This is a genomic window from Marinobacter nanhaiticus D15-8W (assembly GCF_036511935.1).
GTDB lineage: Bacteria > Pseudomonadota > Gammaproteobacteria > Pseudomonadales > Oleiphilaceae > Marinobacter_A > Marinobacter_A nanhaiticus.
Genome location: NZ_AP028878.1, coordinates 2766003 through 2823673, shown reverse-complemented (window position 1 = coordinate 2823673; position 57671 = coordinate 2766003). Strand labels below are relative to the sequence as shown.

The following is a 57671-nucleotide window of genomic DNA, read 5'->3' as shown; positions in this document are numbered from 1 at the left end:
GAGCGGGAAAGGGTTCGAAGTATAACGACGGATCAGATGCTTCCTGTTGATATCGAACATCCCGTTGCGGTCGGGCTGGAAGTCGATGGCAATGGGCCCGCGATGCCTCTGGCGCCCGGATTACCGGATGAATTCTTTGAACACGACGGCCAGATTACCAAGCAACGGGTGCGCGCTATGACCCTGGCCGCACTGGCCCCAAAGGCAGGCGAGCGGCTCTGGGATATCGGCTCCGGCTCGGGCTCGATTGCCATTGAATGGCTGCTGACCCACGCGGAAAACAGCGCCATCGGCTTTGAGAGGTCGTCCGAACGCGCTGCCCGGGCAAGGCGGAATGCCTCGGCGTTGGGCGTGGACTGGCTGGAGATCATCGAAGGCGCCGTTCCTGAAGCCCTCGAAGGTCAACCGCTACCGGACGCGGTCTTTATAGGTGGCGGGCTGACGGCTGAACTGCTCGACACCCTGTGGGATCGTTTACCGAAGGGCGTCCGGATCGTCGCCAATGCCGTGACCCTGGAATCCGAAGCGCTGCTGGCCCAATGGCATGTGCTGAAGGGCGGCGACCTGGGCCGGATTGAGCTGGCCGACGCGCGACCCATTGGTCGACGCCGTGGCTGGAAGGCCAGCTACCCGATTGTGCAGTGGCGGATTACCCGATGAAGGTGGCCGGCTTTGGATACCGAAAAGGTGCCCGTGTGGATTCGCTCGCTGAGGCGCTCGCGTTGGCGGTTGAGGCGCATGGCGATATCGATTGCCTCGTGGCGGGTTCCCGAAAGAGGGGAGCCGTGGAAGCGTTGGGCCTAAGGCGGAACCTGCAAGTGAAGCTTGTCGACGAGGGCGTTTTCAAGGAGATCTCGACGATGACCCAATCGGAAGCCAGCCTTCGGGAGAAAGGCACTGGCAGCTTTGCCGAAGCCGTCGCATTGGCCGGGGCAGGCCGCGACGCTCGACTACTCGGACCGCGAATGGTTTCCAAAGACAGGATGGCCACCTGCGCGGTGGCGGAAGTCGCTGAGGTTCCCTGGCTATGACAGTACATTTTATTGGCGCCGGTCCCGGAGCACCGGACTTGCTGACGCTGCGGGGCCGTGACCTGATCGCCGCGTGTCCGGTGTGTCTCTATGCGGGTTCACTCGTGCCGGAGGAAGTGCTGAGCCATTGTCCCGAGGGCGCGAGGATCGTCAACACGGCACCGATGGCTCTCGACGATATCATCGCGGAAATCCATCAGGCCCATCGCGAAGGTAAGGACGTCGCCCGCCTGCATTCGGGCGACGTTTCAGTGTGGTCGGCGATGGGAGAGCAATTGCGACGGCTGCGTCAGCTATCGATTCCCTTTACGATTACGCCGGGCGTCCCGTCCTTCGCCGCGGCAGCCGCCACCCTGGGCAACGAGCTGACCCTGCCCGGTGTGGCCCAGTCGGTGGTGTTAACCCGCACGCCCGGGCGGGCCAGCGCGATGCCCGTTGGCGAGTCCCTGGCGAATTTTGCACGTACCGGGGCGACCCTCGCCATTCATCTGTCGATCCATAACCTGGCCCAGGTCGTCGCCGATCTCACGCCTCATTATGGCGCCGATTGTCCAGTGGCTGTGGTCTGGCGAGCCAGCTGGCCCGACGAACGTGTGATTCGCGGACGGTTGGCGGATATCGAATCGGCGATGGACGCGGGCATGAATCGCACCGCGCTGATTCTTGTCGGACCGGCCCTGGCGTCGGACGACTTCGAGGAGAGTCGCCTCTATTCCTTCGACTACGATCGCCGCTTCCGCCCCCAGTCCGCCGCGTCGCCATTTGCCGACACCTCGGGGGGCGAGTCGTGATCGAGCTCTCACTGATCGGTATCGGCACCGGCAACCCGGACCAGGTCACCCTCGCTGCGGTCCGTGCCTTGAACGAGGCCGACCTGATCCTCCTTCCCCGTAAAGGTGAGGCGAAGGCTGACCTGGTGGACCTGCGACGGATGCTGTGCCAGTCCCTACTCGAACCGGAGGCGCCGGTTAATGTCGTCGAGTTCGATCTACCCGTGCGTGACAGACGCGACGACTACCTGGCCACCGTCGATGATTGGCATGACGCGATCTCAGCCGTTTGGGGCGAGTTAATCGACCGCCATTTGTCCGGGAGCGGCCGTGTCGCCCTTATGATCTGGGGCGATCCCTCCCTGTACGACAGCAGCCTGCGTATTGCCGGCCGGTTGCAGAGCTCTGGTAGGTCAATCAACCTCACGGTGGTGCCGGGGATCACCAGTCTTCAGGTGCTGACTGCCGAACACCGTATCCCGCTCAACTCGTTGGCTGAACCGGTCCAGATCACGACTGGACGCCGTCTGCGGGAGGACGGCTGGCCCGGAGGTGTGAACGCCGTAGCGGTGATGCTGGATGGCGGCGGTGCGTTTACGGTTATCTCATCGGAGGATGTCTATATCTGGTGGGGGGCCTATCTCGGCATGGATAAGCAATGCCTGATCGAGGGCCGGTTAGCGGATGTGGCCGATCGTATCCTGGAGCGTCGTGCGGAGCTGCGCCGTCAGCACGGGTGGATCATGGATATCTACCTTCTCAAACGTGACAACGCCCTGGTGTCCGTGCAATCGGTTCGTTCAGGCGACGTCCCGGATAAAGGGGAGTAGGGCGGCCAATAACTGTTCAGGTGCTGCGACCTGTGGGAAGTGCCCGGTATTGAGCGTGGCTTTTCGTGCACCTGGGACGAGCGCCTGCATTTGCCGCTGAACCTCAAGGATCACGGAGCGGTCTTCGGTCGCCTCGATGTAAAGCCGGGGGAGCTGTCCAAATCGTGCCTCGGTCCAATGCGGCACCATCGCGCGGCCAGCCTCCGGCTGGGCGGATAGTTTCAGGGCGGCTTGCCGGGCTTCCATTTCCGGCAGATCCTGGAGAAATATCCGGCGCGCCGCGTCGGGGGGTACACGACTGGAGCGCTGGTCGTCCGACCATACGAGATGAGGTCCGATACCCGCTGCTTCTGGATATGTATCGATCATTGTCCTGCATACATGGCCGAACCCGATTCCGCTTGGCAGCATCATACCGGCGATATAAACGATGCCTTTGATTCGCTCCGGAATCGTTTCGCCAACCTGCGTCGCCGTGACACCGCCTCCGGAATGGGCGACCAGCACCACGTCGTCGTCGATGGCCTCGATTTCCTGTACCACGTACTCCACGTAGCCGGTTAGCGACGCCTCGCCCGGTGCAGCCGGCGTGGTCCCGTTACCGGGAAGGTCAATCGCGATGCTGCGCAGGCCGTGCGAATCGAGCAAGGGTTGCAGTTTGGCCCACCCCCAACTGCCGGCCCAGGCACCATGGATTAGCACCACTGTTGGCAGGCGCTCAGGCATAGGTTCTCCGATACATTTCACGCATGTGATCGCCCACGGTCGTCGGCGGATATTTCGGTGTTTCGCCCGCATTGAGGCAATTGGGCAGACAGTGCACTTCGTGTTGCAACTGGCCGCTGAAGAAGAAAGGCACCGAATAGCGTTCATTGCCGGAGGTGTTCACCACCCGGTGCAGGGTCGACCGGTATCGATCGTTGGTCCAGCGGGCCACCATGTCGCCGAGGTTGACGACGAAGGTGCCGGGTATCGGGTCCACGTCCATCCACCGCTCGCTTCGGATATCCCACACCTGCAAGCCGGGATTGTCGTCAAGCAGCAAAATGGTTATGCCGCCGAAATCCGTATGGGCTCCACAGCCTTTTTCGCCGGGCGCTGGCTTTTCCGGCTGTTGCGGGTAATGCAGCAGTCGCAGGGTTGCCAGAGGTTCGCGACAGAATTCGTCGAAATAGCCCTCCGGTAGATCCAGGGACAGGGCGAGCCCGCGCATGATGCGTTTGCTCAGCCCTAACATGGCGGCGAAGTATTCGTTCATCGTCTCCCGAAACCCGGGTACGTCCTCGGGCCATTGATTGGCGCCGGCATTGAATTCACCGCCACGGACCCGTGGGTCGTCCGCGCTAAGCTCCTCACCAATGTAGAAACCTTCCTTAAGATCCGGAGGCGCGCCTGCCTCCAACGTCTGACCTTTCAGGAATTCGTAACCGCGATTCGCCGGCGATTTGGCCTTGTCGACCTGTTTCTTCCGTTCCAGGGGCTGGTCGAAGAACGCCTTTGACGCCTCGAACACGCGCTCGATCAGGGCCTCGTCGATACCGTGGTGGGCGATATAGAAGAAACCGGTATCAAGGCAGGCTTGGCGCAACGCATACCCAAGCTGTTCATCCCTGGCGGGGTGCAGGTCGATAACCGGCACGCTATTGGAAACCGGCGGGGGTGCCGAGCGAAGCAATGACATACAGCCTCCAAGAGTCGGGAATGCAGGTTGATGTTTCCGCTGGCCATTCAGAAACCATGCCATTCCTGACCGGGCGGACAGGCTTTCCTGGAAGCATCCCCGGGAAGGCGCAGAAGCGAGCCAGGAAAGAATGGCTCGTTAACGGTGCAGTTCTTCCTGGATATGTTTCAAAGCAGTGCGTACGCGTGTGGTCAAGCACGCCGGCCGAGGCTTTTACCGCCTAAATAACTGGCACCGGGATTGCATTTGCAAAATATTGAATGACTGGTCAAGTAATTGAGGCTTTGTACGAAAGGAGCCGCGATTGCACGGTTTAGCCTGAAACAGAATGCTGGCCGGACGGGCAGGAATGAGCAAGCTCAAGCTGGGTCGATCTTGCCAGGCCTGCAGTACCCATAAGATATGCCGGTTGGAGCCATATGCCAAACCCACGCCGTATCACCGCGTCGTCGAGCGCATCGGGACAGCCCTCCTACAGCTGGGGAATGGGCTACCTGTTATTGGCATGCACGGCGTTGGGCTGGGGCTTCAATTTCCCGGTGCTGAAACTGGGTCTGGCCCATAGTCCGCCGCTGATATACACCATGCTGCGCATGTCCCTGGGTATGGGCACGATGTTCATTATCGCCTTCCTTATGGGCAATCTCCGGCTCCCTCACCGTCAGGACTGGCCGGTGGTGTTCTCCGTGGGCATCCTGCAAAACATGGGCTTTATCACGCTGGTCACGCTCGGGTTGCAGTACCTGCCGGCTGGCCGAGCGGTGATACTCGCCTATACCACGCCGATCTGGGTAGTGCCGGCCGCTGCGATCTTCCTGGGTGAACGGTTGACACTGCCCAAAGCCATCGGCGTTGGCCTGGGGCTCACCGGGCTCATCACCATCATCAATCCGATGTCCCTGAGCTGGAGCGACCACGACGTACTCCTGGGTATCGGCATTATCGTCTGCGCCACGCTTGTCTGGACCTCCGGCCTGATTCATGTGCGCCGCCATACGTGGAAAGGGGATGTGCTGTCGCTGATTCCCTGGCAGATCGGCACCTCCCTTGCTGCATTAACCCCGTTCGCCTTGGCCTTTGAGGATTTCTCCGCCATTCAGTGGAGTCCGGGGTTTGTCTGGAACGTGCTGTTCAGCGGCGCGATTGCGTCGGGCCTTTGTGTGGCGGCCCAGGTGGGTGCGATGCGTTCGCTGCCCGCAGTCAGCCTGTCGTTGAGTTCGGCTGCCGTACCGGCCGTCGGGATCATGGCTTCGGTCTGGATCCTTGGCGAAACGCCGTTGGCCACCGATATCACCGGATTCCTTCTTATTGCCTCGGCGATCGTGCTGGTGGGGCTGGCCGATCGTCGCCAGGCCCGCCTCGAGCGCAATCGGGCAGGGCAGGGACTCGCAAAAAACCAAGAATCAGCCGTATCGCCGGTGAACCAATAACGATACCCATATCCTGGAAACGTTGGAGAGAGTAGACATGATAAGCAGAACGTCACGGGCCCTTCTGATGGCCGCTACACTGGCTGGAAACCTGGTTGGAACCGGCATGGCCACTGCGGCCGACAAGGTGGTTTACCAGCTCGACTGGCTGCCCGGTGGGGACAAGGCGCCGGTTTATGTGGGAATTCAGGAAGGCTATTTCACGGATGAGGATATCGAAGTGTCCATAGCCAGCGGCCGGGGTTCCACCGATGCGGTGACCAAGATGGCCACGGGTCAGTCCGATATCGGTAGTGCGGACATCGGTGCATTGATGGCCGCCAGGGCGCAGGACGACGTGCCGGTCAGCGCGGTCTATGCGCTGTTCACCCAGGCGCCGCATGCGTTCTTCACGCTGGCGGATAGCGACATCGAGACCATTACGGATATCGAGGGCAAGCGCGTCGCCACATCCCCGTTTACGTCTTCCAATGCATTCCTGCCGCTGGTGCTCAAGGAGAATGACATGCCAGCGGACGCCGTAACGCTCACCAAGTCCGACCCCGGCGCGCTCGGGCCGATGCTGATTACCGGTAACACCGATGCGATTATCGCATGGGTCACCAACGTGGCCCTGTTCAAGAGCCAGGCCGCCGAAGCAGGCAAGGACATCCGTGTGCTGCCCTGGTCCGAAGCGGGCCTCGAACTCTACAGCTCCTCCATCGTGGCGGCGGACAAGTTCCTTGAAGAGCGGCCTGAGGTCGCCAGGCGTTTCCTGAAAGCCTTTGCCAAGGCGGTGGCGTTTACCCGGGACAACCCTGAAAAGGCCGGCGAGCATCTCCATGCCATGGTGCCGGAGGTGGATCCCGACGTCGCCGCCGGTCAGATCCGCGACACGATGGAGTTGATCTTCAACGACGTCACCGAAAAAGACGGCGTCGGTGTTTTCACCCCCGAACGCATCAAGAAGACCTGGGCCTATGTCTCCGAGGCGAACGAGCTTCCCGAGGATGCACTTGATCCGGAAACCGCCGTCAAGCGTGGCTTTATCCCGGAGTCCAAGTGATATGAACCCGCAAGTGGAGCGCGCATTCGTCAGGATGGCCGATGTCGGGCACCGTTACGACCCGTCGCCGGACGCCCCGATGGCGGTGCAGGACATCAACCTGGAAATCCATCGTCACGAATTCGTGGCGGTGGTGGGTCCCTCGGGCTGCGGCAAATCGACGTTGCTACGCATGGTATCGGGTCTGCTGGTGCCCAGCCATGGTGAGGTCAGTGTGTTCGGCAAACCCGTCGATGGGCCGCGGGACGACGTTGGTATCGTTTTCCAGAAGCCCACATTGCTGCCCTGGCTGAACGTGCGCAAGAACATCCTGTTCCCGCTGAAACACAAGTATGGCCGCTACAGCAGGGCCGACGAAAAGCGGGCCGAGGAGCTGTTGGCCATTGCCGATCTTGAGGCGTTTGGCGACAAGATGCCGGATGAACTCTCCGGTGGTATGCAGCAGCGGGTCGGTATCGTCCGGGCGCTGTTGCTGAACCCGGACATCCTGCTGATGGATGAACCCTTCTCAGCGCTGGATGCCATGACCCGCGAGCAAATCGGCTTCGATCTGCTGAAGATCTGGGACGAGCAGCCCAAGACGGTGCTTTTCATCACCCATTCGATTTCCGAAGCAGTACTGCTGGCGGACCGGGTACTGGTGATGAGCAAGCGTCCGGGCACCGTCCTGGACCTTATCGACGTCGACCTCGAGCGTCCGCGTACTGCCGAAACCATCAACCACCCCCGCTTTGGACAACTGGCCGACCGGATAAGGAAGCATATCTATGAACCCGAAGCAGTCGTCTGACCCGAGGCTTCGCCGGCGCCTGATGCAGGCGGCGCCGTGGGTCTTCTTTGTGGGGCTGATCGCGCTCTGGGAGCTAGTTTGTCGGGTTGCGGACTTGCCAACCTTCGTCTTGCCGGCGCCCTCCGCCATTGCACAGGCCTTCGTGGATGTGGAGTTCAGTCGTTGGATGCAGCACCTCTGGGCGACGCTGCGAGTGGCGCTGATGGGCTTCTTCATCTCGATCTTGATCAGCATACCGATTGCCATCGCCATGATGCGCTCGGAATTGCTACAGCGTACGCTCTATCCGCTGCTGGTCGTTATCCAGTCCACGCCAGTGGTGGCTGTGGCGCCGCTCATTATCGTGCTGATGGGTTCCGACGACCCGTCCCGGGTACTGATTACCTGCCTGCTTACGTTCTTCCCGCTTGTCGTCTCTACCGCCACGGGTATCAACGAGACCCCCGCGGAGCTGATCGAGCTGAGCCGTTCGCTGGACGCACCGATTCGCCGGGAAACCTGGCAGATCCGGATTCCTTACGCGATCCCCCATATCTTCAGCGGCCTGAAAGTGGCGATCACATTGGCCATTATCGGAGCCGTGGTGGCCGAATTCGTTGCTGCCGAAGAGGGCCTCGGATACTTCATCCAGTTCTCCACATCCTTCTTCAAGATTCCCCAGGCTTTCGCCGGGCTGTTCTTCCTGGCGGTGATAAGCCTGCTGCTGTTCAAGTCCGTGCAATGGACCCAACAGATTTTCTTTGCCTGGAGTCTTCCCAAGAAGAAGTCGTGAAGCTCGAAAATTCATAAAGATAGGATTGAAATTTAAAGTGAGTCATAACGAAAAAGACCTCGAATTCCTCAAGATTGCCATCGAGCTGGCAGATTCCGTGGCCGAGCAGGGTATCCATCCCTTCGCGGCTATTCTCGTAGACAGCGAAGGCCACGTCCTGATGGAGCAGGTCAACGCCTATCTCCCGGACAAGGACATGACGGGTCACGCCGAGCGGGTTTTGATGACCCGGGCCAGCAAGACTTACCGGCCGGATTTCATGGCCGACTGCACCATGTACGTCTCCGCCGAACCCTGTGCGATGTGCTCAGGTGCAGCTTATTGGGCGGGCTTGGGGCGCGTAGTCTATGGAGTGAGCGAAAAGCGGCTGAAAGCCATTACCGGCAATCATCCGGAGAATCCGACGCTGGACTTACCGTGTCGAACGGTATTCGAGGCCGGACAGCGGAAGGTTGAGGTGATCGGGCCGTTAATGGAAGATGAAGCGGCGAAGGTTCACGAGTCGTTTTGGAATTAATGTAGCCGATGCTTTAGAGGGTGTTGCAAAAGCCTTGCGGCTTGAAGCCTCTCTCCCCTGGCGGGAGAGAGGTTTGGAGAGAGGGGGCGAGGCAAAGCCTCGCTAGAAGTCGGCTCTGGCAACGATGAGCGCCTGACGGCGCTACCCCCTCTCTGTGCAACCGGAACATAGGTAACACTTTGAACCGGCAACATGGGTTACACCTATTCCCCCGCATGCCACTCGCATGCGGGCTCCAATCGCGCGGTTTTGAGGTTAATATGACCGAGCAGATGGGTGCTGTATCGCACCTCGACCCGGTCATTCTCCACCTCTTGCAGGCCTACGCGATGTCTGGCTAACAGCCCGCTGATGTAGATCAGATGGCCCTGCCACTTGATTTCGCCGTTGTGACGAACGTTGCGAACCGCCTGGTCCACGTTATATTCAATCGGGCGCAGCACGGGCGAGTACCGACGCCTTGAGGGCTGATACACGCTGGCCGGTGTTTGCCTGCCCAGCGCCTCATGGCTGCGTTGTTCGTTAAACTCCTCACGGAATGCCTGCAGCGTGGTCTGTTGCTGCATCAAGCTTGTCCCGCGCATCCGTCCACCCACTGCTCGATTCAGTGAACCGTGCATGCGCTCGTGACGGGCATTCTGTGTGGGCGTTCCCGGCTTGCTACGATGCACCCCAATGCCCAGCTCGACCCACCATTTCGACAGTCGCGTCAGACCTCCTGCTGAGCGACTGGCGAAGGGCGCCCCGTTGTCGGACAAGATCCCCTCCGGCAGACCGTACTCATGGAAAACCCATTCCATAATCGGCTTCGCCTGGACGTAGTCTGTTGCGCTCACGCCATGACAGCCCAAGACATAACGGCTGGCATTGTCGGTTACCGTGAGCGGATAACACCAGCGCCCGCCGGCCGTCCGGTACTGCCCCTTGTAGTCCACACTCCACAGCGCATTATTGCGATCACCCAGTTCAAACGGTTGCGGGTCGGCCGGGTACGGCCGCTTGTAGCGCCGTTTCTTGACCAGACCCGCCGCTTTGAGTATCTCACCGGCCGTGCTGTCTGCCGGCAATGCCATCGCCGGTTCTAGCTCACGCAAGCGGTCCAGAACCTTCTTGGGGCCAAAGCTGGGATGGACTTTCTTGATCGCCACAATCTGTTCAGCCACGTCCTCCGTCACTGCATGTGGGCAATAGTGCGGCGCTCGGGAGCGCTCCTGCAGCCCACCGGCACCTTCCTCCTGGTAGCGCCTGATCCACTTGTAAGCCGTCTTGCGGCTAATGCCGTAGCCGCGGGCCAGATCGCTTACACCGTGCCCGCCCTGCAGCCAGGCCGCGATCAACTGCATCTTCAGATCCATTACACAAGTCTCTTTCCAGGGCATGGGCGCGTCCTCCTTGCCCATACCGTAACTTGTGTAACCCATGTTCCCGGCTTGAGGTGTTACCTATGTTGCCGGTTTGCACACTCCCCGGCCCTCTCCCGCGAGGGGAGAGGGAGTTTATGCCGGTACTTTTGAGATACGGATACTTTTGCAGCCCCCTCTTTAGCTTCGGAGGGCCCGGCAGGGCCCCGCCAAGTACCTCAGGTGTGGCCGCCCTTCGGACGGCTCGGAAGCTGAAGCGTCCGCTACATTTAAAGACGTCGCCCGCGCGGTCGTCTTCAAAACTGCTGAATCGCCATATAACACGCCGTCCCCGCGATAATCGAAAGCAGCGCATTCCGCCGCCAGAGGTGCAGGGCGACCACAACAAGACTCGGTACCAGCGCATCCGCTCCAAATACCGGCGCACTCCAGTGGCCGGACCGGAGCAGGAAGATCACCACCAGCAATGACATCACCGCCGCAGGCAAATAGCGGCCAAGGTGCAGGATCAACGGATGGTCGCTGTGCCGCGACAGGAAAACGAACGGTATTACCCGTGTGGCAAATGTCGCCGCCGTGGCAACGGCGGTGAACGCCAGGAGATAAACCAGACTATCCATGAGGCTGCTCCATGCCGGCGACGCCGCGTTTGTGGAAACGATAGCTCACCAGCAGGGTGGCTGTGGTGAGGATTACCGCGCCAATCAATTGCTGGTCTTCAGGAAGAACGGCCAGGCAAAGGCCGGCGGCGGCTGCGCCGATCCAGATGGGCAGGGATTGGCCCAGTGCCTTGTACTGCTCGATTGTCAAAACGATGAACAGTGCGACCAGCGCGAACTCAATGCCGGTACTGTCGAACTGCACCGCGCGGCCCAGCCAGGCGCCGAGGGTGGAACCGATAACCCAGTATCCCTGGTTGAATAGCGTGATGCGGAAATCGTTCTTCTGTTCCTGGCTAAGGTCTTCGGAGCGGGGGCGGCTGGTGAGCAGCGAATAGGTTTCATCCGTCAGTCCGAAAATCAGGTAAAGCTTGCGCCAGCCAGCGCCTCGGAACCGGCCCAGTAGTGACAGTCCATAGAAAAGGTGACGGGCGTTGATGACAAACATCGCCACGAACACTTCCAACAAACCGGCACCAGCGGCAAGCAGGCCGACGGACAGTAACTGGGCAGCACCGGCAAAGACAGTCAGCGACATCAGCGTCGCGCCCCACCAGGGATAATCCAACTGGGTGACGAACAGCACGCCAAAGGCCATGCCCAGCGGAATATAGCCGAACATGATGGGCAGGGTGAGTTGGACAACAGCACGGTTGTTCAAGCCGGTCTCCATAAACAATCGTAAAAGCCGCGCATGATAGATCAACAATCACCGTCAGGTAAGGTACAGTGCGCCGCTATCTGTACTGGTCAGGATTGCTGGCCGCCGAGTGGAGAGAGCCGATGACCGATGAGACCGAAAACCAGCCCGAGGCAGATCCTCGCCAAGAGCCGTTCATTGTGGACACGGACCTCCTGACCGAAGATCAGCTCGAGGGTCTGGTTGAGGAATACTGCACGCGCTATCACGGGGTCAACGACACCGAATCACCCCTTGATGAGAAACGTCGGGTGATGACCGCGGTCAAGAATGGCGACCTTGTGGTCTGGTTCAATCCGGTTGAAAACAGCGCGGGGCTTGGTCCGAAGCCGTAACCCAGGTTTGCGTTTATTTACCTAAAACGGGTACCGCGTGCGAAACTTAGACGCTACAATTGCTTGGGAATCAGAGGTTCCCATTTCCCGGCGTCAGGCAAGGAAGTCGAAGCGTCGCTCTTCACGTGTTTCAACAGTGCTAATACGTGCTTCAATAGTGCTAATAAAAGTGCGGGGTGGATTTTGATCAGGGTCCTGGTTGTTGACGACCACGAGCTGGTTCGATCAGGCATCACGCGGATGCTGGCCGACAATACGGATATTGAAGTCATCGGGCAGGCGGCTTCGGGTGAAGAAGCCGTTGACGTTGTTCGATCGGACGCGCCGGATATCGTACTGATGGATATTCGCATGCCGGGTATCGGTGGTCTCGAAGCCACGCGTCGTATCCTGCGCATTGACGACTCTATTCGCGTCATCGTTGTCACCGCTTGTGCTGACGATCCGTATCCCACACGGGTCATGCAGGCGGGTGCTTCCGCCTATATCACCAAGAGTGCCGACATCAAGGAGATGGTCCGGGCGATCCGTATGGCCCATACCGGCCAGCGCTATATCAGTCCGGAGATCGCCCAGAAGATGGCGCTCAAGCAGCTTGGCGGCGACACCGCCGAAGACGACAAGATGTCGATCTTCGACAAGCTCTCGGAGCGCGAGCTACAGATTGCCATGATGGTGGTCGACTGCCAGAAAGTTCAGGACATTTCGGACAAGCTCTGTCTCAGCCCGAAAACGGTGAACAGCTATCGTTACCGTATCTTTGAAAAACTGGACATCTCCAGTGACGTCGAGCTTGCCCTGATGGCCGTCAGACTCGGGTTGCTTGATGCCGACAAAGTCTGAACAGGCGACCGAATTCGATAGCAAAAGCTTCCTCAAAAGGCTCACCGAACGACCCGGCGTCTACCGGATGCTGGATGCGGGCGGTGAGGTTTTGTACGTCGGTAAGGCGCGGAACCTCAAGAACCGCGTCAGCAGCTATTTCCGCAAGAGCGGCCTGTCTCCGAAGACCGAAGCGCTGGTCAGTCGCATCAATCATGTTGAAGTGACGGTGACCGGCAGCGAGACCGAAGCGCTGCTGCTCGAACAGAACCTGATCAAATCCCTGCGTCCGCCGTACAACATCCTGCTGCGGGACGACAAATCCTACCCCTATATCTACCTGTCCAGCGACGATAAGTATCCATCGCTGACGTTCCGCCGTGGCCGGACCCGCAAAGGGAAGGGCAGTTGGTACGGACCGTTCCCCAGTTCCGGCGCCGTTCGGGAAAGTCTTAACGTATTACAGAAGATCTTCCGCATAAGAAACTGTAGTAACAGCTTTTTCAATAATCGTACGCGACCTTGTCTGCAGTACCAGATCAACCGATGCACGGCACCCTGTGTCGAGTATATTTCGCCGGAGGAGTACGCCGACGATATCCGCCACGCCACCATGTTCCTGGAGGGAAAGAATCCGGCCATACTGGACGACCTGATGCAGGCGATGGAGAAGGCCAGTCAGTCCCTCGAGTTCGAAAAGGCCGCGGCCTACCGGGACCAGATCAACCACCTGCGCCACGTTCAGGAGCAGCAGTCCATCGAGGCCAGCGGTGGCGATGCGGATGTTATCGGCCTGGCTCAGGATGCAGGTGTCGTCTGCGTGGTGGTGATCCTGGTACGCGGTGGGCGGGTACTGGGCACCAAGGACTACTTCCCGCGCGTCTCGATTGAGCAGTCCGAGAGTGAACTGCTCAGCGCATTTCTCGGCCAGTTCTACTTCGGCGGAGACACCCAGCGGGAGTACCCGCGGGAAGTGCTCGTGCCGGTCGAGATCGACGAGCAGGATGTGCTCTCCGCGGCGCTATCCGAAGCGGCGGGACGCGAGACGCGTATCCGCAAGAACGTGCGTGGCGAGCGTCGCCGCTGGATAGATCTGGCCACCACCAATGCCCGGCAGACGTTGATGACGCACATTGCCAGCAAGGAGACCGTCTATCGCCGCCTGCTGGCACTGCGCGACTTGCTGGAGCTCAAGGAAACCCCCTCGCGCATGGAATGCTTTGATATCAGCCATAGCCATGGGGAGAATACCGTCGCATCCTGTGTGGTTTTCGATGAGAATGGCCCACTCAAGAGCGACTATCGTCTCTACAATATCGAAGGCGTGACCGCCGGTGACGACTATGGGGCAATGCGCCAGGTACTGACCCGGCGCTACACGCGGCTGAAGAATGGCGAGGGCAAGCGGCCGGATCTCGTCTTCATCGATGGTGGCAAGGGCCAGCTCAACGTTGCGCGGGATGTATTCGAGTCCCTGGGGATCAGCGATATCACGTTGATCGGGGTGGCCAAGGGCGTGACGCGCCGGGCCGGCATGGAGCAACTGATCGATGCACTGACCGACGCCGTTTTCCGGGTGCCGTCAGACTCGCCGGCGTTGCACCTGATCCAGCATATCCGCGACGAGTCGCATCGTTTCGCGATTACCGGCCACCGGGCGCGGCGAGACAAGAAGCGCCGCCAGTCGACCCTGGAAGGCATCGAGGGCGTCGGTGCCAAGCGTCGACGCGAGCTGATTCGCTACTTCGGCGGTATCCAGGAAATCAGGAAGGCGGGTGTGGATGAGATCGCCAAGGTCAAGGGCATTAGCCGCAACCTGGCAGAGTCCATCTACGCAGCACTTCACAACGAGTAGGGCAGGATGAATTTACCCAACATACTAACGCTTTCCCGAATCGCGATGATCCCGGTGTTCGTGATCGTCTTCTATCTGCCGTTCGAGTGGCGTTTCCTGGTGAGTGCTGCGATTTTTGCCCTGGCCGCAGCGACTGACTGGCTCGACGGCTACCTCGCCCGCAGACTCAACCAGGGCACGCCATTTGGCGCCTTCCTGGACCCGGTAGCCGATAAGCTCATGGTAGCCGTGGCCCTGACCCTGCTGATCGAAGAGCACAACAGTATGATCCTGACGGTGCCGGCTACGATCATCATCGGACGCGAGATCGTCATATCGGCACTGCGGGAGTGGATGGCCGAAATGGGTAAGCGGGCCAGTGTGGCGGTGTCCTATATCGGCAAGATCAAGACGACGGCGCAGATGGTATCGATCATCATGCTCCTGGCTTTCCCGCTGGCTACGCCGGGGGCGATCATCGGTGAGATCCTGCTTTATGTAGCGGCCATCCTGACCCTGTGGTCCATGTTCCTGTACCTCAGGGCGGCCTGGCCGGATCTTTTTCCCAAAGACAGAGGTCTTTGAGTACTGTTTAAAGAATAATCAATAGGTTAGGTGTGTGCGTAACTTTAAAAAAGGGTTGACACCCCGGCGTGATCCATTAATATATGCGCCACTTCAGCGCTGACTGACCGGTAGTATTAAGTCAGGCGGTAAGAAGTGTTCAGCGGGAATAGCTCAGTTGGGTGAGCTGCACCGCAGCGAACGCCCGAGCCAATCGGTGATACCACACCGATTGAAAAAGCGAGGGCAGGGATGAGCACAAAAAAGAGCGTGCTCGATCGGACGCCCGAAAGATCCGAAGCAGGACTGTAGTTTCAGGTCCAGTTGAAGAGCGGGAATAGCTCAGTTGGTAGAGCACAACCTTGCCAAGGTTGGGGTCGCGAGTTCGAATCTCGTTTCCCGCTCCAATTTCTCTCCGGTACCGCCGGGTGGAAATGACAATCCAAGTCTCTCAATGCCTCCTGAGAGCAGAAGCCCCTTCAAAGGCTTTCCCCGGCGCGGTGGCAGAGTGGTTATGCAGCGGACTGCAACTCCGTGTACGCCGGTTCGATTCCGACCCGCGCCTCCATTATTTCCACATGTACTTACTTCACCCAAGTAATCGGTCACGTGCTTGCGTCTGTCGACGCTTGATTCGACGCTGTGCTGCTTTCCTGAAACTCTGACGACTTTGCTTCTCGCATCGCATCTGTAAAGTATTTGCGGGTAGTCTAGAATAACGCAAAATTTCCAGATTTCTCAGGGACATAAAATGCCAAAGTTTTTGCATACGGCAGACTGGCAGATGGGCCGGGCGTTTACCCGTTTCGAAACGGAAGACGGTGCAGCCCTGGTCGAGGCCCGGTTCGAGGCCGTTGAAACGCTTGCAAAGCTGGCCAATGAGCATCACTGCGATGCTGTACTGGTAGCCGGTGACGTCTTCGACGCACAAACGGTGTCCGACCGCACTATCCGGCGGGTATTCAACGCCACGAAAGCATTTGCCGGTCCCTGGGTCATGCTTCCGGGTAACCACGACGCCGCACTCGCCGAGAGTGTCTGGACGAGAGCCCAGCGCCTGGGTGCGGTACCGGAGAATGTACATCTCGCGCTTCAGCCCGGCGTTATTAATCTGGAACCCGAGCGCCTCAGCATCCTCTGCGCGCCGCTGACCCAGCGCCACACATACGGTGATCTGACCGAGCCATTCAGCGGTTACGAGACCCCGGAAGGTTTCACCAGAATCGGTCTGGCCCATGGCAGTATCCAGGGCCTGTTGCCGGACGAGATTGATTCCACCAACCCCATCGCGCCCAAGCGTGCTGAAGCCAGCAGGCTCGACTACCTCGCCCTGGGCGATTGGCACGGTACCAAACAGATTGACGAACGCACCTGGTACAGCGGCACGCCCGAGCCGGAACGGTTTCGTAACAACGAAGCAGGCAATGCCCTGATCGTTGATGTGTCCGAGCCCGGCGCAACTCCCTCAGTAACCCGACTACCAACCGGGCGGTATCAATGGCACCAGTTTCGGGAAACCCTCGCGGTACAGTCCGATCTTGAGCAGTTGCTGGAACGTTTGAACGACCTGCCCGAATCCGCCGTAGTCGACCTTCGACTTGAGGGCTCGGTAACCCTGGCCGGCGAGGAAGCCCTATTGAAGGCGTTGTCGGTCGCAGAAGCACGATTCCGCAGCCTTCGCTGCGAGCGAAGCGGGCTCCAGCTTGCCCCGACCGAAGAAGACATCGCGGCTCTGAAGGCGGATGGTTACGTGGGCGAAGTGGTTGAAAGCCTGCATGACCGGCAAGAAGGCGCGCAGGATGACACCGCCCGGGATGCGCTGGCTATCCTGGCGGGGTTGCTGCGAGAGCGTGAACAGGAGGCGGGGCAATGAAGCTGCAGCGAATGCGCATTGAACAGCTGCGCCAGTTCCGCAAATCCTTTGTTCTGGACAACCTGCAGTCCGGCCTCAACCTGATTCACGGGCCCAATGAGTCCGGTAAAAGCACGCTGGTACGTGCCATCCGTGCCGCGTTTTTCGAACGCTATCGGTCAACGGCCGTTGACGACCTGCGCCCGTGGGGCGACTCCGCAGCGGCGCCCACCATTGAGCTGGATTTTGAGCACGACAACTGCATTTGGCGGCTCACCAAAAGCTTTCTGCAGCGCAAACGATGCGACCTGGTTGTCGGCACCGAGTCCTACAGCGAAGACGACGCCGAAGAAAAGCTGGCCGAGCTGTTGGGCTACCAGTACCCGAAACGCGGCGCCAGCAAGGCCGAACACTGGGGCATACCGGGGCTGTTGTGGGTCGAGCAGGGCACCGGGCAGGACATTGAGCAGGCCATAGAGCACGCCGGAGATCATCTGAAGTCCGCCCTGAATTCCATGGTCGGCGAGGTGGCCAGTTCCGGGGGAGATGACCTGATCGAGACGGTTCGCAGCCAGCGGGACACCCTGCTGACCGGAACCGGCAAGCCCCGGGGCGATTACCTGAAACTGGAAAAAGACCGGACCCAGTATCAACTTGAAATCGAAGAGCTGAAGGAGCGGGTGCATAAATACCAGGAACAGGTCGACCGGCTTGGCAAGCTGGCCCGGGACTATGAGCAGGCGGAAGCCGAACGGCCCTGGGAAGACGCTCAACGCCATCTGGAAGAAGCCCGGGCGCGCTATCAAAAAGTTGAGCGCCTGGAGCAGGAGCAAAACCAGGAGAAGGCGACGTTTGCCCAGCAGCAGCAAAACCACCGTCTTCTGCAGCAGAACAAGGAACATCTGGAAGGGCTCAGTCGCCAGTTGGAGAGCCGAAAGGCAGTGCTGGATCGCGCTGAGCACGACCTCGACCTGGCTCAAGCACAAACACCGGCCGTCACAGGCCGTTTAACCGAAGCCAGAACCGCCTACGAGCACGCGGAAAAGCAACGGAAACTCGCGGGTTTGCTGCAAACCCGGCAGCGGCTGGAGCAGGATCTGAGGCGGCTTGAACAGCAACAACAAGTAATCAGCCAGAACCTCACCAAAGCCAGGGAATACCAACAGCAGTTAGAGCAAGCCAGGCAGCAGGCCAGGGAAAACCGGATCGAGTCAGAGTTAGTCAAAAAACTTCGAGCGACCGGCAGCCAGCTCAACGAAGAAACCATTCGTTCACAGACCATCGCCACCCGATTGAACTGGCAGCTGGACGCTGACGCATTATTATCGCTGAACAACGAACCGCTTGTCGGTCAGGGCGAACAGCAGCTCCTGGAAGAATCGACCCTGGTTATTCCCGGAGTAGGTACCCTCGGCATAACACCCGGTGGGGAGGAACTGGCCAGCACGCGGAGGAAACTCAAGGCGCTCGAGGAAAATCTGGCGGAACAGCTGATGACCCTTGGCGTGGAATCGTTGAAACAGGCAGAGGATCGTCTTTCTGCTTTCGAAAGCGCCGAAAGAGCCGTAAAGCACGCTGAAGACCTGTTCAAAACCGTGGCCCCAGCTGGCATCGAGCAACTTGTCTATGAGCAAAGCGAGGCTGAAAGCGAACTGGAAAAAGCCAGGAAACAACTGGAATCCACGCCGAAACCGGACTCGAACGAAACAGTTCCCACCCTGGAGGAAGCCGAGGCCGCGTTTAACCAGTCCGGCGCCGCCCTGGACAAAGCGGAATCCGATGAGCGAGCGCATCAGTCCAGGCTGTCGGCCCTGAAGCAAGCCCGAGACAATGCCAAAACGGAATGGCAGCGGCTTGCCGACGAGGAAAAAAGCCCGGAACGCCAGCAGCAACTTCGCCAGATAACCACCGATCTGGCCAACCTCGAAAAGCAGCAGGCCGAACTGGAAGCCAGCCTTGAGCGTCGCGAACGGGAGATCCGCGAAGCCCGCCCGGAATTTCTTAAGCAGGACATCGAACGCTACCAGAACGCGGTCAATCAGCTGCGCCAAACCCAGGAGAACCGGGGGCGAGAACTGCGTGACATCAAAGTCAGGCTGGAAGCCTGGGGCGCGGAAGGGCTGGAAGAACAGCTTAACGAGAAAGAGGCGGAACTCGACCAGTGCAGTCGGCGCTACGAGGAACTGCACCGCCGTGCCCAGGCGCTGGACCTCCTGCTCAATCTGCTCACGGAAAAACGCCAGGCCCTGACACGCCGCCTGCAGGCGCCCCTGCAAAAACACCTCAATCACTATCTCTCAGTGCTCTTCCCGGAAGCCTCGCTGGAAGTGGACGAACAGCTACGGCCGGGCACCTTCAGCCGGGGCAGCGAACTGGGACAGATCACCGAGCTGAGCTTTGGCGCCCGTGAACAGATGGGCCTGATCAGCCGTCTGGCCTACGCCGATCTGCTGCGGGAAGCCGGAAGGCCAACGTTGGTTATCCTGGACGATACACTGGTGCACAGTGACAGCGAGCGCCTGGAAGATATGAAGCGCATCCTGTTTGATGCGGCCAGCCGGCATCAGATACTGCTGTTGACCTGTCACCCGGAGAAGTGGCAGGACCTGGGGGTGCCGCCGGTGGATATTGAGGCATCGAAGGGGCAGGGCATCTTGGAGTAGAAGTCCGACTTTTTATGCTCGGTGCCGCTACACTTACCTTCTCGAAGTTTCACTTTAGATCAAATTCTGAGAGGTCGTATGGCATCACTTTATGACAAACCAGTGCGCTTACTCATGCATGACATGGTACATGATATTGAGCTAAAGCCAGATGCCTTAATTTCGCGAGATCGGGTTCGCTCATGGTTCAACGAGCGATATCCAAAGATCAAAGACGGAACAGTTGCTGCGCACCTACTCAGAATGTCAGTCAACTCCAAGAGCCGGGTTCATTACGGGGCTAAGCCCGGTGAGGACGATCTGTTCTTTCAGGTGGACCCAAAGCATTTTCGTTTATATCAGAGCCAAAACGACCCGGCACCGATTTATCCAGGAGATAATATCGATCAGGCAGTGCAGGAAGAGGTTCAAGAACTGGCAGAGGAAGGTAGTCCCGAGTTCGCGTATGAAAAGGACTTGCAGAATTACCTCTCAAAGAATCTTCATCTCATAGAATCTGGGCTCACGCTTTTCGAGGACGAAGGGATCAATGGCCTTGAGTTTCCGGTAGGTGGACGGTTTGTCGATATTCTAGCTACGGACTCAGAAGGCAATTACGTTGTCGTAGAGCTAAAAGTATCCAAAGGTTACGACAGAGTCGTCGGTCAGCTTCTACGCTATATGGCCTGGATACGAGAGAACCAGGCGGAACCCGGACAATCGGTTCGAGGCATCATTGTCGCTCGACATATATCAGCAGATTTGTTGCTAGCCTGCTCCGGAGTCCAGGGTGTTAAGCTTTTCGAATACGAATTGTCGGTCAGCCTGCGTGAAGCTCGAAAGGTCAGAGGTTGTAGCGCGCCGGTAATGATTGGGTAAAAGTGAAACTACTTGGTACCAGTTGTTGGCCTTTAAATTGCGAGATCTAGTACATTTCGATTTTGCCCTGACAAGAAAACCGGACAAGAAAACCGGGACGGATTTATTTCCAACAGCGAAGGGAAACAGAAATAACGATAATATTGGCTGGGCGTGGTCGTGTTCGAGTCGTCGGGATTGTGCCTTCAAAGGCAGATAAGTGACTCAGGGCGAGTCGGCAAATTATCTTGGAGGTGTCGTGCAACAGAGCTGTCCATTTTGCGCGGTCGCAGAAACATCAGACCAGGGCTCCATTCCGTCCAATGCGTTGGCTCATATCCGTCTAGATGGCTTTCCAGTTTCTAAAGGCCACTTGCTGATCGTTCCCAATCGTCATGCCAACGACTGGTTTGATCTTACTACTGCTGAACAACAAGCGATTATGGAGCTGGTCGGGCAAGGCAAGCAGTGGCTTGAGGAGCGTTACCAGCCGGATGGCTACAATATTGGAATGAACTGCGGAACGGCTGCAGGTCAGACGGTCTTGCACATGCACTGTCACTTAATTCCGAGGTATGCGGGTGATCAGCCAGATCCTCGTGGTGGCGTACGATGGGTCATCCCGGAGAAAGCGGATTACTGGAGTGGCCGGTGAGTTTGCTTGATTACGAGAAGCGCTTTTCGACGCTTCGAGTGAACAGTGGTGGTGCTAATAAGAGCCCTCACAAAGTCGCGATGCTGCAGGCGGTTATCGATCTCGTTGAGTCGGGTGAAGTTACGAACAACCGTTTCTATTTTGACGACAACCTAAAAAGCTACTTCACCCAACGTTTTCAAGAATTGGCGTCCTCTTCAGATCGGAACAATCCCCACCTACCGTATTTCCACCTCAGAAGCGAAGGGTTTTGGCACCTAAAAGTTAGACCCGGGCAGCACGATTCATATGAGCAATTGAAAACGGCAACATCGCCTGGTGTCATTAACACGCATATCGACCATGCGTATCTGGATGATGAGCTATTCGAGTTGCTGGGCAACCAAATTGCCCGCGAGCTTTTGAGATCCGCTCTTTTGACTAGCTTAGATGAGAAGTCGATTCGTGACCTTCTTCAAACTGAACGTGGCGGCTGGGACTGGTTGGAATGTGAGTTTCTGGTCAACGATTACGTGACGATGTTGGAGAAACACCTCGTCGGCGCATCCTACAGTAAGGCAGCACACCGCAGGGCACTGCAGCCGCGTTTGAATAATCGCTCCGAGGGATCGATCGAATACAAACACCAGAACGTCAGTGCAGTGTTATTGGAGTTGGAGCTTCCATATATTCCCGGCTACAAACCCGCTTTCAACTACCAGCAACAACTCAAGCAGGTAGTTCTGTCTTATCTTGCCGGCCATCAAAAGATCATCGATGACGTGACCGTTGTCGCTGATAACGTCGCCGATGAGCCGGAATACTATGATCTTGACTGGGATTCGGTGTTTGATCCTGAACCGCCAGAGTGTATTCCTCATGTCGCGGAGGGTAGGCCCAGCTACTTGGCGAAACGTATTGGCTTCTCGGAGAGGGAGCGCCGAAATCGTCAGCTGGGGGAGCGTGCTGAAGAATTTGTGCTCCGCATGGAAAAGCAGAGGCTCACTGCGCAAGGTAGGTCTGATTTGGCGGCGGAGGTTGAGTGGTCTAGTAAGAAGCATGGCGACGGATTAGGTTTCGATATTCGATCTTTTGACGCGACTGGCGATCAAGAGCGCTTCTTGGAAGTGAAGGCGACGAATTCAGGTAAGTATTTGCCGTTTTTCATTAGCGAGAATGAGCGGGCATTTTCCAACGATTTCTCAGACGCGTTCCGCCTGTACCGGGTTTACGAATTTACCAACTCTCCGAGGTTCTTCATTTTGCCGGGGGCAATCGAACAGCACGTGCATTTGTTGCCTCAGAACTATCGAGCGCGGTTTTAATGGTAAGCGGTTAGTTTCATTACTAAAAAAGAAACAAGTTCTACATTCTGAGCTCGAACTACCCAGCCTGTCGCCTGAAAAGAAAAAGCTCAGCGATGCTAGCTGAAAGATCTTTAGCGATTCTGGATTCGCCATGGTCAGGTGTTGAATATTACAAAGATCAGGTGGATTAAACGGTCGCCTTAACGATTTAAGAGCCGATTTGGCGCTATAGCAATTTGTCGGTTGGAGAATGAACAGAGACTTGAGGGGCTGCGATGGGGCGGGGAAATTAAGTATAGACTCCTGGCTACGGACAGGCTTCAAGCCATGTTCTCCAAAGCCAGGAGTCAGACTCTAGAAGCGAAGCATCAATCTTCAGCTTCTTCCTCTATGTTCTCACCGGCCGCTTCGATGTCGTCTCCAGCGCCTTCCATGGTATTGCAGCCGGCCAGACCGCCGCCGATTGCCAGGACAAGGAAGAAGGAGCGAAGTGCGATTTTCCATGTCTGCTCGGTAATCATGATCATCTCCTGATATTTTTAATCCATTGTGCAGTTTCACCCGTTTTATAGGGTGGTGCTCAGCGAGTGTCGCGATCCTTGGAAAGGTTCTGATGTGACACGTTGCGATCGCGATCGGTTTGCTGTTTACGAAACTTGCTTAGGAAGCATCCGTGCTTCCTGTGTCCGGTTACACATCCTTGTCGGACGAAGTCCAGCTAACTACGCTAGACTTTGGGTCCTTTGCCTCGCATCGCATTGGCGACCAGTGATATCACCAGTAGGACCAGGAAGATAAAGAACAGGATCTTGGCAAAGCCGGCTGCTGTGCCTGCGATACCGCCGAAGCCCAGCACACCTGCGATGATCGCGACGATCAAACAGACTAGCGCCCAATACAGCATAGAGACATCCTCCTTCAAGTTGTGTCCATCAGCGACAGCTGAGGCAAGCACTGATGACGACACTGATTCCATGTGTTGATTTTTTTGCCTTGCTGCACTTTCAAAATTTGCACATGTCCGTGAAGGCGGCAATGACCTGTGTTAACGCTACAGCCAGAAAAGCCCCATAACCGATTGATTTAGTAGTATAAGACATCATTATTATGGTTTATTCAGGTTGAGTTAATCTTTGATTTGGCGCTGTTTTCCGCCTCCGCCGACGACATCGCGCCGGCCGCCCGGTATCATCGGCGGGAGTATTGATCGGAAGCCCCTCACAAAGAGTGATATTGGTAGCCAGAGCTTCGTTATGACAGCAGTGGACAGGATGGAGGTACCCACCGGTTTCCAGGTGGTTCATGCCAACAAGCTGGAAGACCTGCGTGCTGTCACGGTCGAGATCATCCGCAAGTTTCCGCTCGCGCCCCTGGAGAACGAGGTTTTCCTCGTCCACTCCAATGGTATTGCCCAATGGTTGAAGCTGGCGCTGGCGCGGGATGAAGACGATCCCGAGCTTGCCGGCAACGGCATTGCGGCCGCCATGCAATTCTCCCTGCCGTCGCGTTTCCTCTGGCAGGTTTACCGGACGGTACTGGGCGAGGATCAGGTTCCCCAGCAGTCACCGTTCGACAAGGAACGCATGACCTGGCGCCTGGTCCGCCTGATCCCCGAGATCGCCCACGAACCCATTTTCGAACCCCTGGCCCGTTTCCTGACGGGTAGCCAGCAGGAGCGTCGTCGCTATCAGCTTGCCGAGCGTGTCGCGGACCTGTTCGACCAGTATCAGGTCTACCGAGCGGACTGGCTGGATGCCTGGTCCGACGGCGAGGATGTCGTGGTTATCCGCGCCGACGAGCGACGGCCCGTGCCCGATGAGCAACGCTGGCAGCCGGAACTCTGGCGTCGCTTGATTGCGGATATCGAGGATGGCGGCGCAAGCACCAGTCGGGCTGAGGTGCATACCCGTTTCCTGGAGACGATGCGCTCGGCGGGTCCGGTCAACCGTCCGCAGAAGTTACCGCGACGGGTCATCGTGTTTGGTCTGTCATCGCTGCCGCAGCAAACCCTCGATGTTCTCAGTAGCCTGGGGCAGTGCTGCCAAGTCATTCTCTGCGTTCATAACCCTTGTCAGTACCACTGGGCGGACATTATCGAGGACCGCGACCTATTGCGGGCCGAACGGCGCCGGCGCGACCGTAAACCCGGCACGCCGATGACACTGGACGACCACAACCTACACCTGCATGCGCATCCGCTGCTGGCTGCCTGGGGCAAACAGGGTAGGGACTACATTCGCCTGCTGGACGGCTACGATGCGCCGGAGCAGTACGCACACTGGCTCGACCGGGTCGACCTGTTTCGCCCGAGCGAGCGCGAAACGCTGCTGAGCGCGATCCAGAACGATATCCTCGACCTTAACCCGGTCCATGAAAGCGCGCGTCCCAAAACCGATGAGGATGTCCTGGATCGTTCGCTCGTCTTCCATTGCACCCATGGTCCGTTACGCGAAGTGGAAGTCCTGCACGATCAACTCCTGGCCGCGTTCAGCGAAGACGAGACGCTCAAGCCCCAGGATGTGATCGTTATGGTGCCGGACATCAATGCCTACACGCCGCATATCGAAGCGGTATTCGGGCAGATCGATCCGTCTGATGATCGCTATATCCCCTATACCATCTCCGACCAGGGTCAACGGCATCAGGCGCCGGTACTGGTTGCTCTCGAAGCCCTCCTATCGCTGCCCGAATCACGGCTCGCCGTTAGCGACGTACTCGACCTGCTGGACGTGGCGCCGCTCAGGCAGCGTTTTGGTCTCACCGAGGACGATCTGCCCCAACTCCACGACTGGATACGCGGGGCAAATATCCGCTGGGGCCTGGACGCCGAACACCGCGCATCGCTCGACCTGCCGGAGGGGCTGTTCCGCAATAGTTGGCTGTTCGGCCTTCGCCGGATGCTGTTGGGCTATGCGACCGGTGAAGGTGAAGCCTGGCAGGCCATCGAACCCTACGCCGAAGTCGGTGGACTGGAGAGCCGGCTGGCCGGGCAGCTCAACAGCTTCGTAGAGACGCTGCAGGCCTATTGGGAAAAGCTCAGCGAGCCCCGTCAGCCTGTGGTCTGGGCGGAGATGCTCAACCAGCTCCTCCGCGACTTTTTCCTGGAGCCCGAAGGCGAGGACGTGCTGCTGTTCAGTCAGTTGGAAAGCGCTGTCGAGCAGTGGCTGGATGCCTGCGAGGAAGCAGAGCTGGAAGATGAACTGCCACTGCATGTGGTCCGTGATGTCCTGCTGGAGCAACTCGATCAGGGCGGCCTGAGCCAGAGGTTCCTGGCGGGCAAGGTCAACTTCGCTACGTTATTGCCCATGCGGGCGATTCCGTTCCGCAGGGTCTGCCTGTTGGGTATGAACGACGGTGATTATCCGCGGACCCAACCGCCGATGGATTTCGATCTGATGGCCCGGGATTATCGTCCGGGCGACCGTTCGCGCCGGGAGGATGACCGGTTCCTGTTCCTGGAGGCCTTCCTGTCGGCGCGCGACCAGTTCTACATCAGTTGGGTGGGGCGCAGCATCCACGATAATTCCGAACGGCCGGCGTCGGTTCTGGTGGCGCAGTTGCGTGATCATATCGACGTGATTCGACAGGCCGCTGAAGGCGAGGCCCAGCTATCAACCGAACTGACCACCGAGCACCCGCTGCAGCCGTTCAGTACCGCCTATTTTCCGGAGGCGGGTGATGGGCGCTTGTTCACTTATGCGCGGGAATGGCGATCTGCGCTGGACGCTCGGGATTCAACGCAAACGGCCGCAATTCCAAGACTGGAGACGCTGCCCCCCGAAGTCTTCGAGCAGCCTATTGCTCTGGCCCAGTTGAGTCAGTTCCTGCGTAATCCTGTCGATATCTTCTTCCAGGCCCGGCTGGGCGTCTACTTCGATCTCGACGCCGATGAGAGCGAGGATGAAGAGCCTATCGTGCTCGATGGCCTGGAACGCTGGAAACTCACCGATACGCTCGTTCAGGAGGTGCTGCTTCAGGAAACAGACGGCGACCACCTGATGGAACACCTCGAACTGGCCGCCCGACGGGCCCTCGGCCGGGGCGAGCTGGCCCTGAGTGAAGGTTTGGCCGAGCTGCAGATCCGCCAGGCCATGGCGCCATTACCCGAGCTCTATATGCGCTATCAGGGATTGCTGACCCAGTATCCGGAGGTTGAAAGCCTGCGTCCCCTGAAGCTGGAACTCTCCGTCGGTGATGAGACGCTGGTGCTTGAAGATTGGGTACGAGACCTGCGCCACGGAGACGACGGCCAGGCCGCGCAAATCCAGCTGAGTAGCAGCAATCTCACCAGCCCTGACCGGCGCTACCGCTGGCACCAATTGCTACGGCCCTGGATTCATCACCTGGCGGCCAATGCCGTAGCGGCGCCCGTAACGACCCATATACTGAGCCAGGCCGGCGATGTTGCGTTGCAACCGATTACCCAGGAAGCGGCAATAGACCAGCTGCAAACGCTAATGGCGCACTGGCTGGAATCCCTGAAACAACCGCTCCCGGTAGCCCCCAAGACGGCTTTTGCCTGGCTGAGTGCGGAGCCCAAGGGGCCGGAGCACATGGAAAAGGCCGCCCGCGGCGCCTACGAAACGCAATTCATGACCCGTGGTGAAGCCGACCAGAATGCCTATCTGCAGCGGATCTATCCCGATTTTGACAGCCTCTGGCAGGACGGCGCGTTTGCCCAATGGGTGGATCGATTGTATCGACCGCTGCGGGACAACGTTCACGGTGAGAGCCGAAAAGACAAGGGTGGGGCGTCGTGATGGCCGATAACCTCGACAACCGCCTGGATCCGATAACCTTCCCGCTTCATGGCAGTCGCCTGATCGAGGCCAGCGCCGGTACCGGCAAGACCTTCACCATCGCGCTGCTCTACGTGCGGGCGATCCTCGGTCACGCACCGATTGCCGACACCGGCCGGGGACTGACGCCGCGGGACATCCTGGTCGTGACCTTCACCGAGGCGGCCACGAAGGAGCTTCGTGACCGTATCCGTGCCCGTCTGGCGGAGGCGGCCCAGCTCTTCCGGATTGACCCGGCCACCGTCACCGTTGAAGACCGTGAGGCAGAGAAAGATCCGCTCAAACGTCTGCGCAACGCCTGTGACGGTGAATTCTGGGCCTCCAATGCGCGCCTGCTGGAACTGGCTGCGGAGTCCATGGACGAGGCATCCGTGCATACCATCCACAGCTGGTGCTACCGGATGCTGCGCGAACACGCCTTCGATAGCGGCGGCCTGTTCCACCAAAGCCTGGAGACGGACCATTCGGAGTTGTTGGCCGAAGTCGTACTCGATTACTGGCGCACCTTCGTCAATCCACTTTCCGTGGATGCCGTCGAAACCTACCTGCAGCTGATGCGTTCGCCGGAGCAGCTGCAGTCGGATATGCGCCCGCTGCTTGGCAGCCCGGAAGCCATGGACCAAACGGCACTGTCTTCCCGGCTGAGTTAATCGAACCCGCCATGGCCGACAGGGCAGCGCTGTTCGACCGTTTGCGGCCCGGTATTCCGGACGCCGTGGCTGATTTTCGTGAGCGTTTCGAGAAGGCCAAGGCGGCGAAGGCCATTAATGGACGCGTCATGCGTGCGGACTGGCTGGAAGGCTGGCTGGGCGGCTTGCTCGAATGGGCGGACACTGAAGGCGTTGCCATGCCGGCGGTGAGCGACAAGGTCTGGCAGCGGCTCACCACGGATGGCGTCAGCGAGGCCTGGAAACAGGACGCACCTTCGGGTGCCCCACTGGTCGAGGCCGTCGACGCCCTGGCGGCAGAGCGCGAGAAGGAAATCCCACGGGAAGCCCTGATTCGTCATGCGGCCCAATGGTGCCGTCAACGGCTCGAGGTCGAGAAGCAGCGCCGGGCTGAGATGGGTTTTGACGACCTGCTGACCCGACTGGATCAGGCGTTACAGGGTGAGGGCGGTGAGAGGTTGGCGACGGCTATTCGCGACCAGTTCCCGCTGGCCCTGGTCGATGAATTCCAGGACACCGACCCGATCCAGTACCGGATTTTCGATGCGGTCTACCACGTGGCGGACAATGCCGAGGCTACCGGCTTCTTAATGATCGGCGACCCCAAGCAGGCAATCTACGCGTTTCGGGGCGCGGACATCCACACCTATCTCAAGGCCCGGCGCGCAACCGAAGGGCGACACTACACCCTGGCGCGCAACTTCCGTTCGGCCAGCGCCATGGTGGCCGCTAGCAACCAGGTCTTCCTGTATGGCGACCAGACGCACGCCCGTGGCGCCTTCCTGTTCCGTTCGCCCGACGGCAACAATCCGCTGCCCTTCAACGCGGTAGAGGCTCAGGGCCGAAAGGAAGCCTTCGTCGTGGAGGGCAAGACCCCGGCAGCCCTGAACCTCTGGTACAGCGAGGCGGATGGCAACAAGGGTGACATTACCGCTGCCACCGCCGAGGCCTGTGCCAGTGAGATCGTACGTTTGCTCAATTTGGGCCGCGAAGGTCTAGCCGGATTTGGCGTCGTAGCAGACGAATTGCAGCCGCTGCGGGCCGGCGATATCGCTGTGCTGGTCAATACGGGCCGGGAAGCTGATGCGATACGCCAGGCCCTGTCTGCGAGAAACGTGAAAAGTGTCTACCTGTCCGACCGGGCATCAGTGCTCGACACGCCCCAGGCGCGGGACGTGTTGCTCTGGCTGGAAGCGGCTGCGGAACCCGAGCGGGAGCGGCCCGTACGTGCAGCCCTGGCTACCGCCACACTTGAGCGGGATTGGCACGAGTTGGATCACCTGCGCCAGGACGAGTTGGCCTGGGAGGCGGAAATCGAGCGTTTCCGGGAATTCGGTCGGATCTGGCACGAAAAAGGTGTGCTGGCGATGATTCGTCGCATGCTATCGGTATTCGATGTTCCCGCGCGGCTGCTGAACCAGTCCAACGGCGAACGCTACCTCACGGATGTGCTGCACATCGCCGAACTGCTACAGCACGCCAGCCTTCAGATCGACGGCGAGCAGGCCCTGATCCGTCATTTCGCCGAGATGATTGCCGACCCCAACACTGACGCCGAGACGCGCCAAGTGCGTCTGGAAAGCGATGCGGACCTGGTGCAGGTGGTGACCGTGCACAAGTCGAAGGGGTTGGAGTATCCGTTGGTCTTCCTGCCGTTTGCGTCCATGGCGCGCCAGGTCAATCCTTCGAACCCACCGGTGCGCTGGCACGATGCCAACGGCAACATCAAGCTTAGCTTCAAGCCGGACGGCGACGTCCTTGCCATTGCTGACGAAGAGCGCCTCGGGGAGGACATCCGTAAGCTCTACGTCGCCCTGACGCGGGCTCGCTATGCCACCTGGGTCGGCGCGCCGTTTATCAAGAAAGAGACGCCCCTGAGTGCGCTGGCGACCCTGTGTTCGTATAGCGACGACGCGGGTTGGCCCGCAAGTCTTCAGGGGCTTCGAGGCCATTGCGAGGCGATAGTCGTGGCCGAACAGCCTGAGCCGACTGAGCAAAGCTACTTTCCGCCGACGCCGTCCATACCCGGTCCGGCCCGTATTCCCCAACGCCAGCCTGGCGAACACTGGTGGATCGCCAGTTATTCTGCAATTGGCTACGAACAGCCCTCCGCTGTAGCCGAAACGCTACTCGAAGTCAGTGGCCCAACGATTCCCCGTGAACCGGAAACGCCGGATGCCGAACGCCTGGAGGAAGAGCGGGATATGACGACGATAGGTCTTCGGCCGTTGCGCAATCCCAATCCCGCCGAACGGCGCATCCATCGTTTTTACCGGGGCGCGGGTCCGGGGACATTCCTGCACGGTATTCTCGAATGGGTCGCCGAAGCCGGTTTCAAAAGTGTTTTCGAAGATCCCACCGAACTGCGCGAGCTGCTGGAGCGTCGCTGCGGTATCCGCGGCTGGGAGGGCTGGGCACAGCCGCTGGAAAACTGGCTGCTGGATCTGATCCAGACTGCGTTGCCGCTGCCCGAACAACCGGACGGAAGTGCATCGACGCTGAAGTTCATCGACGAACCCACCATCGTGCCTGAGATGGAATTCTGGTTTGCCAGCCGCGAATTGGATGTACGCAAACTGGACGAGATTGTGCGGAACTCGACGTTAGGTGGGCGTTCGCGACCTGTGTCATCCGCACTGCAACTGAATGGCATGCTCAAGGGGTTTATCGACCTGGTTTTCGAGCACGAAGGGCGTTACTACGTGGCGGACTACAAATCCAACTACATCGGCCCGGACGACGCGGACTACCTTGAAGAGGCCCTTGCCCAGGTCGTGGCCGAGCATCGCTATGACCTCCAGTACTGCCTTTACCTGCTGGCACTCCATCGTCTGCTGAAATCCCGGCTCTCGGACTACGATTACGACGCCCACATCGGCGGTGCCGTCTACCTGTTCCTGCGCGGAAACGGGGCGCCTACACGCGGCGTATTTTGCGAACGCCCGCCCAAGGGGCTGATCGAGCAAATGGACAGACTGTTCCGGGGCTTGCCACTGGCAGAAAGCGAGGAGGCTACGGCGTGACCGAGGATCATATCCAACAAACGCTTGAATTCGAGGCCGCGCCCCTGCAGACCGCCGACGCGGTGATCGATATCCTGCGCCGCTGGGTCGACATGGAATGGTTGCGGGCGCTGGACCTGTCCCTCGTGCAGCTCCTGAAGACCGAAGCGGAAAAGGCAGGGCAGCCCACTGAACCGTTGCTACTTATGGCCATCGCGCTGGCTTCGCACCAGCTGGGGCGGGGCCATGTCTGTGTCGATCTGGCCACCATGAACCGTAAGGGTTACGACGCACTTCTGTCCCTGCCGCCCGAAAACGAGGACGCGCCAGAGTATCGTCTGCTGCCTTCCGAAGTCCTGCTGGGCGTCAGTGAACGGGATTGGGCTGACGCCCTGGCCAATCCGCTTCTGGTTGCGGACGCATCCGACCCATCGGCACCGGAAAACCTGCCCTGGTGCGCGACGGTTTACGGCTCTACCTGCGGCGTTACTGGCGGTATGAGCAAACCATCGCAAGCCGTATAGAGCAGCGTCTGGCGCGGCAATCTGCGATCCAGGATGCCGACTCAGGTGATACCAGACATCTGGCCGAAGCCCTGGAACGGCTGTTTGGACCAGCACGTCCGGACGCTGCCACCGATTGGCAGCGCGTCGCTTGCGCCAACGCCGCGCGGCAGGGTTTCAGCGTTATCACTGGTGGCCCCGGTACGGGCAAGACCACCACCGTTGTACGTCTGCTGGCGGCTTTGCAGCATGTAGCCATGAACCGAACAAACGACTCGCGCCAGCTCATCATCCGGTTGGCTGCGCCGACGGGGAAAGCCGCCGCCCGGCTGAACGAATCCATCGCCGGGGCCATCGACAACCTCGATCTCAAGGCCTTCGGTGACGGCGAAGCCCTGCGCCAGGCCATACTGACCGAAGTCACTACGCTGCATCGACTGATGGGGAGCATCCCGGGTTCCCGCCAGTTCCGGCACAACCGCAACAACCCGCTGCTGCTGGATGTGCTCGTCGTAGACGAAGCCTCCATGGTGGATGTGGAGATGATGGCCCAGGTGCTCGACGCCTTGCCGGAAAACGCCCAACTTATCCTGCTGGGCGATAAGGATCAGCTTGCCTCCGTGGACGCGGGGGCTGTGCTTGGCGACCTGTGCCAGCGAGCTCACCAGGGCCGTTATCACGCGTCGACGATTGCGTGGCTGGAGAAGATATCCGGTTGCCCGATCGATCGGCAGTTCATGGACGACCAGGGCTCCACGCTAGACCAGAGCATCACGCTACTGCGCCACAGCTATCGTTTCGATGCGCAGAGTGGCATCGGGCAACTGGCGCAGGCCGTCAACCAGGCCGGGACGGAGGACCAGATCGTTGCACCTCAGGCTGTATCCGGACTGTTTGAAGAAGGCTATTCGGACATTGCGCGCGTGCTGCTTCCGCCACGGTCGGCTGAAGCCACGATCAGTGCGCATTGTATCGACGGGGGCGCCCGATATTTCCAAAATGAAGGGCGGGAACGCCAAACTGGCGGTAAAACTATAGCTCCGCCAGAAGGTTATGCGCATTATCTCGACGTGATGAAAGCTTCCGCGCCTGGCGTCGGTGCGAGCCAGGAAGCGCTGGACCAGTGGGCTGGCGGCGTACTGAAGGCGCATAACCAGTTCCAGGTTTTGTGCGCACTGCGCCGGGGGCCGTTCGGGGTCGAAGGATTAAACCAGCTAATCGCCCAGGCGCTGCGCGACCGACGCCTGATCCCCGCAACCGAAGGCTGGTATGCCGGCCGTCCTGTGCTGGTGACGCGGAACGACTACAGCGTCGGGCTTATGAACGGGGATATCGGGATTACGTTATCGCTCCCGGTCGAGGCGGAGAACGGGCAGGGCGTACGCCAGATCCTGCGGGTGGCCTTTCCCGCCAACGATGGCAGCGGACGCATCAAGTGGGTCCTGCCGAGCCGCCTCCACGCCGTGGAAACCGTGTACGCCATGACGGTGCATAAATCCCAGGGATCGGAATTTATCCATACCTGCCTCGTGCTGCCGGACAGAACGAATCCCGTCCTGACTCGTGAGTTAGTGTACACGGGAATCACTCGGGCTCGGCATTGGTTCAGTTTGCTGTTGCCGGATGAATCGGTGTTTCGGGAGGCGATCGGGCGCGGGGTGACGCGGACATCTGGGTTGAGAGCAGCCCTGGAGAAATAGTCCCGAAGGCACCCACGAGCATGTAGCGGACGCTTCAGCTTCCGAGCAAGCCGCAGGCTTGCCGATATACCCCCGGGGCCCTGACGGGCCCTCCGAAGCTAAAGCGTCGGCTACATGCTCCAGTTAACTTAAGCGTGCAGCGAATGCTTCAGCTTCTGAGGCGCCGAAGGTGCCTGTGAAGTAAACCCAGCGCGGCACCGAAGCCCAAGGATCAGTTACAAGTTTCAGCTAACTCGAGTGTGTAGCGGACGCTTCAGCTTCCGAGCAAGCCGCAGGCTTGCCGATATATCCCCGGGGCCCTGCCGGGCCCTCCGAAGCTAAAGCGTCGGCTACATTTCCCAGTTAACTGGAGCGTGTAGCAGAAGCTTCAGCTTCTGAGGCGCCGAAGGTGCCTACGAAAATAGTCCGCTAATGTCGGCAGCACTGAGGCTAAACCATCGTTATGTGTTCAGCTAACTCGAGCGTGTAGCGGACGCTTCAGCTTCCGAGCAAGCCACAGGCTTGCCGATATACCCCGGGGCCCTGCCGGGCCCTCCGAAGCTAAAGCGTCGGCTACATTTCCCAGTTAACTCGAGCGTATAGCAGAAGCTTTAGCTTCTGAGGCGCCGAAGGTGCCCGAGAGAAATGTAATTCCAAGGAAGGAACAAAAAGTGAGCTACAAGGACGCAACCGTCCACCGGTATTCAGCGGTTGGACAGGAGTACCTGGTAACCCTATGCACCCAAAGCCGCACCCCTAAATTCGAGAACTTTTCCGTTGCTCGGGCAACTATCGGTGCCATGCGGCATTTGGAAGTGCAGAAGCTGGCGACGATAACGGCCTGGGTCGTCATGCCTGATCACCTGCATTTGCTGCTGTCACTGACCTGTGAGAAAGGCCTTGGACACGTCGTCGCCCGGCTGAAAATACACTCCTCCAGGAATGCTGGTATGCAGATTCCCTGGCAAAAAGGATTCCACGAACGAACTCTTCGGAGTAGCGATGATCGGCGTGACATAGCCCGCTACATCATCCTGAATCCCGTTCGGGCGGGGTTAGTCCGATCGATACGTTACTACCCGCACTGGGATTCAGTGTATCTGGACTCTGAGTACCAGTGACCCCCGGCAGCCCGAAGGGCTGCTCCGAAGCTAAAGCGTCGGCTACATGCTCCAGTTAATTCAAGCGTGTGCCGAATGCTTCAGCTTCTGAGGCGCGGAAGGTGCGTATGAAGTAAACCGAGAGCGGCACCGAAGCCCAAGTATCGGTTACATCTCCCAGCTAACTCGAGCATGTAGCGGACGCTTCAGCTTCCGAGCAAGCCGCAGGCTTGCCGATATACCCCCGGGGCCCTGCCGGGCCCTCCGAAGCTAAAGCGTCGGCTACATGCTCCAGTTAACTCGAGTGTGTAGCAGAAGCTTCAGCTTCTGAGGCGCCGAAGGTGCCTGTGAAGTAAACCGAGGGCGACACCGAGGCCCAAGTATCGGTGCAAGTCTCGGTTAACTCGAGCGTGTAGCGGACGCTTCAGCTTCCGAGCAAGCCGCAGGCTTGCCGATATACCCCCGGGGCCCTGCCGGGCCCTCCGAAGCTGAAGCGTCGGCTACATTTAAACAGTGGACCTCTAGCTCGGTTATCTTTCCTGCTGATGCTGTTCGTCCGCAGGCCCAGGCAATCGACTATTCAACATCTCCGTCAGTCCATTCAACTGCTGTTGCACCTCGTCCAGCTTGCGGGCCATGTCGTCGCGCTCCTGGTGGGCCTGTTCGGCTTCGCGGCTGTTCTGTTCGGCGCTCATGACTTCGAGGATGACGCCAATCATCATGTTCAGGAACACGAAGGCGGTGAGGAAGATAAAGGTGACGTAGTAGAGCCAGCTGATCGGATAAACCGTCATGGTTTCGTACATCACGTCGGTCCAATCCTCGAACGTAGCGACGCGGAACAGGGTCAGCATGGCGATCGCTACATCACCCCACAGTTCCTCGTTAATGCTGGTGAAGAACAGCGAACCCATGGCCGCGTAGATGTAGAAGATGATGAACATCAGCAGGGCGATGTAGCCCATGCGGGGGATGGCTTTGAGCAGGGAGTTGATAAGGAACCGCAGTTCCGGCACAACTGACACCAGACGCAGGACCCGGAATACCCGGAGCAGACGGCCCAGCAGCACCGCGTCGGAGTTATCCAGGGGGATCAGGCTGCCAATCACGACGATGGTGTCGAACAGGTTCCAGCCGTCCAGCAGGAAACGTTTCTTATCCGGGAATACGGCGAAGCGGAAGATGATCTCCAGCAGGAAGAATACGGTGATCGCGCTATCGAGGAACTGCAGGGTCTGCTCGACCAGCGGCGGCAGATCATAGGTCTTGGCGCCGATGGTCAGCGCGGACAGGATGATGATCGTGATAACGGTGGTCTGGAACACCTTGCTCGATTCAATGCGACGCAGGCGCCCCAGTACGGAACGGACATCCGCGGAATACGGCATGACGGGCAAACTCCGGATGGAAAGGGATGCGGAATTCTAGAAAGTTATCCGCCGGAGTAGAAGTGAAACCTCAATCATCGTTGCGATCGTTGCCGTTACGGCGTTTGCGGTTGATCGCGATAATGGCGTTCGCCACGGCGTGGACATGACGGTTGGCGATGCGGATCGAGCGGTAGACGTTGCGGGTGGCATCGTCGTGGATCTCCCGCGCGCGCAAGTTGTTTTCCCGCAGGCGCTCGCTGCGGCTCAACCGGTCGATAGCTTCGAAAGTCGTGGTCGTCACCGCCCGATGGATGAGCTCGATGGCGCTGGTGCTCGTATCCACGGACTCCCGCAATAACTTGCGCCGATTGTCGGCCTCGATAAACTCGAACTGCTGTTTGCGCTGGGGATCCTCGACACTGACCAGCCGTCGGTTCAGCAGGCCCAACCGGCGCTCGTTGCGATGGGTGCGCCAGAGCATCCAGCCCAGTGCCAATCCATTCAGCACAACAAGCAGCAACAGCATCCTGTCCATAGCGTCTCTCCGGTGCCAGTTTTACCGATGACCGCTCTTTACCTGTATTCCACCTTCATTTCCGCCTCTACGCCGCGCTCGGCCAGCTCGGCGCCGACCTCGCGCATGACTTGCTGGTAGACCCTTCGCCGCACCATATTGGGCAGGTGATCTGCCACGATTCGGGCCGAGCGGGATTCCCGTTTGGCCACGCCGATGGGGTCGACCACACGGACCGTGAGTACCATATAAGGCTCCGTGCCGGGCGCATCGTCGTCGCTGCCGAGGGTCTCCAAGCGGTGCAGTGCGTTGTTCAAGAGCTCGCCCTGGCGACGAAGCTGGAAGAAGAGCAGGGCCGATCCGATCAGCAAGCCGATCACACATACGGTTAGGAACGCCGTCACGTGTAAAACTCCCGTAAAGAGGTGCAAATTCACAACTGTACCCGGCCGTGACAGGGTAGAGTGTGACGAATCGGGTAAGTCATGGTTCGAAAGCCCACAGTCTGATGGAGAGCCATGACAATGCGATTGGCCGAGGTGCCGTTTATCGCCTTTCGCAGTTGCGATAGTGTTCCCTCTGCCGATGCAGCACCCTGAGGCAAACACTTCGGCCCAGACATGCTTCAGGTCCTGGGCACAAACATCCAAGGATGACTACGATGAGCAAGCGAACCGCCCTGATTACCGGTGCCTCCGCCGGTATCGGTGAACGATTTTCTCACCGGCTGGCCCGGGAAGGCTATAACCTGATCCTCGTTGCCCGCCGCCGGGAGCGCCTGGAAGCGCTGGCCGAGTCCCTTGCTGGGAAATACGGCGTTGACGTTCGTGTGTTATCCGAGGATCTGGGCGACCCGCAGGCGCCGTCGCGGATCATCGACCAGGTGCAGACCTGGGACCTGCATGTGGATTTCCTCGTCAACAATGCCGGCTTTGCGGCAAAGACCAGCCTGGTCAAAAGCGAATGGCCCGAGTTGCAGCAGGAAATACAGGTGATGGTTACCGCCCTGACCGAACTCATGATCCGCTTCGGCAAGCAAATGGTATCAAGGGGTTACGGCCATATCGTGAATGTTTCATCACTGGCCGCGTTTGCGCCGACGCCGGCGGGCATGCTCTACACCGGTATCAAGAGCTACGTGCTCAACGCCTCCGAGAGTGCCGATATGGAGTTCAAGCGCTCTGGCGTTCACGTCACGGCACTGTGCCCCGGCTTTACCTACACTGAATTTCATGACGTCCAGGGCACCCGGGACCTGGTCAGCAAGCTACCGTCCGTTTTCTGGCAGGATGCGGAGACGGTCGTGGATGCCGGCTACCGCGCTGTGCTGGCCGGGCGGCCGGTATGCGTACCCGGTGCGTTCAACAAGACCATGGGCGGCCTTTCGCGTATTCTTCCGGAAGCGTTGCGTTACCGCCTCGGCAGCCGTGGACGCATTTACTGATCGAGTATCGTTGTACCCAATGCCAGGGAACCGATCAAAGGAGAAGGTATGATCTGGATAAAGGCGTTTGTGGCCGGCGTGCTGGCTACCCTGATTTTCCACCAGGGGCTGTTCGGGCTCTTCCATGTGATGGGGGTGGTGCCGGCCGAGCCCTATAACCTGAGCCCGGTGCCGCCATTCGGCGTACCTGCGGTACTATCGCTGGCCTTCTTCGGTGGGCTTTGGGGGCTCCCGATCTGGGCGCTGATTCGCAACCTTTCACCGGTTCTTCACTGGACGCTGGCTATCGTATTAGGGGCGATCGGCCCGACGGCAGTGGCCATGCTGGTTGTGTTTCCGCTCAAGGGATTGGATGTCACCGCACAGACATGGATCGGCGGACTCATCCTCAATGGATGTTGGGGCCTTGGGCTGGCCGTGTTTATGAAGTTGATGGTCGTCAGGAAGGTACCCTGATCGACGGCACACTGATTGGACACCATAACTGCAGATAAAACAGAATAATAAGACGTATATCTAAACCACTTTATCAAGGGGATTTTCGGAAAAAGGACTATAGGATGAACGATAAACCGTTCGATATTGTTGTATTTGGAGCAACGAGCTTTGTGGGGCAGATCCTCTGCCGTTACCTGCTGGAACGCTACGGTGTCGGGCGCGAGGTCAAATGGGCCATCGCAGGTCGCAACGAAGCCAAGCTGGTTACCCTGAAGACGGACCTGGGCGAAGGCGCTGCGGACCTGGATATCGTCGTCGCCGACGCCAGCGACGAATCCGCCCTGAAATCCATGTGCCAACAGACCCGTGTCGTGATTTCCACCGTCGGTCCGTACGCGCTCTATGGCGAACCGCTGGTCAAGGTAGCGGTGTCGGAGGGCATCGACTACTGCGACCTGACCGGCGAGGTGCAGTGGATCAACCGGATGATCCAGCGTTACGAGGAACAGGCCAAGGTGACCGGCGCGCGCATCGTCCACTGCTGTGGTTTCGACTCGATTCCGTCCGATATGGGCGTGTTCTTCCTCCAGCAGCAAGCCAACCGTCAATTCGGTGCTGCATGCCCAACGGTGAAGATGCGCGTAAAGGCCGCCAAGGGCGAGTTCTCAGGCGGCACCATCGCCAGCATGATGAACGTGGCGAAGGAGGCCGGTTCCGATCCGAAACTGCGAAAGGAGCTGGCCAATCCCTATTCGCTGTGTCCGCGGGGGTTCCGTTCCTCGCGCCGCCAGCACAATGTAAAAGGGGCCGAGTTTGATGAGGATTTCGGCGCCTGGACCGCGCCGTTCGTCATGGGTGCCATCAATACGCGGGTGGTGCATCGCTCGAATGCACTGCAGGGTGCGGCTTACGGCCAGGAATTTGGCTATGACGAAGCGATGTTGACCGGGAAGGGGCTCAAGGGGCGTGCTACAGCCTTGGGTATTGCCGGTGCCACAGGCGGTTTTTTCGTGGCCAGCGCGATCAAACCGTCCCGTTGGGCGTTGGAGAAATTCGTCCTGCCGAAGCCGGGCGAAGGTCCGGGTCTCAAGGCCCAGGAGCAAGGCTTCTTCGATCTGCGTTTCGTCGGTATTTCAGCCAACGGCGAGTTGATTCGAGCCAAGGTCACCGGCGACCGCGATCCGGGTTATGGATCCACCGGCAAGATGCTGGGCGAAGCAGCGATGTGCCTGGCCTTCGATATCGACAAGGAAGCGCGTCAGGCAGGCGGTTTCTGGACGCCCGCGTCACTGTTCGGCCAGAAAGGCATTGACCGCCTGGTCGCCAATGCTGGCCTGCGTTTCGAGCTATTGGAGCGCTAATCGAGTCGAATGACCCGGTGCACATTCGGCAGGGCGCTTTCGTCGTGGGCCAGGGCCACGACCGTCTTGCCGCTGAGTTCGGTTGCCAGGGCAGCGGATAGGCGTTCGGCGGTATCCTGGTCGAGTCCGGTGAAAGGTTCGTCCAGGATCACGACAGGCGCCTTGAGCAGCAGGGTGCGGGCCAGGGCGATTCTCCTGGCTTCGCCGCCTGAGAGCTGGCGTCCTGCTTCGCCGACCCAGGTCATCAATCCCAATGGCCACTGATCCACGGCTTTCGCCATCTGCACGACTTCCAGTGCATGCCAGATCTCACCGGCGCTGACGTCCGGCCGGGCCATCCTGAGATTTTCCTGCAGGGTGCCGTTGAACAGGTGGGTCCGCTGGGTGAGGTAAGCCACGCCGCGCAGGACGCCCGACCCGTTAGCGGGCCACCAGGGGCGCCCATGGCATAGCATCTCACCGGAATCCGGCGTAACCAGTCCTGCGGCTAAATCGCCCAACGTGGACTTGCCGCTGCCGGATACACCGATAATGCCCACCTGGTCGCCCGGCGCCAGCCGCAAACTGAAGTGGTCGACCACGGGCGTCTGCTCTGAATAGCCAAAGCTGATATCCCGCCATTCCAGCGCTCCGGGGCTAGTCCAATCATCGATCGGCGCGCGCTCCGGCATCTCGTGCCGGGCTTCGTGATTCAACCGACGGGCGGAAGCCACCGTACCGCCGTAGTCCGCAAAGGCCTGGGGCAGGTTGATGAAGACTTCCCCCAAACCCAATAGGGCCAATGCGATCAGGACCACGACCGGTCCGCTGACCGTCCCCGATCCAAACGCGGCGAGGCCGAAAATCAGGGCGACGAGCATGGCGCCCTGCAAACTCCAGGTGATTAACCCCTGGGCCCAGGCTACCGAACGTTCCGTCGCGAGTTGTGGCTCCATCATGGCCAAATCGTCGGCCATCAGGCGCGAACTGTGGTCGCCCATCAGACCTGCGGCGCGCAGCTCCGCCTGGCCTTCGAGGGTTTCGATGACCCGGCCGCGAATCGTCTCCAGCGCATCCACGCGCTGGGAAGTTCGATGCACATTGGCCCGCGCCAGACCCAGGGTGATGATGAACAGTAAGGCGACGAAAACACCGAGCAGTACCAGCGCAAGATCGATGCTCACCAGCAACGCCAAAGCCGACACCACCAGCGATGCCAGAAGCGCAACACCGAGGGGCGCGAGCAGCCGCAGGTACAGGTTGTCCAGTGCATCGATGTCCTGCACCAGGCGGCTGAGCCGGTCGGAGGCGCGCGCCTGGATACGCTCTTGGGGCAATTGACGGGCGAGGGTGGCAAACAGTCTGACCCGCAGATCTGCGAGCAAGCGCAGGACGGTATCGTGGTTGAATACCCGCTCCACATAACGGGCCACCGTCCGGGTCACGGCGAAAAAGCGGATGCCGCCGCCCGGCACGTAGATATTCAATGTGGCGTTGATACCCTGGGCGACCAGGGCGCCCGTGACCGCCGAAGCGGTCAGGAACCAGCCGGACAGACCCAGCAACCCGACCGCCGACAGCACGGTTAGCAGGATCAGGCCGCCGCCGAGCACCAGTCGGCCCTTGCGCTGGAAGATCAGGCGCAGCCATGGAATCAGCTCACGCATCGTGCAATCTCCCGTTATCCAGCCGGTAAACCTTGTCCGCCATGGCCAGCAGCGCAGGGTGATGGCTGGCCATAACCAGCGTGCGATTGCCATCCGCCAGGCGTTTGAGGGTATCGATGATCTGTTGCTCGCTCTCGGCATCCAACCCGGCGGTGGGCTCGTCGAGCAGCACCAGCGGATAGTCCGCCAGGAATACCCGGGCCAGCGCCAACCGGCGTCCCTGGCCACCAGACAGGCCCGCGCCGGATTCGGAAATCGGCGCGTCGAGACCCTCTGCGCGGTCTTCCAGCAGACGCAACAGGCCGGCCTTCTCCATCGCGGCCTTGAGTTGGGCGTCACTGGCCTCCGGCGCCACCAGCCGCAAGTTATCGGCCCAACTGCCATGGAGGATGAACGGAGCCTGGCCCAGCCACCCGAAGGGGCGTGTGCCGGGCTGCTCACCGAATACGGCGATTTCGCCAGCGTCCGCCGAGCAGAAACCGGCAATGAGATGCAGCAGCGTGGATTTCCCACACCCTGACGGCCCCTGGATACCCACAACCTGGCCGTGCTTGATGGAAAGGGACAGGTCGTCCAGCAGCTTGGGCCGGTTGGCAAAGCCGAAAGTGATGTGCTCAAGCCGGATGCCCATATCGACATCATTTGCAGATCCAACGGTATTCGATACAGGGGCGCTCACCGGCGTATCCAACCGGTCGAGGATCCCTCCCGCCGCGCCCAGGGCCGAGGCCCGATCGTGATAGTGCTGGGAGAGCAGGCGCAACGGCTGGAAGAACTCCGGTGCTAGCAGCAGGATAAACAGGCCGGTAAACAGGCTGAGCTCATCCGCGCCACCAAACGTGATATAGCCCAGCAAGCCAAAGCCGATATACATGGCGATCACCGCGATGGCGACGGAGGCGAAGAACTCCAGCACTGCCGACGAGAGGAACGCCACCCGCAGTGTCTTCATGTTGATACGCCGGTACTGATCTGTGGCTCTCCCAACATCCTCGGTCGCACGACGCGTCTGTCCCAATAGCTGAAGCGTGGTCAGTCCGCGCAGGCGATCGAGGAAGTGCCCCGACAGGCGTCCCAGGGTTTCGAAATGCTGTTGGTTCAGTTTCTCCGCGCCCATGCCGACCAGGGCCATGAACAGCGGAATCAAGGGTGCTGAAAGAAACAGGAAGCCCGCAGCAATCCAGTCCAGCGGCATCACCACGATCAGGATCAGTAGCGGAACGATCACCGCGAGCATCATCTGCGGCAGGAAACGCGCGAAATACCCATGCAGCGCCTCCACCTGTTCCAGCCATTCGCTGGCGAGGGTGGCAGGGCTGACGCCAGACAGTCCGACGGGCCCGGCCTTGCGCCAATGACTAATCAGGTCTTGCCGGACCCGCTGACGAATGCGGTGGCTGGACGCCGCTGCAGCATGGTCACGAACCACCTGGAATGCGCCGCGGAACAGGATCGCAATGGCGATGCCCACGACGATCGGTACCAGATCGGATATCGAGGTTTCCCGCATCACCACGCGTTCGACCAGCCAGGCGGTCAGACCCAACTGCACGATCATCGCGACGGCACTGACGACACCGCCGATCACCGCCAGGCGAACCTGGGGCGCGGCGTCTTGGGAAAGGGATTTGAGCCAGGTACGGATGCGCTTGCGGCGTTCCCGTTCCTGGTCAGGTCTGGATGCGGCGTCACCCCGCCCGGACTCGGCCGGGCGAGGTGCGTCGGTTTGGACGTCGGGCTCAGTGATAGCCGACACCGGCTTTCACCTTGCCGCGGAATACCCAGTAGGTCCAGGCGGTGTACGCCAGCACGATGGGGATAACGAACAGCAGGCCCAGCAGCAGGAACAGCTGCGATTCATAGGCGGACGCCGCGTCGTACAGGGTGTAGTTCGGCGGCACCACGTACGGCCAGCGGCTGGCCAGCAGTCCCAGGTAGCTGAAGATGAACAGGCCCATGGTGGCGACAAAGGGCACACCTTCCTGCCGCTTGCCGACGGACTTGAGGATCTGCCAGGCGCAGAACAGCGCCAGCGCCGGGAACACCCAGATCACCTGGATCGTGGAGAACCAACGGTCGCGCACCAGCTCATCGATAAACGGCGTCCAGAAGCTGACCAGAGCAAACACCACCAGCACCGCCAGCAACAGCGGACGGGTGATCTTGTAGGCCCATTCCTGGATGTAGCCTTCGGTCTTCAGAATAAGCCATGTGCTGCCCAACAGCGCGTAACCGGCCATCAGGCCCAGGCCTGTGAGCACAGTGAATGGTGTCAGCCAGTCGAGCGCACCGCCGACGTAGCGCATGTTCTCCGTCTCGAAGCCCTGCACGTAGGCGCCAACCACCGCACCCTGGGCGAAAGCCGCGACCATGGAACCACCGGCAAACGCCCAGTTCCACAGGTAGCGTGACGTGCGCGCCTTGAAGCGGAATTCGAACGCCACACCGCGGAAGATCAGCCCTGCCAGCAGCAGGAAAACACCGATATACATCGCCGGCAGGAAGATCGAGTACACCAGCGGGAACGCCGCCAGCAACCCGGCGCCGCCGAGCACCAGCCAGGTCTCGTTGCCGTCCCACACGGGCGCCACCGAGTTCATCATCACATCCCGGGCTTCCTCGTTCGGTGCGAAGGGGAAGAGGATACCCACCCCCAGGTCGAATCCGTCCATCAGTACATACATGATGACGCCGAAGCCGATAATCACTGCCCAGATCAGGGTCAAATCAAATGTTTGCATGATTACTGGCCTCCGTTCTTGGATGAGGAGCTGGAAGAAGAGCCTGTAGGCGGCACGCCCGCAGGAGACAGGTTCATATCCTTCTCGACGCCCGGATAGGGCTCGTATTCGAAGGACACGTGAGCCGCAGAGAACGGACGCATCGGGCGGTCATGTTCCTCGTCGATGGAGTCGTCACCTTCAAGTCCAACCTGCAACACACGGAACAGGTAGTAGACGCCGGCCGTGAATACCAGCGCGTAGACGATGATGTAGCCGATCAGCGTGAACAGGGCCATCCAGCCGGAAAGCGACGGTGTCACTGCATCCGCCTGATTCATGATCCCGTAGACCAGCCAGGGCGCCCGGCCCGTCTCGGTCACGAACCAGCCGGTGAGCACGGCCAGGAACGGCGCGATACTCATGACGCGCAGGAACTGCAGGTACCACTTGGTCTGGTACACGCGGCCGCCTTTGCGCAGGAAGAGGCCTGTCAGCGCAGCCAGGACCATCAGCACGCCCATGGCGACCATGATCCGGAAGCTCCAGAACACAATCCACACCGGCGGCTGGTTCTCAGGAGCGACTTCGTTCAACCCGGGAACCACGCCATCCCACTCGTGAGTCAGGATCAGGCTGGCCAGGCTGGGGATGCCAATTTCGAAATGGTTAGTCTGGTTCTCCTGGTCGGGAATGGCGAACAGCAGCAGCGGCACGTTGGACTGGGTTTCCCAGTTGGCCTCCATGGCGGCGACTTTCTCCGGCTGGTGCTCCAGGGTATTCAAACCGTGGAAGTCACCGATCACCGCCTGGGCCGGCGCCAGCACCAGGATCAGCCACAGGCACATGGACAGCGCCTTCCTGTTGGCTTCCACCTCGCGGCCCAGCAGGAGGTACCAGGCGCTCACGCCCGCGACCACGAAGCTGCCGGTCAGGAACGAGGCCACGATCATGTGGGCAAAGCGGTAGGGGAAGGAGGGATTGAAGATCGCCTCGGACCAGGAAGTCACATGGAACATGCCCTCACGTAACTCAACGCCGGCCGGGGTCTGCATCCAGCTATTGGCGGACAGTATCCAGAACGCCGAGATGAAGGTCCCCGTCGCCACCATGATCGCGGACATCAGGTGTACGCCCTTGGGCACCTTGTCACGCCCGAACAGCAACACCCCGAGGAAGGCCGCTTCCAGGAAGAAGGCCGTCACCACCTCATAACTGAGCATGGGCCCGAGGAAGTTGGCCGACGCCTGGGAGAAGTTGCTCCAGTTGGTGCCGAACTGGAACGACATGACGATGCCGGACACGACCCCCATGCCGAAGACAATGGCGAAGACTTTGGTCCAGAAAGCCGACAGCTTCACCCAGGCGGGATTATCTGTTCGGAAGGCCAGCCCTTCGAGGACTGCGATGTAGGACGCCAACCCGATGGTGAACACCGGAAAAATCGCGTGGAAGGAAACGACGAAGGCGAACTGGATACGTGAAAGGAGAACGGGATCTAGATCCACAGGGACCTCCGGTAAGTGACAATGATGGCAAAGCCAGGCTTGGCTGCAGCAACTGCCGCTCAAACGAATACGAAAATGCCATTTGAGGTCTTGTTTTTACCGGCATCTTGGAGTGGCGCATAATGGCTCTGGAAGGTGCTGAAGGCTCTTTTATGGCCTCCTGGTTCCTTCAAGAACACCTGGCTCTTTTAAGAGCTTATGGCTCTCTCATCGAGCTAACGGCTCTTATAATGAGCTGATGGCTCTATCCAGAGCCTTGACGACACTCTATGCTCAGCTTACCTGTCGAGCATCTAGGCATATTGATTTAAGTCAACGTCTTGAAATCAAAGGCCTACGAGAAGATTCCCAAAAACCAATCCAATAATAAGGTGTGAAACGGGGCGATCCAATGTCATTTTACGAAGAACATGTCCTGCCTCATCTGATCAACCAGGCCTGCACCATCGGGCCCATCATGAAACTCCGCCAACAGGTGGTTCCCAAGGCGACCGGTGAAGTGCTTGAGGTCGGCTTCGGGTCAGGCGTCAACCTCCAGTACTACGACCCGGACAAGGTCAGCCTGGTCTGGGGCCTGGAACCTTCAAGAGGCATGCGCCGCAAGGCCGCCCACAACGTCGCAAGATCGCCGGTCAAAGTCCGTTGGCTGGATCTACCCGGCGAACGCATCCCGCTCGACGACAACAGTGTGGATACAGTACTCCTGACATACACCCTGTGCACCATCCCAGATTGGTATCTCGCCATGCAACAGATGCGCAGGGTCCTCAAACCCGGCGGTCAGCTCCTGTTCTGCGAACACGGCCGCGCGCCGGAGCCGGGCGTACGCAAATGGCAGGATCGGATCACGCCCGTCTGGAAGAAAATCGCCGGCGGCTGCCACCTGAACCGGCCCATCGGCAAACTGATCGAGGAGTCGGGCTTCGAGATCGAATCCCTGGAGAACCTGTACATCGAACACGCCCCGAGGATCGCCGGGTACATGTATCACGGTGTGGCCAGGAAGGTAGTGTAGGGGGTAGGGCGTTCAGCCTTAGAACGGCTGGTTTGGTCGGAATTTAGTCAATTTACGATGCAAGATTGCGATCCCAGACAGCTACTTATACAATCCCCGCTCCTTCCAGCACTCCCCGCTGCCCGGGTGGTGAAATTGGTAGACACTGGAGACTTAAAATCTCTTGACCGTTAGGTCGTGCCGGTTCGAGTCCGGCCCCGGGCACCAAGCTTTAATTGCTCGCATGAATACCCAGCGTTCTCATACGCGCTCAGTTGTGGCGTAGCGGTCTGTGGCTCGGTTTAAGTTGCCTAATTCGACAAGCAAGTCAGTTGACTAATAGCGGCCGAAGATCCTGCAAGGGAGAACTTCGAAAACGGCTTTGATCCTCGATAGTCAGTAATCTGGACTACAATCTGACTGCCATTTTTTAACCCTTCAATGAGCTCTTTCTTGTACCGTAAAGGGGCAAAAACAGCTGTTCCATCGGTACTCAGACTCCAACTTCGTTCTTCCGATGGCTCTTTGTCATCTATTCTAAATTGGACAGGGACGCGAGCATTATCATTGAGATACTCGCCTACACTAAGAATTATGTCGTAGTCACTGTTGCCGTCACATCTGACGATAACTGATTCATTTCTGCCATGACTCGTCATTGCAATGCTTTTGTTCTCATCAGTCATTGGATCGGTATTTTCTACGTATTTCCAATCAGCGTAAACCGACTGAGATACAAGTACACTCGCACAGAGCAGAATTCCGAATTGAAGAAATTTATTCATCTTATTTGCGACAAGTGGCATCGTTATCTCCCTTATTTTTTTTACCAGCATTACGATATTTTGACGCGATATTTAGGGCAAGTCGGAGTCGGGAGGCCGATACAGAATTATTTTTGGAATCCCTCGTTCTGCCTTTTAAACCCATGTACTAGCGGTGCGGAGCGAGAAAGCTCTTGTCGGCTTTGACTGCTACCTGATCCATGATCCCTATGCCGCTCAAGTAGTAACGGCTTTCTACGTTGTTTGGATTAACGAGCCCCTTTCCAAACTTACCGCTTGGTTGATGCTCTTCAATATGACGACGGAGGTCCACAACTTCGGCGAAGTTGGAGATATTGACATCGTATTGCCCAATGCCTCGACTCAGACCGTCCGGCCCTCGATCGGTTTGGATCATCTCGATCACGGCATTTGCAACATGGTGAGCTGCAGTATTAACTCCAGCCTCTTCCAGGGCATTTGTGATTAGCTGGAGCTCCTTTTCACTCAAGCTATCAGAGCCTTCCATGACCTTCAGCTTTCCTCCCTGTACGGAGAATCCCCAGTCTTTCTCTCGTAAGACAGAGGACAACTCATCAAGCGCTATGATATAGCTGGTTTCCAACTCTACTGAGCGCTCTCCTATACCGGTGGTGAATATACCGATCACTTTGCCGGTGCGCGCCATCATAGCGTCAGGCGCTTCTATGTATGACGCATGAAAGCCTTTTACCTGTTGGTTACCGTAGGTCGACGGTACTACCGGCTCGTTCTTGTGATAAATCGCGGAGGTAACGTGATCGGCCATCTCCTCGCTGGTATTAGCCTCGTCCGTGGTTACTCTGGCCTGACCGTTATCGAAAAGCTTTTGCGGGATCTGTATTGAAGCGGGAATATCTATTTTCATCCGTAAATCTCCGATGGTCGTCCCTATCTCATTCATCGGCACTCATGTCGTCAACTTTAGTAGGAAGGTCTGAGGATAACGCTCGAATCGCAGTCCGCAACCAGGTAACCGCCTCACGGGATAACCTCGAAACCGGTACAGCGAACATGGTCCTGATTGGCGGAAAGGTTCCGCTCTCACGCTTGTGACTAAAGTTATCGAGCCACTTTCCGATAAACGACAAGGGATAGACATTCGGAGATTCAGGGGATGAAAATCGACACGTTGTATGCCCTCCAAAGAATGCAGGAGATGTTTGACAATGGCTCGGCCCGCGTCACCGAGGTTAAAGGCAACGGCAGCCAACAGATCGCGCAGGAAGTGGCATCTACGATTTATCACAGAAACGAGCCTGTGCTTCCGCCGGGGGACGGCACGTACAACGTGCAAGGCTTGATCAATAAAAATATCGAATCTCCGGCAGCAATGACGGCTCGTTACAATCGAGTACAGGAGTTGTTCGGCTTTGAGATTGGCAATCGCGCTGTAGATCTGGAGTTAAGCTACGTATCCGGTGTTGAAAGCCTCTCTACCGCAGTTAAAAACAAGGACTGGGGGTTATCGATCCAGGACGGAGAACTTAAAGTTATCGAGGGATCCGATTCGCTCACCGAGCACCAGCGCACATCGATAAGCAATGTCTTGAAAACTGCCGGCGTAGAGTACGCGGCGCAATTCGTAGCCGATGCTGTCATCGAGATGATTGAACTCGAACGCGGCCAAAACGGCCTGAGCCGCAGCATCGGTCGCTTCGATGTTAACCAGTCGAATTTTGCAGATGTCGTCGATTTGCGCAGGTTCATCGAGGACTATCGACCGGGCGGCAAGTACGGAAAGGGCCTGGTTGATCCCTCAGACATCCAAGGCCGGTATTTTTTGGCAGGTGCTGGAATCATGGATCAGGTTGCCGTTAGGGCAGAGGAAACGTTTCTCTATACAGAGCGCTAACGTCCGGGTTTCGACAACGGGGTGGGCGTTGCGGACTTAAAGTCACTTACAATTGGTTCGGCCACGACACTCCACCGTTCACCTGCCTAATATCTACCATTCCACACGATACACCTGATGCCCGGGGTTCTCGATGTCTACCCATACGAGACGAACTATGTTCGGGCAAGCGACGCCAAATTTGAGGTATCGATGGCGTCTTGGTTAGGACCGCAAGGGAATAGGTGCCGGCCCTCTACGCAGTGAGCATCCCGCCCTCCCCAAAATAGTTGCTAAACCTTTCGTATCTAAAGCCGATATATTCGTTGGCTGGCCCGGGCGCTTGACTCGTCGGGAGCGAAATTGCGATCTGCGGTTGGCTAAAACTCAAAGCTTTTTGTCTTTACGGGGCCACCCATGTCCAAATTCTTTAGCAGTGTTGAACACAAGCTGCTCGGTGCCGCCGCACTGGGTTTCATACTCCTGGTAGCTGCCGCATCTTTCGCGTTGTCGAAAACCTGGGGCGCGGTAAAGGACTTTGATGCGCTACAGGAAGAGTTGTCTGGCGAGATGGGCGATTCGACCGATCTGCAACGTCGTTTTGCTGCGGAAACGTTAGCCTGGAAAAACTATCTCATCAGGGGTGAGGATATTGGGGCGCGGCGCGATTATTGGGAGCTGGTGGAGGACTCAAGGAAAGGGGTTGAAAAAAACATTCGCGAACTCGATGAGCAGTTCTCCGATGCCAAAGTTTCATCCGCGCTGCAAGGTTTCCATCGAGCTCACGGGACGATGGTGCAAATTATGGCCGAGGCTCGCACCAAGCTCGATAACAATGGCTTTGATGCTGACAGCGTGGATCGCGAACTGGAGGGGCTCACTGCGCCCGTCCGAGAAGCGCTCGCCGAACTCGTCCGAACTATAGAAGAGCGTGCAGCGGAAAAGGCAGCACTCACAGAGTCAGGCGCAGCTTCCCAACTGAAGATCGGCCTGGTCGCGATGGGCGTTGCAATCGTGCTATCGGCGGTGCTGCTTTTCTGGCTCGTGCGTCGAACAGTCACCGCTCCCTTAAAGACGGTTGTTAACGATCTCCAGCGCATGGCCAAGGGTGACTTTACGCGCCCGGTCACCCAGCGCTCCAACGATGAGGTGGGCTTGCTCGCGCGCAGTGCTGAGGAGTTACGCACCCAGCTCGGGGGTATGCTTGGGCGGTTACGTGACGCGTCCAATCAGGTCGCGTCGGCCGCAGAGGAACTTTCCACGGTGGCCCTGGAAACCGAGAGAGGCATCGACCGGCAGCGTGCAGAAACCGACCAGGCGGCGACCGCAATGAATCAGATGAGCGCCACCGTGCAAGAGGTTGCGCGTCACGCGGCCGAATCGGCGGTGACTTCGCAGGCCCTGAAAGACGGTACGGATAAAGGGCGCGAGACCATCGCCGGTAATGCAAGAGCCGTCAGCGCTATTGCAACTGCCATGGAAGAGGCGTTCGAAGTCATCCAGGAGCTCGATGGTCACGCGGCGGACATTGGCGAGGTGATCGATATCATCACCAGCATTGCGGACCAGACCAACTTGCTGGCGTTGAACGCTGCAATCGAGGCGGCCCGCGCCGGCGAAGCTGGTCGTGGTTTCTCGGTGGTGGCTGACGAAGTGCGCTCTTTGGCAAAGAAAACCCAGGAGTCGACCGACCGTATCGCTTCGACCATACAGAAAGTCCAGGCTGGCAGCGGGGCGGCCGTTGGGGCCATTGAAACCAGTCGCACCAGGACGGAAGAAGCCCGTCGCCAAGCTGAAGAAGCACGGCAGGCCTTGGAAGCCATTAGCGCTGGCATGGGCCAGATTACGGACCTCACGACGCAGATCGCTACAGCGACCGAGGAGCAGAATTCGGTTGCTGAGGAGATTAACCGCAATATCACGGGCGTTAGCGAAGTGGCTGCGCAGAGCGCTGCTTCGATAAGCCAGGTGACGAGCTCAGGCGAAGAACTCGCCAAGCTGGCAGGCGAGCTCAAGGATATGTCGGCCCGGTTCGTGGTGTAATCGTAAATCCATGCTCGCCAGGGTGATAGATTCGCAGCCACTGGTAAGTCCGTAAAACCGCAGCAGAACGATTAATAGTTTTGCTGCGCTAATCGAAGGGCCCCTGCTTTATGGGGGCCTTTCACGGTCATCCTGCCCCTCCTGCACCTGGTGAGACGCCCGCCACACAGAAAACCCGTCTTCAGGTCTATACTCCCACTATCGGCGTATCAAAGACGACAACAAGTCACATCCCGCTCGCTCTTAGACCGGAGGTGGTGGATATGGACGTCCGTCGGATGTTGCAGTTTTCCTTCCTTGGTTTTCTTTTCTGCCTGACCCAATCTGCAGTGGGTGACGGGCTTAACTTCGTGCTGGTCAGCAAGAATATCGATGATGCCAATTTCGTCGCCGCGGCACGTGGTTGCGCAGAGGCTGCCCGGGCAGAAGGGGATGCGTGCATGCATCTTGGTCCCTCCGGTGCAGCGCATTTCCGGGCGCAGGATAAGGTGGTCCGTCAGGTGCTGGAGCAGGAGGTGGACGGCATCGCGATTTCGGTCACCAATGGTGAGTTTCTTGCCAAGCACAGTTTGCGCAAACTGGAAGGCAGGAACATTCCCTTTATCACCTTCGATTCGGATATGCCTGCGCCGTATCAGGATCTGCGGAAAGCCTACGTGGGACCGGATAACGAGGAGATCGGCTACAGCCTGGGTGAGATCGTCAACCAGTTCAAGCGAAGTGGTTCTCTCTGCCTGATGAGTGCGAGTCCATTCGATACCAACCTTAACCAGCGGCTGATCGGTGTGCGGGAGGCACTGGCGGACCAGTTGATCGATACCGCATCACAACCGCTACAAGGCGAGAGCGGATGGTTCGAGACGGGCCGTTGTCCCTGGTTCAACGCGGATGACAGCCGCCGGGCGGTAACCCAGATCTTCGCTGCATTTACCTATGAGGATTCGGACGCGGTCGTTTCGGTGGGCGGCTGGCCGTTGGTGGATACAGATCGTTTGCGCAGTGTGCTAACGGAATATGCAGAACACTTGGGTTCGGACAAACGGGTCTTTGTCAGCGCGACCGGTGAACTTCGCCCGGAGGACTATGCGCTGTTGCATGACGGGTTGGTGCAGGGCTTCGTCTCGATCGACTTCGAGGCCATGGGCCGGGAAGTGTACCGGGTCTTGAAGTCGCTTTCAGACGGGCGGGTGGTCGATTCGATCAGGCGTACGCCGGTGAGGCAGGTCGTGCGCACTGATCTGACCGAAGAAACAGCGTCGAATGAGCGGCCCATGGGGGCGGGGCAGACCACTTCGGCGGACCGACGATGAGGATAGGCGGGGCGTCAGGGAATACTCCGTAGAAATGCATCCCTGTCGCCCCTTTTCACTATCCGCTTTACTCGTTTCCTTTCGGCGTAATCCGCCAGATGGTATGGGAGAGATCGTCCGCGACGATGAGGGCGCCGCGCGGGTCCACGGTTACACCGACCGGCCGCCCTCGGGTTTTGTCGTCGCTTGAGAGAAATCCGGTGGCAAAGTCTACCGGCTGGCCGTCAGGACGCCCGTCACTGAAGGGGATGAAAACCACCTTGTAGCCGACGGGATTCGCGCGGTTCCAGCTGCCATGCTCACCGATGAAGACCCCCTCAGAGAACTCTTCGCCCATCTCGGGTACGGAAAAATCCAGGCCGAGCGGGGCTACATGGGATCCCAGGCTGTAGTCGGGAACGATCGCCGATTCGACCTTTTCCGGTTTCTGGGGCCGGACCCGGTGATCGACATGCTGCCCCCAGTAACTGTAGGGCCAACCGTAGAAACCGCCTTCCTGCACCGTCGTCAGGTAGTCGGGCACCAGGTTCGGTCCGAGCTCGTCCCGCTCATTGACTACAGCCCATAGCTGGTCTGTTCCAGGCTGGATCGTCAGGTCGGTCGGATTACGCAGCCCGGTGGCGTAAGGTTTGTGCGCGCCTGTCTCGGCATCGATCTGCCAGACCTCTGCGCGGTTGACCTCTGCCGCCATGCCACGCTCGGTGATGTTGCTGTTTGAACCAATGCCGACGTAGAGAAAGCGTCCATCGGCACCCGCCGTCATCGCTTTGGTCCAATGATGGTTGATCTCTGACGGCAGCTTCGTCACTTCTTCAGGCGGGCCGCTCGCCTTGGTTTGGCCTTCCTCGTAGTCGAACCGCACCAAGGCGTCCTGATTGGCAACGAACAGGTCGTTATCGATCAGGGCGAGCCCGTATGGCGCGTTGAGGTTTTCGGCAAAGACCGTTTGCGTCTCGTAGCGGCCATCCTGATCAGAATCGCGCAGGAGAGTGAGCCTGTCACCGCCTTTCACTGGCGTACTGCCTTGCGATTTCAGGTAGCCGGCGATGACATCCTTGGGCTTCGACAGCGGCGCATTACCGCCGCTCCCTTCGGCCACCAGTATGTCGCCGTTGGGCAGCACCAGTGTCTGGCGCGGTACCTTGAGGTCGGTGGCGATGGCCGTAATCGTGTAGTTGTCGGGTACGGTGGGTTTCTGGTCGCCCCATGCGGCGGGTTCGGGAACGGTCATGCCGGGCAGGAGACCGCGCTGGGGCTCGGGAAGCTGAGGGTCTGGTCCGTACTGGCGCTCCGAATCCGCGGTGTTATTGCCGCATGCGCTTAAAAAAGCCGAGAGGGCGGTGACGTAACAGATGCGAGAAATCTTCATTCCTTACCTCCTGCACTGAGACTGGAGAAACCGATCCAGGTCGCCGCGCAGGCCAGCACGGTAACGACTATAGACAGGATGAAGCCGGTGGGCATCATGCCCCAGGCGTCCTTGGCGTGAACCAGCGCGTTGATGAAGCCCGCGATCCAGATGACAAGAAGCAAGACAAAGTAGGCGAGATACAAGCCGCGTCGACGGTTGGCACGAAACAGATCGATGATCGCGCACAGTAGTGCCAGCCCAGCGAACACCAGACCCCCGGCGATCAGCCATGATGCGAAGAGGCTCCACTGAATGTGGTAAGTGGACGCGTAGGCGTAATCGCTCAACAGGGCCCCGAGAAATAGCGGAATGGTTCCGGCGAGTAATACCGCGTGAAGCGGGTTCAACGCACTTCGATGCGTTCGGTGGGTCGTAGCCGTCATGGCAAGCTCCTCCTTGCTGGTTGAGCGACGATTCTGCGCCTGGAACGGCCAAGGTTATGCTCCAAGCCACACAATCATGAGCGTTCGGCCGGGTAACCATGGTAGAGACCATAGGTACCCGGCTGGTTTGACGCCGAACTTCCTACGGCGTCATCACCACCTTAATACAGCCGTCCTTCTTGGCGTTGAACGTGGCATAGCCGTCCGGCGCTTCGTCCAATGACAGGCGGTGGGTGATGATGAACGACGGGTCGATAAGCCCCTGTTCGATCGTCTGGAGTAACGGCGGCATGTACTGCTGCATGTGGGTCTGACCGCTCTTGAGGGACAGGCTCTTGTTCATTAGTCCATGCAGCGAGAAATTATCCACCGCATTGGTGTATACGCCGGGCAGCGACAAATGGCCGCCCTTGCGACAGCTCTTGATCATCTCGTTAAGGGCGTGAGGGTGGTTTTCCTCGGACGAGTCGCTGCTACGGCGTTCGGCTTCCGGGTCACCCTGGCCATGGGCCTCTGCGCCTACGGCATCGATGCAGCGGTCCGGTCCATAGCCCTTGGTCATTTCCAGCAGGGCTTCGTAAACGTCCTGTTCCTCGAAGTTGATCGTCTCCGCACCGGCCTTATCGCTGGCCAGTTTCAGCCGCTCCGGTACGCGGTCGATGGCGATGACGCGTCCGGCGCCCAGCATCCAGGCACTGCGGATGGTGAACTGGCCAACCGGTCCGCAGCCCCAAACGGCTACCGTGTCGCCGGGCTTGATGTCGGCGTTGTGTGCAGCCATCCAGCCGGTGGGGTAAATGTCAGACAGGAACAATAGCTGCTCGTCGGTGTAATCGGATTCCACTTTCAGTGGCCCAACGTCGGCGTAGGGTACGCGTACGTACTCGGCCTGGCCGCCCGGGATGCCGCCGAGTAGGTGCGAATAGCCGAACAGCGCGGAGGGTGAATGGCCCATGACTTCGGCAGCCTTGTCCGCGTTCGGGTTGGATTCATCGCACAGGGAATACAGGCTCTGGTTGCAGAAAAAACAGCTGCCGCAGGCGATGGTGAAAGGCACCACCACGCGGTCGCCCTTGTTCAGGTTGGGTACGTCGGCACCGGTCTCGACCACTTCGCCCATGAACTCGTGGCCGAGCACATCGCCGGCCTCCATGCCGCCCATCAAACCGTTGTACAGGTGCAGGTCGGAGCCGCAGATGGCGGTCGCACTCACTTTGATGATGGCGTCTCGGCTGTCTTCAATCTTGGGGTCGGCGACGTTATCGACGCGAACGTCGTGTGTTCCATGCCAGGTTAGTGCTTTCATGTCGGCAATCCTTTTCGTTGGGTTTGCGTATGAATGCTGGATCGGTGTTTGAGTCCTGATGCTCTGTTTGTCTCTGACTGCTACATCGTTGGTTAAACTGCGCTTTCGGGTACTGACGGCGAATATCGGGGTGAAGACAGCGTCGCCCGTTGGAGGGGCTGCCTTTGGTGGGTAGCCTTGCGCCGTTTGGAGCGACTTATCCAGTCAAACACAGAAAAGGAGCTCGTCACTTAATCGAGGTTAACGTGATCGTGATTGCCGTCTGGACGACTGCCCCTTTCTTCAACGTCGCGGGGCGCTATGAGCAGGTAAACCTCGAAATCGAAAATGGCGTCGAAAAGCGATGCAGAGAAAAGGCCAGGCGCGGCCGAGAAGCCGGATCTACCATCCGGTATGTCGGCGATTCCGGAGCGTTGTGGACAAGACACTATCTCCTCGTCGCAAAGCTACGAGCCTAGTAGGATAGTGGTACCAATCGGGCAGGTGGCGTGGGTGCCCGCTTGTGGTGGTTGACGTCGTACCGGGTCATATAGGCGCTGTCGAAGCGGTATGTCTGGGTCATCAACTCCCAATTCGTGATGTGAATGAAGCCATGCTGAACCTTGAGCAATCCCTCCTGCTGCATGCGGCTGATGACGCGGTTTACATGGACGCTTGAAAGTCCGAGAGCTGCACCTATTGCAACTTGTGATAACGGTATTGTGCGTGTGATGGGGCTATCCGGCTGACCTCGGCCATCGCGCACGCCGAGTTCGCACAGCAGTGACGCGATTTTGTAATCGGCCGGCTTGGCCAGAAGATTAACGATGAGCTCGCGGTCGATGCTCTCGCTGGTCATCCTCATGAGAGAGAAAGCCCTGGTGAGGGTTGCGCTATCGGTCAGCAGTTTTCTCAGGGCGTCCGCCTGAAACGATATGGCCCAGACTTCGGTCAGGCATTTAATCGAAACGTATGACGCTGCATTGAGTTGGCTATTGAATGTGGACGCATCGCCGGGTAGCAGAAAGCCCAGGATGCACACATCACCTTCTTCCGTGACCACCTCATGGGCGGCCCAGCCTTTTGCAATCGCGAATACCTTGTCAGATGTCTGCCCCGTCTCAAGTATGAAATCACCGCGAGAAAACATTTTTTTGCTATGGATAAGCTGATTAAGCCGTTGTTTATCGGATGCGGAAATAGGCGCGTAAGCGCTAAGACGATGCAAGAGAGGGGTAAGCAACGGATCGTTGAAGCTGGTCAGGATTGTCATGGGATGGCCCTCGTCAGACGAAAGGGATGCCCCCGAAATGCGGAACATAGCTGTCAGTTGGAACGGCGTAATATCTTTAAACGCTACAGTTAGCCTAGCGTCCTGCAGGTGACAACGGCGCTTCCAAAAGATTAAGCGTTCTACAGCTATTGGTGACCTGTCGTTTTGCTAGCAACATTGGCTCTAAGTTCTCCAGGCCTTTCCAGCTTCTTCAGCCCCGAAATAAGTACCCTTCAGCTAAACGGTCCCGAAACCCTATGGTTAAAGGCCGTTCTCCAACTCATCCAGCCACTCCAAGCTCGCGATAACCTGTGTAATACCGCGCCGCAACGCCAGATATTGATAGCGGTAATGTGCCGGCAGCGCATCCGGCTGCTGAAAATATTCTTCTTCGATGCTCCGGTAGTACGCCAACTGTCGCTCCCATTCCTCCCGCATCTTTTCGGCTTCGCCCTGCAGCACGGCTTTATCCGCCAGATTCCCGGCAAACAGTTTGACCAGGAACGGGTCCTTGGCTGGTGGCCGCGGTTGAGGTTTGTCCAGCCACTGCTTCAGGTCTTTTTGGCCCGCGACGGTGAGGTGATAGCGCTTCTTGTCCGGTTTGTCGGGCTGCGGAACGGATTCCGCCAGCAGTTTTCCTTCTTCCAGTAATTTCCCCAGTTCCCGATAGACCTGTTGATGGCTGGCGTTCCAGACGTTCGCCAGGCGCGAGCGGAAGCGTTGGGTGAGCTCGTAGCCGGTAGCGGGGGATTCGTGCAGGGCTGCGAGCAGGGCGTAGCGAAGCGCCATGGTGTTCTCCGTTGTTAGTACTTACAAACTGCCGTTCGAAAGGAACTCGATATGCACATTGTTGCATAATGACCCCGGCAAGGTCTAATATGCAACTAGTTGCATAAGGGTTTGGCCAAAGAGGAGTGCGCGAAATGACGCTTCAACCGCTTTTACAAGCAAGTCCGGCGATCCAGGTGCACGTTGCTGCAGCAATGCTGGCTTTGGGACTGGGTGTGCTCCAGTTCTTTCTTAAACGCGGTTCGGGACCTCACCGGTCGGTAGGCTGGCTATGGATCATGGCGATGGCGCTTGTGGCGCTGTCATCGTTCCTGATCCATCAGATCAAGCTGGTGGGTGCGTGGAGTCCGATCCACTTGC

49 protein-coding genes, 3 tRNA genes and 2 pseudogenes (2 of these 54 cut by a window edge) are annotated in these 57671 nt (G+C 58.6%); 33 read left to right on the top strand and 21 right to left on the bottom strand.

The window, feature by feature from the left end:
* The 4 genes in view from RE428_RS12610 to cobF are tightly spaced (each overlapping or abutting the next) and all read left to right on the top strand, a layout consistent with a single transcriptional unit that may run on beyond the window.
* Positions 1-660, top strand: partial view of a bifunctional cobalt-precorrin-7 (C(5))-methyltransferase/cobalt-precorrin-6B (C(15))-methyltransferase gene (locus RE428_RS12610; protein WP_040882692.1) — the 3' portion only. The gene continues 549 nt to the left of window position 1, outside the view; 660 of the gene's 1209 nt are visible here — the last part of the coding sequence; the start codon falls outside the window, past its left edge; the stop codon is at positions 658-660.
* Positions 657-1031 carry a cobalamin biosynthesis protein gene (locus RE428_RS12605; RefSeq protein ID WP_004582372.1) on the top strand — a complete coding sequence of 125 codons (375 nt, stop codon included), beginning with the start codon at positions 657-659 and terminating at the stop codon, positions 1029-1031. The genes RE428_RS12610 and RE428_RS12605 overlap by 4 nt, the downstream gene beginning before the upstream one ends.
* The gene (gene cobM / locus RE428_RS12600) at positions 1028-1822 is read left to right on the top strand and encodes a precorrin-4 C(11)-methyltransferase (RefSeq protein ID WP_004582371.1); all 795 of its coding nucleotides are present in this window, start codon (positions 1028-1030) and stop codon (positions 1820-1822) included. The genes RE428_RS12605 and cobM overlap by 4 nt, the downstream gene beginning before the upstream one ends.
* Positions 1819-2631 (top strand): precorrin-6A synthase (deacetylating), encoded by an 813-nt coding sequence (cobF, locus tag RE428_RS12595; RefSeq protein WP_004582370.1) that lies wholly within the window; start codon positions 1819-1821, stop codon positions 2629-2631. Before cobM ends, cobF begins: the two co-directional genes overlap by 4 nt.
* Here cobF and RE428_RS12590 read toward each other — a convergent pair.
* Together RE428_RS12590 and RE428_RS12585 are read right to left on the bottom strand one after the other, a co-directional pair.
* Positions 2602-3357 carry an alpha/beta fold hydrolase gene (locus RE428_RS12590; RefSeq protein WP_004582369.1) on the bottom strand — a complete coding sequence of 252 codons (756 nt, stop codon included), beginning with the start codon at positions 3355-3357 and terminating at the stop codon, positions 2602-2604. The genes cobF and RE428_RS12590 overlap by 30 nt on opposite strands.
* Positions 3350-4312, bottom strand: a complete 963-nt coding sequence (locus RE428_RS12585) for an isopenicillin N synthase family dioxygenase (RefSeq protein WP_004582368.1) — start codon at positions 4310-4312, stop codon at positions 3350-3352. The genes RE428_RS12590 and RE428_RS12585 overlap by 8 nt, the downstream gene beginning before the upstream one ends.
* A gap of 419 nt (positions 4313-4731) precedes the next feature.
* On the opposite strand from RE428_RS12585, the gene RE428_RS12580 reads away from it, so the two are divergent.
* The 5 genes from RE428_RS12580 to RE428_RS12560 are packed head-to-tail and all read left to right on the top strand — an operon-like array spanning position 4732 to position 8866.
* Positions 4732-5742, top strand: coding sequence for a DMT family transporter (locus tag RE428_RS12580; RefSeq protein WP_081614624.1), 1011 nt, complete (start codon positions 4732-4734; stop codon positions 5740-5742).
* Between the two features lie 37 nt (positions 5743-5779).
* Entirely contained in the window at positions 5780-6787 is a 1008-nt protein-coding gene (locus RE428_RS12575; RefSeq protein ID WP_205624620.1) for an ABC transporter substrate-binding protein, read from the top strand.
* A 1-nt stretch (position 6788) separates the two neighbouring features.
* On the top strand, positions 6789-7577 hold the full coding sequence (locus tag RE428_RS12570) for an ABC transporter ATP-binding protein (protein ID WP_004582365.1): 789 nt from the start codon (positions 6789-6791) through the stop codon (positions 7575-7577).
* A complete protein-coding gene (locus RE428_RS12565) occupies positions 7555-8349 on the top strand; it encodes an ABC transporter permease (RefSeq protein ID WP_004582364.1) in 795 nt (264 codons plus the stop codon). The genes RE428_RS12570 and RE428_RS12565 overlap by 23 nt, the downstream gene beginning before the upstream one ends.
* Positions 8350-8386: 37 nt before the next feature.
* Positions 8387-8866 carry a nucleoside deaminase gene (locus RE428_RS12560; protein WP_004582363.1) on the top strand — a complete coding sequence of 160 codons (480 nt, stop codon included), beginning with the start codon at positions 8387-8389 and terminating at the stop codon, positions 8864-8866.
* Between the two features lie 203 nt (positions 8867-9069).
* Here the strand turns inward: RE428_RS12560 and RE428_RS12555 are convergent, their stop codons facing one another.
* The 3 genes from RE428_RS12555 to RE428_RS12545 all read right to left on the bottom strand — a co-directional run bounded on the left by RE428_RS12555 (position 9070) and on the right by RE428_RS12545 (position 11559).
* Positions 9070-10287, bottom strand: a complete 1218-nt coding sequence (locus RE428_RS12555; protein ID WP_227500176.1) for an integrase core domain-containing protein — start codon at positions 10285-10287, stop codon at positions 9070-9072.
* A gap of 236 nt (positions 10288-10523) precedes the next feature.
* Entirely contained in the window at positions 10524-10847 is a 324-nt protein-coding gene (locus tag RE428_RS12550; RefSeq protein WP_004582362.1) for a branched-chain amino acid transporter permease, read from the bottom strand.
* Positions 10840-11559: an AzlC family ABC transporter permease gene (locus RE428_RS12545; RefSeq protein ID WP_040882691.1), complete on the bottom strand. Its 720-nt coding sequence runs from the start codon at positions 11557-11559 to the stop codon at positions 10840-10842. Before RE428_RS12545 ends, RE428_RS12550 begins: the two co-directional genes overlap by 8 nt.
* 110 nt (positions 11560-11669) lie before the next feature.
* Here RE428_RS12545 and RE428_RS12540 point away from each other — a divergent pair, with 110 nt between their 5' ends.
* The 11 genes from RE428_RS12540 to RE428_RS12490 all read left to right on the top strand — a co-directional run bounded on the left by RE428_RS12540 (position 11670) and on the right by RE428_RS12490 (position 22452).
* Entirely contained in the window at positions 11670-11921 is a 252-nt protein-coding gene (locus RE428_RS12540) for a hypothetical protein (protein ID WP_004582360.1), read from the top strand.
* 183 nt (positions 11922-12104) lie between these two features.
* Positions 12105-12764: a UvrY/SirA/GacA family response regulator transcription factor gene (gene uvrY, locus RE428_RS12535; protein WP_004582359.1), complete on the top strand. Its 660-nt coding sequence runs from the start codon at positions 12105-12107 to the stop codon at positions 12762-12764.
* A complete protein-coding gene (uvrC, locus tag RE428_RS12530; protein ID WP_004582358.1) occupies positions 12748-14598 on the top strand; it encodes an excinuclease ABC subunit UvrC in 1851 nt (616 codons plus the stop codon). The genes uvrY and uvrC overlap by 17 nt, the downstream gene beginning before the upstream one ends.
* A gap of 6 nt (positions 14599-14604) precedes the next feature.
* Positions 14605-15162, top strand: a complete 558-nt coding sequence (pgsA, locus tag RE428_RS12525; protein WP_004582357.1) for a CDP-diacylglycerol--glycerol-3-phosphate 3-phosphatidyltransferase — start codon at positions 14605-14607, stop codon at positions 15160-15162.
* Positions 15163-15472: 310 nt separating this feature from the next.
* Positions 15473-15548 (top strand) — tRNA-Gly (locus tag RE428_RS12520).
* Between the two features lie 87 nt (positions 15549-15635).
* Positions 15636-15709 (top strand) — tRNA-Cys (locus tag RE428_RS12515).
* Positions 15710-15892: 183 nt separating this feature from the next.
* Positions 15893-17014, top strand: coding sequence for a metallophosphoesterase family protein (locus RE428_RS12510; protein ID WP_004582356.1), 1122 nt, complete (start codon positions 15893-15895; stop codon positions 17012-17014).
* Entirely contained in the window at positions 17011-19656 is a 2646-nt protein-coding gene (locus RE428_RS12505) for an AAA family ATPase (protein WP_004582355.1), read from the top strand. Before RE428_RS12510 ends, RE428_RS12505 begins: the two co-directional genes overlap by 4 nt.
* 78 nt (positions 19657-19734) lie before the next feature.
* Positions 19735-20514 carry an endonuclease NucS domain-containing protein gene (locus RE428_RS12500; RefSeq protein WP_004582354.1) on the top strand — a complete coding sequence of 260 codons (780 nt, stop codon included), beginning with the start codon at positions 19735-19737 and terminating at the stop codon, positions 20512-20514.
* A 238-nt stretch (positions 20515-20752) separates the two neighbouring features.
* Positions 20753-21148, top strand: a complete 396-nt coding sequence (locus RE428_RS12495; RefSeq protein ID WP_004582353.1) for an HIT family protein — start codon at positions 20753-20755, stop codon at positions 21146-21148.
* A complete protein-coding gene (locus RE428_RS12490; protein WP_040882688.1) occupies positions 21145-22452 on the top strand; it encodes a protein NO VEIN domain-containing protein in 1308 nt (435 codons plus the stop codon). Before RE428_RS12495 ends, RE428_RS12490 begins: the two co-directional genes overlap by 4 nt.
* Before the next feature lie 350 nt (positions 22453-22802).
* On the opposite strand, the gene RE428_RS12485 is transcribed toward RE428_RS12490, so the two are convergent.
* On the bottom strand, positions 22803-22955 hold the full coding sequence (locus RE428_RS12485) for an entericidin A/B family lipoprotein (RefSeq protein ID WP_004582351.1): 153 nt from the start codon (positions 22953-22955) through the stop codon (positions 22803-22805).
* 206 nt (positions 22956-23161) lie between these two features.
* On the bottom strand, positions 23162-23338 hold the full coding sequence (locus RE428_RS12480) for a DUF1328 domain-containing protein (RefSeq protein WP_004582350.1): 177 nt from the start codon (positions 23336-23338) through the stop codon (positions 23162-23164).
* A gap of 349 nt (positions 23339-23687) precedes the next feature.
* On the opposite strand from RE428_RS12480, the gene recC reads away from it, so the two are divergent.
* The 4 genes and pseudogenes from recC (at position 23688) to RE428_RS12455 (ending at position 34206) form a co-directional block, all read left to right on the top strand.
* Positions 23688-27194 (top strand): exodeoxyribonuclease V subunit gamma, encoded by a 3507-nt coding sequence (gene recC, locus RE428_RS12475; protein WP_040882687.1) that lies wholly within the window; start codon positions 23688-23690, stop codon positions 27192-27194.
* Positions 27194-30924, top strand: a pseudogene (gene recB / locus RE428_RS12470) (exodeoxyribonuclease V subunit beta). The gene recC and the pseudogene recB overlap by 1 nt, the downstream one beginning before the upstream one ends.
* A gap of 92 nt (positions 30925-31016) precedes the next feature.
* Positions 31017-33106: pseudogene (gene recD, locus RE428_RS12460) on the top strand (exodeoxyribonuclease V subunit alpha).
* Between the two features lie 650 nt (positions 33107-33756).
* A complete protein-coding gene (locus RE428_RS12455) occupies positions 33757-34206 on the top strand; it encodes an REP-associated tyrosine transposase (protein ID WP_004582346.1) in 450 nt (149 codons plus the stop codon).
* A gap of 509 nt (positions 34207-34715) precedes the next feature.
* On the opposite strand, the gene RE428_RS12450 is transcribed toward RE428_RS12455, so the two are convergent.
* The 3 genes from RE428_RS12450 to RE428_RS12440 all read right to left on the bottom strand — a co-directional run bounded on the left by RE428_RS12450 (position 34716) and on the right by RE428_RS12440 (position 36473).
* Positions 34716-35573: an ion transporter gene (locus RE428_RS12450; RefSeq protein WP_004582345.1), complete on the bottom strand. Its 858-nt coding sequence runs from the start codon at positions 35571-35573 to the stop codon at positions 34716-34718.
* 70 nt (positions 35574-35643) lie between these two features.
* Entirely contained in the window at positions 35644-36090 is a 447-nt protein-coding gene (locus tag RE428_RS12445; protein ID WP_004582344.1) for a hypothetical protein, read from the bottom strand.
* A gap of 38 nt (positions 36091-36128) precedes the next feature.
* Positions 36129-36473 (bottom strand): hypothetical protein, encoded by a 345-nt coding sequence (locus RE428_RS12440; RefSeq protein WP_004582343.1) that lies wholly within the window; start codon positions 36471-36473, stop codon positions 36129-36131.
* Positions 36474-36730: 257 nt separating this feature from the next.
* Here RE428_RS12440 and RE428_RS12435 point away from each other — a divergent pair, with 257 nt between their 5' ends.
* The 3 genes from RE428_RS12435 (at position 36731) to RE428_RS12425 (ending at position 39312) form a co-directional block, all read left to right on the top strand.
* A complete protein-coding gene (locus RE428_RS12435) occupies positions 36731-37513 on the top strand; it encodes an SDR family NAD(P)-dependent oxidoreductase (protein ID WP_004582342.1) in 783 nt (260 codons plus the stop codon).
* 48 nt (positions 37514-37561) lie between these two features.
* On the top strand, positions 37562-37969 hold the full coding sequence (locus tag RE428_RS12430; protein WP_004582341.1) for a hypothetical protein: 408 nt from the start codon (positions 37562-37564) through the stop codon (positions 37967-37969).
* 104 nt (positions 37970-38073) lie between these two features.
* Positions 38074-39312, top strand: a complete 1239-nt coding sequence (locus RE428_RS12425; protein WP_004582340.1) for a saccharopine dehydrogenase family protein — start codon at positions 38074-38076, stop codon at positions 39310-39312.
* Here the strand turns inward: RE428_RS12425 and cydC are convergent.
* Genes cydC through RE428_RS12405 form a run of 4 tightly spaced genes read right to left on the bottom strand, consistent with a single transcriptional unit; the run spans position 39309 to position 45186 of the window.
* Complete coding sequence (gene cydC / locus RE428_RS12420) at positions 39309-40958, bottom strand: thiol reductant ABC exporter subunit CydC (RefSeq protein WP_004582339.1); 1650 nt, start codon at positions 40956-40958, stop codon at positions 39309-39311. The genes RE428_RS12425 and cydC overlap by 4 nt on opposite strands.
* Entirely contained in the window at positions 40951-42714 is a 1764-nt protein-coding gene (cydD, locus tag RE428_RS12415) for a thiol reductant ABC exporter subunit CydD (RefSeq protein WP_004582338.1), read from the bottom strand. The genes cydC and cydD overlap by 8 nt, the downstream gene beginning before the upstream one ends.
* The gene (gene cydB, locus RE428_RS12410; protein ID WP_004582337.1) at positions 42698-43699 is read right to left on the bottom strand and encodes a cytochrome d ubiquinol oxidase subunit II; all 1002 of its coding nucleotides are present in this window, start codon (positions 43697-43699) and stop codon (positions 42698-42700) included. The genes cydD and cydB overlap by 17 nt, the downstream gene beginning before the upstream one ends.
* A 2-nt stretch (positions 43700-43701) precedes the next feature.
* A complete protein-coding gene (locus RE428_RS12405; RefSeq protein ID WP_004582336.1) occupies positions 43702-45186 on the bottom strand; it encodes a cytochrome ubiquinol oxidase subunit I in 1485 nt (494 codons plus the stop codon).
* 391 nt (positions 45187-45577) lie between these two features.
* On the opposite strand from RE428_RS12405, the gene RE428_RS12400 reads away from it, so the two are divergent.
* A complete protein-coding gene (locus tag RE428_RS12400; protein ID WP_004582335.1) occupies positions 45578-46201 on the top strand; it encodes a class I SAM-dependent methyltransferase in 624 nt (207 codons plus the stop codon).
* 120 nt (positions 46202-46321) lie between these two features.
* A tRNA-Leu gene (locus tag RE428_RS12395) sits at positions 46322-46408 on the top strand.
* An 83-nt stretch (positions 46409-46491) separates the two neighbouring features.
* Here the strand turns inward: RE428_RS12395 and RE428_RS12390 are convergent.
* Together RE428_RS12390 and RE428_RS12385 are read right to left on the bottom strand one after the other, a co-directional pair.
* Positions 46492-46986 carry an invasion associated locus B family protein gene (locus tag RE428_RS12390; RefSeq protein WP_004582334.1) on the bottom strand — a complete coding sequence of 165 codons (495 nt, stop codon included), beginning with the start codon at positions 46984-46986 and terminating at the stop codon, positions 46492-46494.
* Positions 46987-47113: 127 nt separating this feature from the next.
* Positions 47114-47851, bottom strand: coding sequence for a hypothetical protein (locus RE428_RS12385; protein WP_115840343.1), 738 nt, complete (start codon positions 47849-47851; stop codon positions 47114-47116).
* Between the two features lie 249 nt (positions 47852-48100).
* Here RE428_RS12385 and RE428_RS12380 point away from each other — a divergent pair, with 249 nt between their 5' ends.
* The 3 genes from RE428_RS12380 (at position 48101) to RE428_RS12370 (ending at position 52170) form a co-directional block, all read left to right on the top strand.
* Positions 48101-48838 (top strand): hypothetical protein, encoded by a 738-nt coding sequence (locus tag RE428_RS12380; protein ID WP_004582332.1) that lies wholly within the window; start codon positions 48101-48103, stop codon positions 48836-48838.
* Positions 48839-49324: 486 nt separating this feature from the next.
* On the top strand, positions 49325-50860 hold the full coding sequence (locus RE428_RS12375; protein ID WP_205624619.1) for a methyl-accepting chemotaxis protein: 1536 nt from the start codon (positions 49325-49327) through the stop codon (positions 50858-50860).
* 263 nt (positions 50861-51123) lie between these two features.
* A complete protein-coding gene (locus RE428_RS12370; protein ID WP_004582330.1) occupies positions 51124-52170 on the top strand; it encodes a substrate-binding domain-containing protein in 1047 nt (348 codons plus the stop codon).
* Positions 52171-52237: 67 nt separating this feature from the next.
* On the opposite strand, the gene RE428_RS12365 is transcribed toward RE428_RS12370, so the two are convergent.
* The 5 genes from RE428_RS12365 to RE428_RS12345 all read right to left on the bottom strand — a co-directional run bounded on the left by RE428_RS12365 (position 52238) and on the right by RE428_RS12345 (position 57311).
* Complete coding sequence (locus tag RE428_RS12365; RefSeq protein WP_004582329.1) at positions 52238-53539, bottom strand: PQQ-dependent sugar dehydrogenase; 1302 nt, start codon at positions 53537-53539, stop codon at positions 52238-52240.
* Positions 53536-53964, bottom strand: a complete 429-nt coding sequence (locus tag RE428_RS12360; RefSeq protein ID WP_004582328.1) for a DUF2231 domain-containing protein — start codon at positions 53962-53964, stop codon at positions 53536-53538. Before RE428_RS12360 ends, RE428_RS12365 begins: the two co-directional genes overlap by 4 nt.
* Positions 53965-54106: 142 nt before the next feature.
* Positions 54107-55270 (bottom strand): zinc-dependent alcohol dehydrogenase, encoded by a 1164-nt coding sequence (locus tag RE428_RS12355; RefSeq protein WP_004582327.1) that lies wholly within the window; start codon positions 55268-55270, stop codon positions 54107-54109.
* 454 nt (positions 55271-55724) lie between these two features.
* Positions 55725-56522: a Crp/Fnr family transcriptional regulator gene (locus RE428_RS12350; protein WP_004582326.1), complete on the bottom strand. Its 798-nt coding sequence runs from the start codon at positions 56520-56522 to the stop codon at positions 55725-55727.
* 261 nt (positions 56523-56783) lie between these two features.
* Entirely contained in the window at positions 56784-57311 is a 528-nt protein-coding gene (locus tag RE428_RS12345; protein ID WP_004582325.1) for a PadR family transcriptional regulator, read from the bottom strand.
* Between the two features lie 134 nt (positions 57312-57445).
* On the opposite strand from RE428_RS12345, the gene RE428_RS12340 reads away from it, so the two are divergent.
* On the top strand, positions 57446-57671 hold the 5' portion of the coding sequence (locus RE428_RS12340; protein ID WP_004582324.1) for a DUF2306 domain-containing protein. The gene runs 173 nt beyond the window's last position; 226 of the gene's 399 nt are visible here — the first part of the coding sequence; it begins with the start codon at positions 57446-57448; its stop codon lies off the right edge, out of view.

Coding starts and splice junctions, on each gene's coding strand:
- RE428_RS12605 (WP_004582372.1), top strand. CDS start 657: ATGAAGGTGGCCGGCTTTGGATACCGAAAAGGTGCCCGTGTGGATTCG.
- cobM (WP_004582371.1), top strand. CDS start 1,028: ATGACAGTACATTTTATTGGCGCCGGTCCCGGAGCACCGGACTTGCTG.
- RE428_RS12590 (WP_004582369.1), bottom strand. CDS start 3,357: ATGCCTGAGCGCCTGCCAACAGTGGTGCTAATCCATGGTGCCTGGGCC.
- RE428_RS12585 (WP_004582368.1), bottom strand. CDS start 4,312: ATGTCATTGCTTCGCTCGGCACCCCCGCCGGTTTCCAATAGCGTGCCG.
- RE428_RS12580 (WP_081614624.1), top strand. CDS start 4,732: ATGCCAAACCCACGCCGTATCACCGCGTCGTCGAGCGCATCGGGACAG.
- RE428_RS12575 (WP_205624620.1), top strand. CDS start 5,780: ATGATAAGCAGAACGTCACGGGCCCTTCTGATGGCCGCTACACTGGCT.
- RE428_RS12570 (WP_004582365.1), top strand. CDS start 6,789: ATGAACCCGCAAGTGGAGCGCGCATTCGTCAGGATGGCCGATGTCGGG.
- RE428_RS12565 (WP_004582364.1), top strand. CDS start 7,555: ATGAACCCGAAGCAGTCGTCTGACCCGAGGCTTCGCCGGCGCCTGATG.
- RE428_RS12555 (WP_227500176.1), bottom strand. CDS start 10,287: ATGGGTTACACAAGTTACGGTATGGGCAAGGAGGACGCGCCCATGCCC.
- RE428_RS12550 (WP_004582362.1), bottom strand. CDS start 10,847: ATGGATAGTCTGGTTTATCTCCTGGCGTTCACCGCCGTTGCCACGGCG.
- RE428_RS12545 (WP_040882691.1), bottom strand. CDS start 11,559: ATGGAGACCGGCTTGAACAACCGTGCTGTTGTCCAACTCACCCTGCCC.
- RE428_RS12540 (WP_004582360.1), top strand. CDS start 11,670: ATGACCGATGAGACCGAAAACCAGCCCGAGGCAGATCCTCGCCAAGAG.
- uvrC (WP_004582358.1), top strand. CDS start 12,748: ATGCCGACAAAGTCTGAACAGGCGACCGAATTCGATAGCAAAAGCTTC.
- pgsA (WP_004582357.1), top strand. CDS start 14,605: ATGAATTTACCCAACATACTAACGCTTTCCCGAATCGCGATGATCCCG.
- RE428_RS12510 (WP_004582356.1), top strand. CDS start 15,893: ATGCCAAAGTTTTTGCATACGGCAGACTGGCAGATGGGCCGGGCGTTT.
- RE428_RS12505 (WP_004582355.1), top strand. CDS start 17,011: ATGAAGCTGCAGCGAATGCGCATTGAACAGCTGCGCCAGTTCCGCAAA.
- RE428_RS12500 (WP_004582354.1), top strand. CDS start 19,735: ATGGCATCACTTTATGACAAACCAGTGCGCTTACTCATGCATGACATG.
- RE428_RS12485 (WP_004582351.1), bottom strand. CDS start 22,955: ATGATTACCGAGCAGACATGGAAAATCGCACTTCGCTCCTTCTTCCTT.
- RE428_RS12480 (WP_004582350.1), bottom strand. CDS start 23,338: ATGCTGTATTGGGCGCTAGTCTGTTTGATCGTCGCGATCATCGCAGGT.
- recC (WP_040882687.1), top strand. CDS start 23,688: ATGACAGCAGTGGACAGGATGGAGGTACCCACCGGTTTCCAGGTGGTT.
- RE428_RS12450 (WP_004582345.1), bottom strand. CDS start 35,573: ATGCCGTATTCCGCGGATGTCCGTTCCGTACTGGGGCGCCTGCGTCGC.
- RE428_RS12445 (WP_004582344.1), bottom strand. CDS start 36,090: ATGGACAGGATGCTGTTGCTGCTTGTTGTGCTGAATGGATTGGCACTG.
- RE428_RS12435 (WP_004582342.1), top strand. CDS start 36,731: ATGAGCAAGCGAACCGCCCTGATTACCGGTGCCTCCGCCGGTATCGGT.
- RE428_RS12430 (WP_004582341.1), top strand. CDS start 37,562: ATGATCTGGATAAAGGCGTTTGTGGCCGGCGTGCTGGCTACCCTGATT.
- RE428_RS12425 (WP_004582340.1), top strand. CDS start 38,074: ATGAACGATAAACCGTTCGATATTGTTGTATTTGGAGCAACGAGCTTT.
- cydC (WP_004582339.1), bottom strand. CDS start 40,958: ATGCGTGAGCTGATTCCATGGCTGCGCCTGATCTTCCAGCGCAAGGGC.
- cydB (WP_004582337.1), bottom strand. CDS start 43,699: ATGCAAACATTTGATTTGACCCTGATCTGGGCAGTGATTATCGGCTTC.
- RE428_RS12400 (WP_004582335.1), top strand. CDS start 45,578: ATGTCATTTTACGAAGAACATGTCCTGCCTCATCTGATCAACCAGGCC.
- RE428_RS12390 (WP_004582334.1), bottom strand. CDS start 46,986: ATGCCACTTGTCGCAAATAAGATGAATAAATTTCTTCAATTCGGAATT.
- RE428_RS12385 (WP_115840343.1), bottom strand. CDS start 47,851: ATGAAAATAGATATTCCCGCTTCAATACAGATCCCGCAAAAGCTTTTC.
- RE428_RS12380 (WP_004582332.1), top strand. CDS start 48,101: ATGAAAATCGACACGTTGTATGCCCTCCAAAGAATGCAGGAGATGTTT.
- RE428_RS12370 (WP_004582330.1), top strand. CDS start 51,124: ATGGACGTCCGTCGGATGTTGCAGTTTTCCTTCCTTGGTTTTCTTTTC.
- RE428_RS12365 (WP_004582329.1), bottom strand. CDS start 53,539: ATGAAGATTTCTCGCATCTGTTACGTCACCGCCCTCTCGGCTTTTTTA.
- RE428_RS12360 (WP_004582328.1), bottom strand. CDS start 53,964: ATGACGGCTACGACCCACCGAACGCATCGAAGTGCGTTGAACCCGCTT.
- RE428_RS12355 (WP_004582327.1), bottom strand. CDS start 55,270: ATGAAAGCACTAACCTGGCATGGAACACACGACGTTCGCGTCGATAAC.
- RE428_RS12350 (WP_004582326.1), bottom strand. CDS start 56,522: ATGACAATCCTGACCAGCTTCAACGATCCGTTGCTTACCCCTCTCTTG.
- RE428_RS12345 (WP_004582325.1), bottom strand. CDS start 57,311: ATGGCGCTTCGCTACGCCCTGCTCGCAGCCCTGCACGAATCCCCCGCT.